Origin of the sequence: Paenibacillus maysiensis, from assembly GCF_000520815.1 — a bacterium.
GTDB lineage: Bacteria > Bacillota > Bacilli > Paenibacillales > Paenibacillaceae > Paenibacillus > Paenibacillus maysiensis.
Window position 1 is genome coordinate 1 of record NZ_ASRY01000292.1, and the last position, 57,671, is coordinate 57,671.

Annotated in this window: 49 protein-coding genes and 2 pseudogenes (1 of these 51 running past the window's edge); 7 read left to right on the forward strand and 44 right to left on the reverse strand. The window is 46.6% G+C overall.

From position 1 onward, the window contains the following. The 7 genes and pseudogenes from L696_RS28905 to L696_RS29860 all read right to left on the reverse strand — a co-directional run. A pseudogene (locus L696_RS28905) lies at positions 1-423 on the reverse strand (hypothetical protein); the annotation flags it as partial. 211 nt (positions 424-634) lie between these two features. Then, positions 635-2,101, reverse strand: coding sequence for a hypothetical protein (locus L696_RS0122305; protein ID WP_025685622.1), 1,467 nt, complete (start codon positions 2,099-2,101; stop codon positions 635-637). Positions 2,102-2,542: 441 nt separating this feature from the next. After that, complete coding sequence (locus L696_RS0122310; protein ID WP_025685623.1) at positions 2,543-6,988, reverse strand: coiled-coil domain-containing protein; 4,446 nt, start codon at positions 6,986-6,988, stop codon at positions 2,543-2,545. Positions 6,989-6,991: 3 nt separating this feature from the next. Further along, positions 6,992-7,744: a DUF6063 family protein gene (locus tag L696_RS0122315; protein ID WP_025685624.1), complete on the reverse strand. Its 753-nt coding sequence runs from the start codon at positions 7,742-7,744 to the stop codon at positions 6,992-6,994. After that, entirely contained in the window at positions 7,744-9,267 is a 1,524-nt protein-coding gene (locus L696_RS0122320; RefSeq protein ID WP_025685625.1) for a hypothetical protein, read from the reverse strand. Before L696_RS0122320 ends, L696_RS0122315 begins: the two co-directional genes overlap by 1 nt. Beyond that, complete coding sequence (locus tag L696_RS0122325; RefSeq protein ID WP_081750780.1) at positions 9,258-10,304, reverse strand: Wadjet anti-phage system protein JetD domain-containing protein; 1,047 nt, start codon at positions 10,302-10,304, stop codon at positions 9,258-9,260. Before L696_RS0122325 ends, L696_RS0122320 begins: the two co-directional genes overlap by 10 nt. Positions 10,305-10,550: 246 nt before the next feature. Further along, complete coding sequence (locus L696_RS29860; RefSeq protein WP_025685627.1) at positions 10,551-11,201, reverse strand: hypothetical protein; 651 nt, start codon at positions 11,199-11,201, stop codon at positions 10,551-10,553. Positions 11,202-11,371: 170 nt separating this feature from the next. Between L696_RS29860 and L696_RS0122335 the strand changes: the two genes are divergently transcribed. Beyond that, positions 11,372-11,587 carry a helix-turn-helix domain-containing protein gene (locus L696_RS0122335; RefSeq protein ID WP_025685628.1) on the forward strand — a complete coding sequence of 72 codons (216 nt, stop codon included), beginning with the start codon at positions 11,372-11,374 and terminating at the stop codon, positions 11,585-11,587. 445 nt (positions 11,588-12,032) lie between these two features. Here L696_RS0122335 and L696_RS0122340 read toward each other — a convergent pair whose 3' ends face one another. Continuing rightward, entirely contained in the window at positions 12,033-12,713 is a 681-nt protein-coding gene (locus L696_RS0122340) for a hypothetical protein (protein ID WP_155985455.1), read from the reverse strand. A gap of 160 nt (positions 12,714-12,873) precedes the next feature. Here L696_RS0122340 and L696_RS0122345 point away from each other — a divergent pair. Continuing rightward, positions 12,874-13,255: pseudogene (locus tag L696_RS0122345) on the forward strand (DUF4395 domain-containing protein). 18 nt (positions 13,256-13,273) lie between these two features. Here L696_RS0122345 and L696_RS0122350 read toward each other — a convergent pair. The 8 genes from L696_RS0122350 to moaA all read right to left on the reverse strand — a co-directional run bounded on the left by L696_RS0122350 (position 13,274) and on the right by moaA (position 19,602). Continuing rightward, entirely contained in the window at positions 13,274-13,621 is a 348-nt protein-coding gene (locus L696_RS0122350; protein WP_025685630.1) for a Na-translocating system protein MpsC family protein, read from the reverse strand. Positions 13,622-13,807: 186 nt separating this feature from the next. Further along, positions 13,808-14,473 carry a molybdate ABC transporter permease subunit gene (gene modB, locus L696_RS0122355; RefSeq protein WP_025685631.1) on the reverse strand — a complete coding sequence of 222 codons (666 nt, stop codon included), beginning with the start codon at positions 14,471-14,473 and terminating at the stop codon, positions 13,808-13,810. Positions 14,474-14,500: 27 nt separating this feature from the next. Continuing rightward, positions 14,501-15,322: a molybdate ABC transporter substrate-binding protein gene (modA, locus tag L696_RS0122360; RefSeq protein WP_025685632.1), complete on the reverse strand. Its 822-nt coding sequence runs from the start codon at positions 15,320-15,322 to the stop codon at positions 14,501-14,503. A gap of 102 nt (positions 15,323-15,424) precedes the next feature. After that, complete coding sequence (locus L696_RS0122365) at positions 15,425-16,504, reverse strand: thiazole biosynthesis adenylyltransferase ThiF (protein WP_025685633.1); 1,080 nt, start codon at positions 16,502-16,504, stop codon at positions 15,425-15,427. Positions 16,505-16,582: 78 nt separating this feature from the next. Further along, positions 16,583-17,299 carry a molybdenum cofactor biosynthesis protein gene (locus L696_RS0122370; RefSeq protein WP_025685634.1) on the reverse strand — a complete coding sequence of 239 codons (717 nt, stop codon included), beginning with the start codon at positions 17,297-17,299 and terminating at the stop codon, positions 16,583-16,585. Between the two features lie 54 nt (positions 17,300-17,353). Then, a complete protein-coding gene (locus L696_RS0122375) occupies positions 17,354-17,602 on the reverse strand; it encodes a MoaD/ThiS family protein (protein ID WP_025685635.1) in 249 nt (82 codons plus the stop codon). A gap of 133 nt (positions 17,603-17,735) precedes the next feature. Continuing rightward, positions 17,736-18,548 (reverse strand): formate dehydrogenase accessory sulfurtransferase FdhD, encoded by an 813-nt coding sequence (gene fdhD, locus L696_RS0122380; protein WP_025685636.1) that lies wholly within the window; start codon positions 18,546-18,548, stop codon positions 17,736-17,738. Positions 18,549-18,588: 40 nt separating this feature from the next. Beyond that, entirely contained in the window at positions 18,589-19,602 is a 1,014-nt protein-coding gene (gene moaA, locus L696_RS0122385) for a GTP 3',8-cyclase MoaA (RefSeq protein WP_025685637.1), read from the reverse strand. 629 nt (positions 19,603-20,231) lie between these two features. Between moaA and fdhF the strand changes: the two genes are divergently transcribed. Next, the gene (fdhF, locus tag L696_RS0122390; protein WP_025685638.1) at positions 20,232-23,174 is read left to right on the forward strand and encodes a formate dehydrogenase subunit alpha; all 2,943 of its coding nucleotides are present in this window, start codon (positions 20,232-20,234) and stop codon (positions 23,172-23,174) included. A 13-nt stretch (positions 23,175-23,187) separates the two neighbouring features. Further along, positions 23,188-23,670, forward strand: coding sequence for a helical membrane plugin domain-containing protein (locus L696_RS0122395; protein ID WP_025685639.1), 483 nt, complete (start codon positions 23,188-23,190; stop codon positions 23,668-23,670). Between the two features lie 264 nt (positions 23,671-23,934). Here L696_RS0122395 and L696_RS0122405 read toward each other — a convergent pair whose 3' ends face one another. The 12 genes from L696_RS0122405 to L696_RS0122460 all read right to left on the reverse strand — a co-directional run bounded on the left by L696_RS0122405 (position 23,935) and on the right by L696_RS0122460 (position 39,828). Continuing rightward, positions 23,935-24,399 carry a hypothetical protein gene (locus L696_RS0122405; protein WP_025685640.1) on the reverse strand — a complete coding sequence of 155 codons (465 nt, stop codon included), beginning with the start codon at positions 24,397-24,399 and terminating at the stop codon, positions 23,935-23,937. A 330-nt stretch (positions 24,400-24,729) separates the two neighbouring features. Beyond that, positions 24,730-25,083 carry a hypothetical protein gene (locus L696_RS0122410; RefSeq protein WP_025685641.1) on the reverse strand — a complete coding sequence of 118 codons (354 nt, stop codon included), beginning with the start codon at positions 25,081-25,083 and terminating at the stop codon, positions 24,730-24,732. 153 nt (positions 25,084-25,236) lie between these two features. Further along, positions 25,237-26,238 (reverse strand): 2-keto-3-deoxygluconate transporter, encoded by a 1,002-nt coding sequence (gene kdgT, locus L696_RS0122415; protein WP_025685642.1) that lies wholly within the window; start codon positions 26,236-26,238, stop codon positions 25,237-25,239. A 48-nt stretch (positions 26,239-26,286) separates the two neighbouring features. After that, the gene (locus L696_RS0122420) at positions 26,287-27,294 is read right to left on the reverse strand and encodes a tripartite tricarboxylate transporter substrate binding protein (protein ID WP_025685643.1); all 1,008 of its coding nucleotides are present in this window, start codon (positions 27,292-27,294) and stop codon (positions 26,287-26,289) included. A 130-nt stretch (positions 27,295-27,424) separates the two neighbouring features. Next, positions 27,425-29,881: an AraC family transcriptional regulator gene (locus L696_RS0122425; protein WP_025685644.1), complete on the reverse strand. Its 2,457-nt coding sequence runs from the start codon at positions 29,879-29,881 to the stop codon at positions 27,425-27,427. Between the two features lie 231 nt (positions 29,882-30,112). Next, entirely contained in the window at positions 30,113-31,777 is a 1,665-nt protein-coding gene (locus L696_RS0122430; protein WP_025685645.1) for a methyl-accepting chemotaxis protein, read from the reverse strand. Positions 31,778-31,805: 28 nt separating this feature from the next. Then, positions 31,806-32,810, reverse strand: a complete 1,005-nt coding sequence (locus L696_RS0122435; RefSeq protein ID WP_025685646.1) for a BMP family lipoprotein — start codon at positions 32,808-32,810, stop codon at positions 31,806-31,808. 131 nt (positions 32,811-32,941) lie between these two features. After that, entirely contained in the window at positions 32,942-33,532 is a 591-nt protein-coding gene (locus L696_RS0122440) for a restriction endonuclease (protein WP_025685647.1), read from the reverse strand. Between the two features lie 161 nt (positions 33,533-33,693). Then, entirely contained in the window at positions 33,694-35,103 is a 1,410-nt protein-coding gene (gene aspA / locus L696_RS0122445) for an aspartate ammonia-lyase (RefSeq protein WP_025685648.1), read from the reverse strand. Positions 35,104-35,304: 201 nt separating this feature from the next. Then, complete coding sequence (locus L696_RS0122450) at positions 35,305-35,835, reverse strand: GNAT family N-acetyltransferase (protein WP_025685649.1); 531 nt, start codon at positions 35,833-35,835, stop codon at positions 35,305-35,307. 111 nt (positions 35,836-35,946) lie between these two features. Further along, entirely contained in the window at positions 35,947-36,348 is a 402-nt protein-coding gene (locus L696_RS0122455; RefSeq protein WP_025685650.1) for a VOC family protein, read from the reverse strand. A gap of 111 nt (positions 36,349-36,459) precedes the next feature. Beyond that, positions 36,460-39,828 (reverse strand): S-layer homology domain-containing protein, encoded by a 3,369-nt coding sequence (locus L696_RS0122460; RefSeq protein ID WP_025685651.1) that lies wholly within the window; start codon positions 39,826-39,828, stop codon positions 36,460-36,462. A 184-nt stretch (positions 39,829-40,012) separates the two neighbouring features. Between L696_RS0122460 and L696_RS0122465 the strand changes: the two genes are divergently transcribed. Continuing rightward, positions 40,013-41,176 (forward strand): aminotransferase A, encoded by a 1,164-nt coding sequence (locus L696_RS0122465; RefSeq protein ID WP_025685652.1) that lies wholly within the window; start codon positions 40,013-40,015, stop codon positions 41,174-41,176. Between the two features lie 520 nt (positions 41,177-41,696). Here L696_RS0122465 and L696_RS0122475 read toward each other — a convergent pair. The 7 genes from L696_RS0122475 to L696_RS0122505 form a co-directional block, all read right to left on the reverse strand. Beyond that, a complete protein-coding gene (locus tag L696_RS0122475) occupies positions 41,697-42,770 on the reverse strand; it encodes an ABC transporter substrate-binding protein (RefSeq protein WP_025685654.1) in 1,074 nt (357 codons plus the stop codon). Beyond that, entirely contained in the window at positions 42,767-43,588 is an 822-nt protein-coding gene (locus L696_RS0122480; RefSeq protein WP_025685655.1) for an ABC transporter permease, read from the reverse strand. Before L696_RS0122480 ends, L696_RS0122475 begins: the two co-directional genes overlap by 4 nt. Next, complete coding sequence (locus L696_RS0122485) at positions 43,578-44,390, reverse strand: ABC transporter permease (RefSeq protein ID WP_025685656.1); 813 nt, start codon at positions 44,388-44,390, stop codon at positions 43,578-43,580. Before L696_RS0122485 ends, L696_RS0122480 begins: the two co-directional genes overlap by 11 nt. Then, positions 44,380-45,489, reverse strand: coding sequence for an ABC transporter ATP-binding protein (locus L696_RS0122490; RefSeq protein ID WP_025685657.1), 1,110 nt, complete (start codon positions 45,487-45,489; stop codon positions 44,380-44,382). Before L696_RS0122490 ends, L696_RS0122485 begins: the two co-directional genes overlap by 11 nt. 75 nt (positions 45,490-45,564) lie before the next feature. Then, positions 45,565-46,701 (reverse strand): N-acetyldiaminopimelate deacetylase, encoded by a 1,137-nt coding sequence (locus L696_RS0122495; protein WP_025685658.1) that lies wholly within the window; start codon positions 46,699-46,701, stop codon positions 45,565-45,567. Between the two features lie 185 nt (positions 46,702-46,886). Then, the gene (gene dapD, locus L696_RS0122500; RefSeq protein ID WP_025685659.1) at positions 46,887-47,600 is read right to left on the reverse strand and encodes a 2,3,4,5-tetrahydropyridine-2,6-dicarboxylate N-acetyltransferase; all 714 of its coding nucleotides are present in this window, start codon (positions 47,598-47,600) and stop codon (positions 46,887-46,889) included. A gap of 111 nt (positions 47,601-47,711) precedes the next feature. Further along, positions 47,712-48,617 (reverse strand): hypothetical protein, encoded by a 906-nt coding sequence (locus tag L696_RS0122505; protein WP_025685660.1) that lies wholly within the window; start codon positions 48,615-48,617, stop codon positions 47,712-47,714. 210 nt (positions 48,618-48,827) lie between these two features. Here L696_RS0122505 and L696_RS0122510 point away from each other — a divergent pair, with 210 nt between their 5' ends. After that, entirely contained in the window at positions 48,828-49,772 is a 945-nt protein-coding gene (locus L696_RS0122510) for a DMT family transporter (RefSeq protein WP_025685661.1), read from the forward strand. A gap of 74 nt (positions 49,773-49,846) precedes the next feature. After that, entirely contained in the window at positions 49,847-50,710 is an 864-nt protein-coding gene (locus L696_RS0122515) for a sulfurtransferase (protein ID WP_025685662.1), read from the forward strand. A gap of 98 nt (positions 50,711-50,808) precedes the next feature. Here L696_RS0122515 and L696_RS0122520 read toward each other — a convergent pair whose 3' ends face one another. The 9 genes from L696_RS0122520 to L696_RS0122555 form a co-directional block, all read right to left on the reverse strand. Then, on the reverse strand, positions 50,809-52,008 hold the full coding sequence (locus tag L696_RS0122520) for a multidrug effflux MFS transporter (RefSeq protein WP_025685663.1): 1,200 nt from the start codon (positions 52,006-52,008) through the stop codon (positions 50,809-50,811). A gap of 601 nt (positions 52,009-52,609) precedes the next feature. Further along, positions 52,610-52,894 (reverse strand): retropepsin-like aspartic protease, encoded by a 285-nt coding sequence (locus L696_RS32125; protein WP_342447952.1) that lies wholly within the window; start codon positions 52,892-52,894, stop codon positions 52,610-52,612. 61 nt (positions 52,895-52,955) lie between these two features. Further along, positions 52,956-53,189, reverse strand: a complete 234-nt coding sequence (locus L696_RS32130) for a hypothetical protein (RefSeq protein WP_245233424.1) — start codon at positions 53,187-53,189, stop codon at positions 52,956-52,958. Between the two features lie 435 nt (positions 53,190-53,624). Then, positions 53,625-54,071, reverse strand: coding sequence for a DinB family protein (locus L696_RS0122530; RefSeq protein ID WP_025685664.1), 447 nt, complete (start codon positions 54,069-54,071; stop codon positions 53,625-53,627). Between the two features lie 350 nt (positions 54,072-54,421). Then, on the reverse strand, positions 54,422-54,967 hold the full coding sequence (locus L696_RS0122535; protein WP_025685665.1) for a GrpB family protein: 546 nt from the start codon (positions 54,965-54,967) through the stop codon (positions 54,422-54,424). Positions 54,968-55,098: 131 nt separating this feature from the next. Next, positions 55,099-55,563 carry a DUF5662 family protein gene (locus L696_RS0122540; protein ID WP_342447953.1) on the reverse strand — a complete coding sequence of 155 codons (465 nt, stop codon included), beginning with the start codon at positions 55,561-55,563 and terminating at the stop codon, positions 55,099-55,101. A 182-nt stretch (positions 55,564-55,745) separates the two neighbouring features. Further along, positions 55,746-56,369 (reverse strand): class I SAM-dependent methyltransferase, encoded by a 624-nt coding sequence (locus L696_RS0122545; protein WP_025685667.1) that lies wholly within the window; start codon positions 56,367-56,369, stop codon positions 55,746-55,748. 274 nt (positions 56,370-56,643) lie between these two features. Then, positions 56,644-56,895, reverse strand: a complete 252-nt coding sequence (locus L696_RS0122550; RefSeq protein WP_025685668.1) for a hypothetical protein — start codon at positions 56,893-56,895, stop codon at positions 56,644-56,646. A 381-nt stretch (positions 56,896-57,276) separates the two neighbouring features. Then, positions 57,277-57,671 carry the final stretch of a carbohydrate ABC transporter permease gene (locus tag L696_RS0122555; RefSeq protein WP_025685669.1) on the reverse strand. Its footprint extends 478 nt past the window's final position, so only the last 395 of its 873 coding nucleotides appear in the window; its start codon lies beyond the right edge, outside the window — the gene reads right to left on this strand; it ends in the stop codon at positions 57,277-57,279.

The window sequence follows — 57,671 nt, forward strand, 5'->3', positions numbered from 1 at the left end:
GTATAAGTATAAATCATAGTCAAGCTGTGCTGAAAATGGACCATCCAGCTGAGCTTGCAACAATTCGCCGGGCTGCAAGTAGATTGGGTATAAAAATTGTGTACCTCCCTCTTCCGTAATCGTACCGGAATACGTAGCAGAGGAAGCTGTGGTTGATAATGCCGTTGGGCTTGCTTTCAGCGAAGGAACAGTTTCTTTTTTCAATGAGGGTGTCTCTGGTGTCTTGAAGTTGAGATCTTCCTTCATTGCATACACCGAAGAAGGAATACTGTCCGGCTTGTCTACCCGCGTTAGATGCTTAATGAAATCCTCATTCACAGTTGTTAGCTGAACATTGGACTCTGCCTTAATCGCTTGGTCCGATACCCCCTCTGTGCTTTGACTCGCGTTCGCAGTCATCCCGAAAGCAAATGACTCTATCATAAAACACTTCTGGTTCTAATGGAAGATACTGTGCTAAATATTTTTATTTGTAATCTATGATATCAGGACCATTGGCGTATATAGTGATGTGATGTGGTGTGGCTGAATCAAAAAAACATAAAGAGCCGCTTTTTTCGAACATGGAAAGCTCAGCAAGCCATTGCGAAAAAAAGCGACTCTTATGTATTACTCTACTACGTTAACAGATGATTTAATTTCTAATACTGTAAGCAAAAAGATAAATAATATCCGTTGTACTAATCGAAGTGCCATCGACCTGAGCCGCTACTCCTGTAAGATCATAATAGTGCGTAGAACCAATGTCAGCCAAATAATCTACATTTCTTCCTGTAGACTGTGGAAGGGAAAGTGTCACACTGAATGCTCCGTTATTGTTCGTATACGTAGAAGCCGTTCTGGTACGGTTACCGCTGCCCTCGCTCCAGTTCTGATCCAGCCAAGCGACAGTGACAGGAGCATTGGGAACCAGTTGACCATCCGTCGTTTTAACGACACCATTCACGATCAGGCTGCTGCCTCCATTAATACGATAATGACGACCGTATGAGTAAGTTGGATAGTCATAATAGCCATTGGAATTATAGCCAGTAATTTCAATTTTACCAGCCTTGAGTACTGGTTTAATGGTTAGTGTATACAAATGGTCGGCTGAATACTGACTTGTGGTGTACACTCGCACATAGTAAGTTCCCGTGTTCAGGGAGACATTGTGATTGGTTTGCGGGAGAAGCACCATTTGGTTACCCGTGAGCACTCCATAAACTTCCGCTTTGTAGCCGTAGCTTTCCGAAGCGCTATCCAGCCTTACATTTAATGCATCATAATTACGGCTTGCCGGTACTGTGATTTGATACCAATCGTTATCTATACCGGAATGGATGGAGCGTGAGTTAATCGAAGAACCTCCGTTGTTAAATGTAAAATTATAAGCATGAAAGGCACTCTCATCCGGCTCATATGCATCATATTTGGAGCTTGTATCCACAGTCAGATAGAAAAGATCATTAATACTTGACCCCTTCTTGGCATGGACTGCAATCGCATAAGCCTTTTCAGATCCAGTCGTGTTGCGGGTTCCTACATTTTCGGGAAGTGATGCGGCTCCCTGCTCATAATTGTTAAAATAAGTACCGTAGATGGAATTGTCAATAGCATTGGGATTAATGTCACCTGTCGTCATATCAAACTCATATAAGTGTAAGTCATAGTCAAGCTGTGCTGAAAATGGACCATCCAACTGGGCCTGCAACAATTCGCCAGGCTGCAAATAGATCGGATATAAAAACTGTGTGCCTCCCTCTTCCGTAATCGTACCGGAATATGTAGCAGAAGACGCTGTAGCTACGGCTTTAGCTGACCTTGGACTTGCTTTCAGCGAAGGGGTAACTTTCTTTTTCAAAGCAGATTTCTCTGGTGTTTGTAAGTTAATATTTTCCGTAATGGCGTACACTGAATCTGTAATGCTTGCGGGCTTGTCTGCCCGTGTTAAGTGTTTAATGACGCTTTCATTTTCAGTTGTTAGCTGAACATTGGACTCCGCTTTAATCGCTTGATCCGTTTTAGTCTCTGTACTTTGACTCGCGTTCGCAGTCACCCCGAAAGAAAGCAGGAGCACCGTGCTTAGCAACACCGAAGTTGCCTTTCTGAACCTTTTCATACTAAAATCCCCTCTCGAATGTTTTACTAAATTTCCGTTATTCCCAGATACATCTGGAAAACTTCTAAGCTGTCTATCTCTATCATAAAACAATTCTGGTTCTAATGGAAGATACTTCTTCAAATTCCTGTTCAGCTCTCTCAATAGCCTGGATTAGCGTCATGAAAGGGACTTCCCTTTAATATTGAATAGCCTTTTCACTTGTACCGCCAGCATCACGCCATTCCCAATGGGTATGGATATCCATCGACTCGTACATTTTCCTTATATGTTGTTCTCAAAACTATAATAAAGAAGGCTCACCTCACTTTACAGGGAGACGAGCCTTCTTTCCACACTCCCGTATAAGGAGTGACAGTACGTATTGAAAAGCCCCGCTATCTAAGGTTTCTCAGCCTGTTTTGTGTGAATCTTCCCATGTGCGCTTGGAGTTCACAGCGTCTAAAATAGCTCAATCTGGCTCACCCTGGCACCCATTCGCTCCAGCGTATCTGGGTCGTTATCACGGAAATAGGCGGCCTGGATTTGTTGGGATGCCTGTACGATCTGCTTGGAGGAATCGGCTGCATGACGCAAGCGGCAGCTATAGACGATTGGAAAATAGTCCTGCAAAAACTTCCCTTCCATATGCGCCGTCAGTGCAATCATTTGGAAGCCTAGCTGCTCTGCAATAAAGAAAACAGGGCTAAGCACGTGATCGCTGGAAGCTTTACCGAATGGATTATCCAGAATAACGGTACGATACCGTTTCATTTTGGATTGAATATACTGTTTTCGCTCTGCTACATAATTGAGCAATCCCAGAAACAATGTCATATTTTTGCTCCATTTTTCCCCTCCAGACCAACGGTTCGATTGTTCCCACGAATACGCAGCCCGTGTAACCTGCTGATCGTTGGTCACTTTATGGCAGCTAACCTTCATCCCTTCACCTGCCAAAATAATTTGCAGCAATTGCCGAGAGTCCAGCCATTTGTCCAGCTCCTTGCGAATGGTGGCCTGTTGTTCCTGCCAGCTTCCAAGCTCTGGGCGGGTCGCATATTGATCCAGCTTGGTGATAATCCACTCCATATGCTTACGAAGACGCTCCTTGCCCACTTGTTCTTCCCAGCCCGGAATGATGAAACTATATATCTCTTTCCAGCCATCCTCCGTTTTCACACGGGTTTTCTTTGGAATCTCCTTGAGCTCCTGCATAATAAGCTTCAAATGAGTATGGATTCGCTGGATGTACTCCTGTAAGTCCTGATCCAGCGTTTGAAGCGTTTGCTCCCCCAGATGGATAACCATTTGAATCCGCTGCTCCATAGAGCTTTGAAAGTCTCGAATTTCCTGATACCGTTCCTTCGTCTCGATACCCTGAATCGTCATTTGGCGCAGCTTGACATCCTTGACCTCTTTAGCGCAAAAATCCTTGAATTGGTTCCGCGCCTCCAGAACCCGCTTCTGCTCGGCTGTTAATCGTTCGTGCTGCTCGCTTAATCGGTGAATACATTGTTCCGTATAATGTCGGCGTTTGTAGCCAAACTCCGTTTGCTGATCCGTTCCCAGAACAGCAGCCGACAGCCTCACATCCTCCAACGCGTGAATGAGCAAATGCTTATTCCATAAGCCTAGCGCATGATCCAGCTCTTGCTGCTGCACATGTAATTGTTGCTGCCGTTGCTGTAATTGCTCGCTCTCAAGCTGCAGCGCCGTTTTCTCTTCCTCCAAACGCGCCTCCACATTACGCAGTGATTCCTGAAACCTCTCCGGTTCCTCGCCGGGAAATTGTTCCACAAACTGCCGTGACAAGGTAGCAATCTCACTCGTGCGGGATTGCAGTTCCTTTTCTACAGCCATCTGCTCATGCTTCACCCTGTTTACTTGTTCACGGCCATCCACAATGTCTGCCCAGGCATTTTGTTTACGTACCTCTACCTCCAAAGGAAGGAGCAAATCAACGTCCAGTTCCGGATGCTGGATTAGCAAACTTTTCATCGTTCCAGCACAGTCTCTTTCACTCTCCTGCTCACGTGAAAGACTCATCTCCAACTGCGCACGTGTCTGAAAAATACGTCGTCTCTCCCAATCAAGACCCTTGCGTGTTTCCTTTAATTCCTCAATCGTTCCTTCAGAAGACACACTCGCAAAAGGTTGCACCTCAGCATATCTCTCGTCCTGGCGCAATAACTGCGTCTGCATCTGAACATCCCGCACATCCTCGGTCAAACTAACATGCTCCGTCTGCTTTTGCTTGATCCGATTGATCTCGCGCTCCAACTGACGGTGCAACAATTCAAGCTGCTGTCGCACCGGAATATGCTCCTGCTCCAGCTTGTCTACTTCTCCATGCAGACGCATATACAGATGACCTTGCTGGAGCCACATCCCCAATTGCACCATGCGACCACTCTTCTCAGACCCCATTTTCCGCTGAGAATCCTCCAACTTACGGTTCACTTGCAGGTCATGCTCAAGTCGTTCCAACTCTCGGGTTCGCTCGGATAACCTTGCCTGTGCGCTCAGCCGTTTTTGTTCCAGCTCCTGCTGCACTGCTAACGGATACTTAGCCAAGAAAGCAGTGAACCTCTGCTGTACAGACTGCCAGTTGGCAATGTCCGTTTCTATCTTTTCCCGTTCGCTTCTTACGAGGTTTGCCTGTTCCAGCAGTTCCGCCTTCCACTGCGTAAACTGCTCAGGCTGCTCATTGCTTAACCAGTGTCCCGGCACAACCCACAAGCCGTCGGAGCCCTCTGCTTGCCTTTGTCCTTGCAGGGTATACGCTGCCTCTTGAGCACTTAACACACGAATCGGAAAAGCAAAGCTCTCACTCGCCTGTTGAAGCTTTTGCCATAATGCTGGTTTTTCATGCTCTGTCGTAATCAGCGTAACCGCCCACAGCCGATCAGCAGTGTGTTCCTGGCTCACAGTTCCGGCGTCCACGCTTTGCACATATTCCATACCCGACTGCAACAGCGAGAACTGGTGACTCCATTGTTCACAAAACTTGCCTACCACAACATCTGCAAAAAACTGCACTTGATCACCGTGATCATCCACAAAACGATAAGCCAGTCGCTCCTTGAGTAGCAGCTTTTGCTTCTGCTGACGCAATCGCTCCAGCACTTCCTCGATCTGCTTCATCATCGAAGCCTGCTTCTCATGGAGGGAGCCTAACCGTTCCCAAGATGGACGCAGCTTGATCAGTTCGAGCTTTATCTCCTCGTGCTCGTTATGCCAGCGCTTCTCTTGCTCCTGTAATCGGGCCAAATCACGCTCCGTTTCTGCCCGTTCCTCGCCAGCTTGCCTGCGCCTGTGCTCCATAGCGTTACGTTCCTCATCCAGCCGTTTCAACTCTTGTAACAATTCAATCCGTTCTCGCTCCAAGCGCTGCTCTTCCTCGGTCCAGATGGGGATTTGCAGCTCAACCTTTTCCAATTGCGAATTCGCCAAAATAGAACGAGAAATATTCTCCATTTGCTCCCGTTTGCCACGCTGATTTTCTTCATTCCGTAAAAGCAGCTTCTCCCTGTTAGCAAATTCGCGCTCCAGCTCCCGTCGCTTCGCATCCATGGCTTCTACAAGCTTGGACAGTTCTTGCAAAAGCTGCTCCTTCTCCGTCTGACGCTGCGCCAACGTCTGCTCCTTTACAGCAAATACATATTTCAGCTGTGCCCCGTTCCGCTCCCAACGCTCCTGAAGTCCCTGCTCATCCTCAGAATAGGAAAGTCTGCCCAACTGATCCTCCAACTGTTTGATTCTGGCCAAAAGCTGCTGCTGCTTGTCCCGACTCTCTGCGTATTGCAGTGAATGAAATTGTTTTTCCGCTGCACGGAACTGATCCTCCGCTCGTTCCAAATCCTCACCAATCAGCTGTGAACGGGTTTCCCAAGCACCCATTTCCTGCTGTCGGCGGAAGATTTCAAGCGATTTTCCTTTCTTCATTTGCATATTCCTGCGATTGCGCCATGTCTCTTCTTGTGAAAGCAGGTTGTTTTTCTCCAATGCAAGCTCTGCACCCTGCTCCAGCGACAGCATCCAATAAGCCTTGGCCTCCGCGCGACTTTCCTCATAGTTCTGCTGGACATCATCCCATCGTTCACACCGTTTTACGTACTGACCCAGCTCCTGCAAAATCCGTTTGTTTTCCTCAATCTGTTCCTTCAGCTCTTTATATCTTTTAAAGCCTTCCCGATGTGTCTCGAACATTTTAACGAATACACCCTGCTCATAGCCTTCGATAGATCGTTCGACTCTCGGAATAAGTAGTCGATCGAATAGCTGAGTCGTCGTTTTACATTCATCAAAAAATTTTTCGATCCCCCCCTCAGTATCATTAATCTGAACGATGGCTTCCCACTCACCAATAATAATTTGAAACTGTTTTTCCAGATATTCTTTATATTTTGTAATCGTGGAGAACGTTTTCGCCTGTAATGAAAAGCGCTGCTCCATCGAGGCATAATAATCCTGCATCTCCCCTTTATCTGCCGGACGCAGCTTATCCAGATGCGTCCGTACAAAAGGAATCTGATCCAGACCATGCTCATCGTGCTCCCCATACTCATACACATAGCGAAACGAATCAATCCCGTTTCCAGACTGAAACAGGCTAATGCAGGTTACGGCATATCTCCGTCGCGGCTTATCGTTCAGAATCCATTCCACCGCAATATGTGCTGGACCGTTATCCAGCTGTAGCGTATCCTTCAGCTTGCGTCCTGCCAAATCCGTATGAGGAAGCACTGCCTGAAGCGCCATCTGGATAAAGACTGTTTTTCCACCCCCATTTTCCAGTACAATCGCTCCATTATGACCATGAAATTCAAACGTCTCATTGTTGTAGCGTTTATTTCCATTTTCATAGATAACATGTGTGAACCGGATTTTGGAAATCGTCGGCATTCGTTACTCCTCCTTGGGTTTTTCGGCGTTTTTTCGATCTTCCTCAAACTGATACAAAAATTGGAGAATACCGCGATTATGCTGCAACTCCATAAAATACCGCTGCACGACGATTTTCGCTCTTTCCGTCAATACCAGCTCACCCTCCCCGATCTCATCCGCAAGCTGCTGATCCAGCAGAAACCGCCGGACCGTATGCATAAAGCTCAATCTGCTGATCGTATTGCCGCTTTGCTTTTTCGCTGTTTCCTTAATGTCGTCCATCGCATCCCATTTCTCCATAATGGCCGACCAATTATAAGAAAACTCCTTTTCATACGTCCTCAGTTGCTCTGGATCATGCTCCTTGAGGCCCTCTATGCGCTCCTGTACCAGCCCCAGCCATTCATCCATAGGCAAAAAATCCCGCGTAGGCTCCACACTCTGATAACTGTCATAAAAAGCGCCGACAAAAACAATGACTGCTACATACAACAAATACAAATCCGCATTAACCGCCTTCGTATGTAAATACGTCTTTTTCAAATACTCATTGGATACATGAAATGGAGACAATCGCACCAGCGGAATCAGCAGCAATTGATCGCCCGCCGTCATCGCAAGGCAATCCACTTCCCTTGCAAACTGATCGACAAGCCCGCGCACCTCATCATCAGCCAAATATAGCTGTCCCTCTTCCCGCTCCACCACACCGCGCTGAGCCAGCTCAGCATACAGTCGGAACGCCTTTAGCACCGTCTCATTGTCGTAACGCATCATATCGAATCTCCCCACAGTAGCTTCATATCCTGAATTGTATAACGATCATTAATCTGTAAAATAGGTGCTTCCTCCATCACGATAAGCGTACGGTTGCCCAGTAGCATAAGCGTCTCCTCCATTCCGGTCAGCGGTGACTCTCCATCCACCCGTGGGGCATGAGAGCGAAGTGGGCTACGCTGGTGTAAAATGAGCCAAAAATCGTAGAACACACGCTGCTCCAGCAGCTGCGATTTCACAGGATGCCGCTTATAATCCTCAACTACATCCGATAGACGCACAAAAGGCTGACTCTCCCATATGTCCAGTACATCCTGCATCAGCTCGGCGAACCGTTTTCCCCTTTGTTGTACAAATTCGTCCATCTCATGTGAGTCATCTGTTTCTAAAAAAGCTTCTTCGCGGTGACCTTCTTCTCCATCTCCCGTAATGTTTTGCTCAGCGAACACGGTTAAGGGGGACCAACTCATGGTCTGCTCCAGACCCATAAACGGCGAAAGCACACCCCTAAGAGCATCTAAAGGCAACGGGGAGCCAAAAATAAGACTGGCCACATCCTGATCGAAATTAAAGGAATCCATCCCCGTGTAATATAGAGATTCCTTCGCCGCCTGCAACGCGCCTGTCTTTAGCTCCATGCTCCGTTGAAGCAGCATTGTATGCTCACCGTGTACCTTTTCCAATTCGCCGGAAATACGCAAAATATATTCATATGCCTGTTGTTGCCGCTGTTGCAATGTATCCGAATAAACCCGATCCTTCGTCTCCTTGACAAAATCGCGCAGTTCCTCAAACTCCTCATGCTCACGTTGTAGCCGGGAGTAAATGTCGTCCAATAGCCCGCTGTATTTTTTAAGTGTTTCTTCTGAAACAATACTCCGCTTAATCTCATGAGCCAGCTTGGTCATGCGCTCCTGCAAGGATTCGACATCGACTCGCATCTCATTTATTTGCCGTAAAGCACCTTGGAATTCTCCCTTCTCCAGTTGCTTGCGTAAGACAAGCTGATGGATGGAAAGCTGAAATTCCAAATAGAATTCCTTGGTGGCAAAAACCAGCTCCAGCCCATCCTCATCCAGCGCATAATACTGCGTATTTGTTTTCGCATCAAAGGCGCTCGCTTTCAAAATAGACGTAAACACGCGATCCTCTTTCCGAGTTTCCCAATTATAAAAGGGAAAAGAACGTTTTTTTCCTGTCGCCGGGCGAAAAACCTGAATAATGGTACGTGCAAGCGCTATAAAACCTTCCATAGGAAGATGAAACTGATCTGCTGTCGCTGCCTGTAAAAAAGCGGCCAGCTCCTTCACACCAGCACGCGGATTGCGCAGCAGCTTTTGTTCAAAAAAATATAATAGAGACAGCAGACCCAACTCCATCATATTGATGCTCACACCATCCACATCCGGTTCCCTTTTACGCTGGAGTTCAAAAAGTGCGTCGAACAAAGCCACCTTGCTCATACGCTCGTGAAAACCCGCTACAATCTGACTGGTATCAAACGATTCATTCATTTCCATACCGCACTCCTCCAAATCTCCCCCAACTGCTGCGCTGACAAAGCCTCCTGCGGATAATAACAACCACCAGCCAAGCTCTGTTTCAGTCGTTGTCCATCACTTTCTGATAAAAAGGCTACAAATGCACGCAGCGCCTGATCATCTGCACGTTGATTGGTTTTACCCGGCGTGGCTTCTCTGTCAAGACAAGCACTATAAAACGGTTCTGCGGGGATGATTTGTTCACAATATCGTTCTTCTAAATCATTCCAAATTTGTATTCCCTTAAGATCCAGATCACCGAAATAGTAAAACCGATGAGTTCTGTCACGTACCGGATATTGCTCAGGAAACATGCCGAAATTGCCCACAATTTTATTGCCGCATCCATAGATCAGCGTGCAAAATCGGCTTTCAGATAAATACGGCAGTAAAGCCTGAAAAGTGGTTCTGTTTTCGACAATCAAGTGCAGACACGGATCGTTATACGTATTCTCGGATAAGCGCTTTGGATGAACTGCGAACATGACCGGATCATAGCCTGAGTCAATCCGTAGCTTGTCCCATAGAGAAATTCGCTCAAGCAGCGTCCGACCCTTTTTCTCGGTTATCCACTTCTCGTCACCCACCAGTGCAAAGCTTCTTTCCGAGGCCGTGGCAGCTTCCAAGGGAAGACCCTGCTCCTGCAAATAACGGTGAATCCGCTGTAAATACGGCAAATCCAGCTCCAACATAGCTTCATCCTGTGCAAAATACCGATCCAGTGAAATCAAAGGATGAAGCTCCAGGCGATATTGATGTAACCGTTGTTGAAGTGCCGATTTTATCAACGGTTTGTTGACTCGGTAGCGCAATGCGAGAGAAGGTAGCTTCGCCCGTCGACCTGCTGACTTAACCGCATGGAGTATCCCCGACTCTTCCAGCGCTAATACCGCCCCAGCAAACTGTTCATACGTGATCTGCTTGCCTTGAAAGCATTGCTCCAGCTCCTCCGTCCAAACCATTGCACGCCGTACAGCCCGAATATATTCAGTCAGTTGCTGCTGAATCTCTATCATGACAATCTCCTGTTCCTAAATAGAAGTATTAAGGATGTCCTCTTTTATGATGTAGGGTCTATACCCATTTAATTGAATTGTAACAAACGGGTTTGAAATTCGCTATAAGTTGGCCGTCTACTTTCTGTTGTGTTGGTTCAATGCCGCATCTTTAACCTCCACAGCCCTCACATCCTTTGCAGGAGACTAGCCAACTGCCCACACAAGCCATTTTGTCGTCAGCGTAGCATCTATACCTATGGATTGTTATGTACGGGCATACATTTCCTCTTCTACTCTTTCAATCGCTTGAATCAGCGTCATACAAGGATCTTCCTGCTTATACTGAATGGCCTGTTCGCCTGTACCGCCAGCATCACACCATTCCCAGTACATATGCACATCTACGGATTCCAGAAAATATACAGATAAGGCTTCGACCGGATTCATAGCATACATCGCCATAAAGGTTTCATTCGAGAGTTGCTCATAACGCAGGTATTCGTCTTTCAGCAGATAGAGCAGATGCTGGATTGCCTGATCATTCACATTCATGATACGACGGATGAACGCATTGCGTCTTTCAACCGTATTCAGTATGATTTGCATAGCATGACGAATCTGCACAGCTTCGGGACTGATTTTGAGCAGGTGAATTAAATCATTAGTGGTTAAATTAGGGTTCCAGGGAGCTGGCTCAATAATCCGTGTCCATGCGTCGTTATGCCCTTTTTCAAAAACTTCAATCGCGTCCGAAACATCGACACCGATCGTTTGCCATTTTCGTTGAAGTGCATCTACAATATGATAATAGTGTAGCTCTGCCGCTCCTTGCTCTCCCTTTTCCTGCTCCCACACGGGATTCATGCGTACAATATCCTTGATCGCTTGCACATTCGCTTTCCGTTTTTCAGTCATAGGTATCATCCTCCATTGAAATTCTGGTAAAATAGCAATAGCAAAGCTAAGGGTATGTTCGTTACATCCCTTTGGGTTGTAGTATGTCAATCTTTAATATGCCCTTAAGGTCATAAAACAAATATAACCCTATGGTCATATTTTATCAACGATATATGGAGGAAATCCAAATGTTAAAAATCAGAATCAAGCTAAAGGAAATTCTCAAAGAAAAAGGTATCACTCAAAAACAATTAGAAGAACTATCCGGTGTTTCACAGGCAAGGATATCCAAACTAAGCAGTGATGACCGACAAGAAGTAAACTTGCTAATGCTTGAAAAGATCGCCCATGCTCTGGAGATCAAGGACATTTCCGTGTTAATGCAGTTTGAAGAAACAGAATAGCGTGGTTTGTAGATGTTAAACGTAGGAATACATCAGGGAGTCTGTGTTAAAACGGGCTTCTTTTTTTGTTCCGAATTTTAGAGTGGTGGTCCAAGCAGTTCCACGTTTATAAAAAAGTTAGTTCATCATGAGTTTATTAGCATTTTATAACCAACATTAAAAAGGCTTGCCAAGTTCTTAGGCAAACCTTTTTTATATTTCAAAGAAAATGAGGAACGTCATAGCTGTGCTACATGTGTGGTATGAGAAATACGTGCTTTCAACTCACGCTCCTACATAAGGAGCGACAGCACGCCTTACAAAGCCTTACCAGCAAGGCTTTGTAAACGCTTTTTCGCGAATCTCTTTTTAACTCACCAATAAATGTTAAAAACCACACCCCAAAATCGCTGAATCCCTTGTCTGGCGCGAGGTGCGAATGTTCCGGGTCCCATGTCTTGTTCTGTTATAAATTCTTTTTCAATTCCTGATCCTTTTGCTGCTCACTCAAATGCTTTAGTTCCTTGCTGTCATACAATAGACTCAGGCGGGGCTCGAAATTATCACCTTGTAAATCAAGCAAAATTTCTGTATCTTCTGTCTCCCATGCTGCCTGATAATGCAATTCACCTGTCGCTACAGCCATTCCCCATTGGCTTGGTGTATCTTTGTATAACTCTCCCTTCCAAAGGGTATCATCACTGCTAGGCTTGCCGTATTTCTCCGTTAGGCTCTTTTTTAAGTCATTATAATTTTCAATATAATCATTCTTATTCGTATGTTTCTCTGTAACTAAATAACCTGCACGAACCAATTGATCATCCACAAAAAAGTACATGAGTCCGCTTTCCAGTCCCAATATCTTGGAATAATAGGCAATCGACTCATGATCTTCTTCCTCAACCTTCATATCTTCAGATGCCTTTACTTGTTCTTTACTCATCCCCCAGCCTACGTTGCGAAATGAAATTTTACCTTGATATCCCTTGTTTTCAGTCGCTACCGTCTCATGCACAGATGAACTGGCAGAGCCTCCTGATGCATTTGAACTTGTAGCACTCTCTGTACTCGTGGTACCGCTCTTGGAAGAAGTACAACCCGATAGAACGACCCCTGCTAGACACAACCATAAAAATATCTTTTTCATAAACTGACCCCTTTACCGAATATATACCAAAACTCTACCATGTCTTTGGTAATGGGTCTATAGTAATGATCATACAAACCATTTTTCAGCTATCTATTCCCCAACCATTACGTTATAATAATCTCAATTATTTTATTCCGATGTGAAAAGAGTGATATATATGAATCAGGTTCCTGCCTCGATTCCCCGTCCGTTGGTTAGGGCTAATCAATGGGTTGTTAGCTATTCCACTTGTTGCAGGGTTGCTCGGTGTGCTTTTCAACTTCAATCCGGTGATGCGGGTGGCCAAGCTGTTTTTAAAGAAAAGCCCTTCCTCATATGTGCAGGAGGACCGGGGACAGCAAAGATTTAATCAGCTCCTTGCCGTCTTTTTTCTGCTGGTGGCTCTGGTAGGGTTTACGCTCCAATGGAGTATTGTCGCTTATGTGTTCTCGGCGATGGTGCTGGTGGCGGCATTGGTGGCTATTCTGGGCTTCTGTGTCGGATGCTTTATTCTCTACCAATGGTCCCAATATCAATATCGGAGAAGAAATCACGTATAGATTGTCTCCCCTTCATCACTATTTTGCAACAATCGTATCCTCAAATACAAAAACAGAGATGGCTATATCTTCCTCCACCTTAATATCCGAAAAGAGGTGCAGCAGTCGGGAATCCATGTAATCCTCCAGTTCTTTGTTGAACTGTACGGGATAGATTTTTTGAACCATTTTGGTTCGAGCTGCATGCACCATCTCTTTCCCGGCAACCTCTTGTGCCAGAAATTTTTCGGATGGGGTTAAATTTCCATACAGCATCGTGATGGCCATGTTATCTACAAAGGTTGTATGTATCCGTTCCGGGCCTTTTCCAAATAGCTCTTTACGTACTTTTCGAATAATTTCGTTAAAACCCGTTTCCCTTCTCATATCGCACCGCTCTCCTAAAATCTACTAAAATCCCTATTGCTATTTCCATCATAACCGATTCCTATCATATAAAACAGAGACTAGCGAAAGTGATTTTTGGAACATGCTTTGTGATATATGCTGAATTAAGAAAACAAAACACAGCCTACCCTATCGGCAGACTGCGCATGTTCTTATTCCAATGGACTAATCCTTAACCAGTCGATTTGAAAGCATCAACATGATAAAAGAGAATAAAACGATGACCGCTACCCAGCTCCAAGAGAGTGTCATATTTCCGACCTCGGACGCGGTGTAAATCGCTGTAGGCAGGGTTTGAGTCTGTTCAGGAATATTACCTGCAAGCATCAGCGTAGCGCCAAATTCCCCTAACCCTCGTGCAAATCCGAGAATGTATCCTGAAATGAGAGATCGGTAGGCAAGGGGCATCGTAATGTGGCGAAACACTTGCCATTCGTTGGCACCTTGCACACGTGCAATCTGCTCCACCTCGGGATCTACGGCTTCAAAGCCTGCTTTGATAGTCCGGTAAGCCAATGGAAAAGCAACAACTACAGCCGCTACCACTGCAGCTCCCCACGTAAATACAATCGTCTGCTGGAATAGGCTTTCAAAGACAGTGCCAATCCAGCTTTTCCTTCCCAGCAATATGAGCAAAATAAAGCCGACAACAGTGGGAGGCAAAACGAGCGGAAGAAGTAGGACGGTCTCGATCACACTGGTTCCCCTCCGCGGCGTGCAGTTCGCCATCATCCGCGCTACCACAGTAGCTAATAAAAAGACGATGATGCTGGCGACGACAGCGACTTTAACAGATACGATAACCGGAGGAAGAAAAGCTGACCAATCCAACGGGACCCCCTCCTTTATCTGTGAATTCTATTTTCCCGTCATTTCTGTAGGGGCTGAAAATCCATCTTTGCTGAACACACTCATAGCTTCATCTGTCCGCAGAAAATCAAGAAACTCGCCTGCTTCCTGGCTGTGTTTGGTTGCTTTTACAATGCCTTCAGGATACAGGATGGGTGCATGCAATTCCTCGGGCACTTCCAGTGCTATGACCGTTTTATCGGATGATTTGGCATCCGTCAGATAGACGAGCCCTGCATCGGCGTTGCCTGTTTCAACATAATTCAATACCTGTCTTACGTCCTTGGCGAATACCATCTTAGGTTCCAGCTTGTCCCATAGTCCGGCCTTTGTCAGCGATTCTTTGGAATACTGTCCGGCGGGAACGGTAGTAGGCTCCCCAACAGCCACTTTCAGGAAAGAAGGACCCATCAGATCATTGAGCGTAATGCTTTTGTTATCTGTGCTTTTCGCCTTATCTTGCGGAACAACCACAACCAGTTTATTTTGAAGCAGTACGTTATCCTTTTCCACCAATGAAGCATCGGTTAATGCCTTCATTTGCTTCATGCCTGCCGAAATAAATACGTCAGCGGGTGCGCCTTGCTCAATTTGTTTTTGTAATGTACCGGATGAAGCGTAGTTAAAGGTAAGTTTGATATCTGGGTGCTGTTTCTCATACTGGCCCTTGAGCGTATTTAGACTATCTTGAAGACTCGCAGCGGCTGATACGACTAGTTCTGTCTTGGGTGCGGACTGTGCCGACTGTACAGCAGCCGGAGACGAGCACCCCGCCAGAACCCATGCCAACAATCCAACGAACGTGAATATGTACCCAAATTTCTTTTTCAATTGTTCTTCCCCTATCCTATAAATTCCAAAATGAGATGACGAAAATGTGATAGCGAAAATAAGAAAACATTGTACATCTCATAACGGGTCGAATCTATTGGGTCAACCCAAATATTTGTGATAAATCGATCTCGCCTCAGCGATGTCCTTCGTCCCATGAATTAAGACGCGTCCATCCTGAAAAAGAACGATTCGATGCGTTCCGATAACAACGGATACCAGGTATGGATTATGCTCCACCTTGTCCCCCTGACGGGACAACAAACGTGCCGCTTCATTCAGATCACGAACAGTACCCGGGGCCGGGCGGATTTGAACCGTATCTCGTCCGCACAAGACAGCCGTTTTAGCCTGATGCTCCGATTGTAAAAAAGGATACACAGGGTACTCACCACATGTTGGACAATCGGCTTTCTTCATGGCGCTGATTTGGATCGCCTGATGCTGATTGTTCCACAGATCAAAAGAAATCAGCTTATTTTGCAAAGCCGAATCGTCCCCAGTGAGCAGCTTCAATGCCTCAGCGCTTTGATAAGCGGCCACCATCTGTACAGCCGGGCTAATCACACCGACCGTATCACAGGTCGCACCACCGAGCGGTACGGTTCCGAGCAGGCAATGCAGGCACGGTGTCTGCCCTGGCACGATGGTAAAGGTTGTCCCATAGCTGCCCACACACGCCCCGTAAATCCAAGGGATTTGGTGCTTGACCGCGTAATCGTTCATAAGCAGACGTGTATCGAAATTGTCAGTGGCATCTACGATGAGATCCACCCCTGCTGCGATATCGTCGATTTCCTCCAGCGAGACGTCCCGGACTAGCGCACGAATGTCCACGTCCGAATTGATTTGCTGCAATCGCTTCTGCGCGGCCACTGCCTTGGGGATCTGATCACGGGCATCCGCTTCGTCATAGAGCTGTTGGCGTTGCAAATTGCTCCAATCTACATAATCACGGTCTACCAACGTCAGCCGTCCGATGCCCGCTCGCACCAGCATGTCAGCATTGGCAGTGCCCAGTGCGCCGGCCCCCACCATCAACACGTGCTTACTACGGATATTTTGCTGGCCTGTCGGTCCAATTTTCGAGAATAATTCCTGTCTAGAATAACGGGCATGAGACGCATGCGCATGTGCTTGTGCAGCAACTTCTATTTTCTGGATTTTGTCCATTTCTGACATCGTTGATTTACGCCTCCATACTTATCCATTGATAGCTACAAGTTAATCAGACAAGCTAAAAGTTCAGATGTCCTCGCCCTAATTCGAAAGCTTTGGGGTATTTTGAGGATTCCAGCCACCCAGCTGATGCCCCTTCCATTCTGAGCCGTCCTCCCACACTTCCTTTTTCCAAATCGGTACGATTTGCTTTAACCGTTCAATGGCATGGCGGCTGGCTTCGTAGCAAGTATCGCGGTGTGCAGCAGAGACAGCAATCACCACACTCGTCTCTCCAATTCTTACCGTGCCAAGCCGATGTGTAATCGCAGTACGTGTAGAAGGCCAGTGCTCTGCAATTTCGTCACCAATCTGCTTCATCGTGTTCATGGCCATCGGGACATACGCCTCATATTCAAGCAGCACCGTTCGCTGACCTTGCGTAAATTCCCGAGTCGTACCATTAAAGGTCAGCGAAGCGCCATGAGAAGGGTCGAGCACCTTTGAGGTTACTTCATCGGCATCAATCGGGTCGTACGTAATGGCAAATAAACCACATTTTGAAACGACCGTCTCCATCCCGGGTGCTGACTGATGAAGCGCAATTACATCTGATGGAAGCACAAGTTCATCTGGAGAAGCCAGCTTTTTATGATGGGTAAAAAAAGAACCTGGCAGTTGTGAAGTCACTTCCGGGTACAGCTCATTCAGCTTTTTTCGAATGTCTGCAATGGTCACCGCTCCCTGTGAAAGTTCTACCGTGATCACATCACCAAGTTGCTCCGCCATACCTGCGAATAGTTGAATACGGTATTGCATATGATCTGCCCCCTTGCACCTATTCTATCGATACACCTATCCTATTAATAGAATTTACCCTCCTGAAACCGGAGGAATCATCGCAATCTCATCATGTATACTCACGAGGTCCTCAGGAGCGGCGTAGGCTTGATTTCTGGCAACAAAAGAACCTTGCAACTGAGCTGCTGATTCAGGGAAACGCTCGGATAGCAAGCCTTTTAATGCGGCAACGGTCATTGTTTCTTGCACAGTGGGCACCATAATTATAGGCCCTCCCATCTGTTCCGCAAGTCCAGCAAATACTTGAATATGATAGTTCATTTAACATGCCCTCCTTTTCAGTATAGTGAATGTCCACCACATATGTACCAAGAAAAACCAACATGAATGAATACCCCGAAAGGTTTTATTCCATGCTGGTTAACTATGACGGTGTACAATGAGGATTTGTATATTATATTTTAGATTCAGCCAGTTCATCAATCCGCTCGGTATGCGTATATACATTCAGAGAATGACTGCGTATAAAGCCAACGGTAGTAATCCCCAGATCCTCAGCCAATTCAAGTGCAAGCTCTGTGGGAGCTGACTTTGACAACACAACTTCACAGCCAATCTTCGCAACCTTCAACAAAATTTCAGACGAAATGCGTCCGCTGAATACTATGATTTTGTCTTGTAATACAATATCATGTTTTAGGCAATGCCCATAGATTTTATCCAGCGCATTGTGTCGGCCGATATCTATTCTGGACAGGATCATCCCGTCTTTGTCGCACAACGCTGCATTATGAACACCACCGGTCTCTTGGAACGTAAGTGCCGAGCTTTGCATTAAATTCATCAAGCGGAAACAATCGTCAAAAGACAGCGTAACATGGGTGTCATTCATTCTTTTTGCCACTTTGGCATCATTCATAAAATAAAAGCCCTGTCTACTTTTTCCGCAGCAGGAGGTAATGTACCGTTTGGAATGAAAGTTTTGATAAAACTCATTCATGCGATGGGTTTTAATATGAACAAATCCTTCTTTTTCCTGAACCCAAATATCTTCGATATCATCGTACCGTTGAATGACACCTTCAGAAGCCAAAAAACCTACTGCCATATCCTCCACATACTCCGGTGTACAAACCATGGTAGCAAATTCCTGCTGATTGATTTTGATGGTCACAGGATGCTCCGTCACCACAGTGTCTTCAAAACGCTTGATCTGACCGTCACGATAACGTAGAATCTCACGTTTTACCTCAGCTGGCTTTTCCACGTGCTCCACTCCCTTGTTTCTGACAGGCTGGCTCTTCGGCTCACCCGCCGATGTGTGACATTTCAATTTTAGACGTTGCTTGCTGTGTATGATTCAGCCGTTCCTCTGAATAGCGATCGGTACGTTCTCTCCAAACACGCTCAATGTAAGCTCTAATCTCGTCATCGGACTGTTCGGAACGCAGCATCGCGCGAAGCTTGTACCCTTGAGAGGCAAACAGGCACGTGTACAAGGAGCCTTCAGCAGAAATTCTCGCTCGTGTACATGTGGAGCAGAAGGCGTCCGTAACAGACGAAATAATGCCAATTTCCCCGTCTCTGCCCTGATACCTGTAGCGCGTCGCCACCTCACCTTTGTACTGGGGTGGGACAGGCTCTAACGGCATATGCTCGTGAATGGCTTCGATGATCTGCTGCTTGGAAACGACCTGATCCAATTTCCAGCCATTGGTGTTGCCTACATCCATAAACTCAACAAAACGTAAAATATGCTTTTTCTTTTGAAAATAGTCGGCCATGGGAACTATATCTTGATCGTTAAAGCCCTTTTGCACGACCATATTTATTTTCACCTGCATCCCTGCTTGAGCCGCAGCCTCAATACCATCCAGCACCGCCTTTACGCTGCTTCTGCCCCCGTTCATTTGGCGGAATCGATCATCATCGAGCGAATCCAGACTAACCGTCACTCTCTTTAGTCCCGCCTCTCGCAGTGCTGCAGCATATTTAGGCAAAAATACGCCGTTTGTCGTCATTGCAATATCTTCAACCCCATCGAGTTGAGTTAACGAATGAATAAGCGAGGACAAATTTTTCCTCAGCAACGGCTCGCCACCAGTAATACGCAGCTTCGTAACGCCCAGCGAGACAAAAATACGGGAAAGGCGCGTAATTTCCTCAAAAGACAATATTTTTTCTTTTGGCAAAAACGGATAGTCATGGCCAAATATTTCTTCCGGCATACAATATCGGCACCGAAAATTACATCGGTCTATGACGGATATTCTTAAGTCCCGTAACGGACGATTCCATTGATCGTCGCTCCGGTTCGCCATCCTGTTCACCTCAATCCGTCTTCATTAATAAAACTCTTTACACTCTAAATTGGAACGGCATTTCCATTCATTTTATACTGAACCAAAAAACCGGCATCACAACAACTTCTTCGCTTATGAATATCGAAGAATCTGCTAAATGCCGGTTAATTTATCTACATCAGGATTTTATGAATCCCACATCATGTGATATAGAAAAATCAAACTAACAAGCGCTGCGACAAATAAAATATACGCGATTCCCACGTACACTCCATTTACGATTGCTCTGAAATAGATCACATTCCTATTGTTAGCAATCCTGGAACGTTTGTCAATGATTTTTCGTTTTCTCAAACGATAATCATTATCAATTAAAAAAATAATAATGTACCGTTGAACTATCTTAAATTTTACGCTATAGTTACACGAGATGACATGCAGAAAATGACATATCTAAGTTATTGATATACAGACGGTGCGTACTGTTTGTTATTAATACATATTCAAATGGCGGATTGGCCTCCAGGACCTAGAGCTTGGTCACTACTCCACCATAAACACAAGTGCTGGAACACGAGCACTTGTGTTTATGGTGGAGTTTTTTTATTCCTAATTTTTAAATTTAAAATCTGAAAGGAGCCTGAACCGTGACTGATAGTACGATCAAAATTACATTAAACGGACAGGAACTGAAAACGAAGAACAGCGCAACGATTCTTGAAGTGATTAACGAAAACAATATCGCCCATCCCCAGCTGTGTTACGTTCCTGAAGTCGATCCGATCCGTACCTGTGACACCTGTATCGTCGAAGTAGATGGAAAGCTGGTGCGTTCCTGCTCGACACATGCTGCGGATGGCATGAATATTCATTTACACTCGGACCGCGCGAAAGCAGCTCAAACAGAGGCCATGGACCGACTACTGGAAAATCATCTCCTCTACTGCACGGTGTGCGATAACAACAACGGTAATTGTAAATTGCATAATACAGCAGAGCTTATGGAAATTGAACATCAAAAATATCCATATCAGCCCAAGGTTGATCCGACGGAAGTTGATATGTCTCATCCCTTCTACCGATATGACCCCAATCAATGTATTGCCTGTGGCCAATGCGTAGAAGTATGCCAAAACCTACAGGTCAATGAAACACTGTCTCTTGACTGGGAAGCTGAACGCCCTCGCGTCAAATGGGATGACGGAGTCGCAATTAACGATTCCTCCTGCGTTAGCTGTGGTCAGTGTGTAACCGTCTGCCCATGCAATGCCTTGATGGAGAAATCTATGCTGGGTGAAGCAGGCTTTATGAGCGGCATGGATAAAGACTTATTAAATCCGATGGTGGATTTAATCAAGGAAGTGGAACCGGGCTATAGTGGGATTTTTGCTATTTCCGAAGCCGAAGCAGCGATGCGTGAAACCCGTACGAAAAAAACGAAAACCGTCTGTACGTTTTGCGGTGTAGGTTGCAGCTTTGAGGTTTGGACCAAAGGCCGCAAAATTTTGAAGGTACAGCCTACTTCTGAAGGACCTGTGAACGGCATCTCGACATGCGTAAAAGGGAAATTCGGCTGGGATTTTGTGAACAGTGATCAGCGTTTGACCACCCCTTTAATTCGTCAAGGCGACGAATTTGTGGAAGCGACCTGGGAGGAAGCACTGAGTCTGATGGCCAGCAAAATGGATGCTATTAAAGAAACGTATGGCGGTGAAGCGCTCGGCTTTATTTCCTCGTCCAAATTTACGAATGAAGAAAACTATTTGATGCAAAAGTTGGCGCGTCAGGTATTCCAAACGAATAACGTCGATAACTGTTCGCGGTATTGCCAATCCCCCGCCTCATGGGGGCTGCAGCACACCGGAGGCATTGGCGGCGACAGCGGTACGATTAAAGACATTGCCAGAGCAGGTCTGGTCATGCTGGTCGGCTGTGCGCCGGGAGAAGGACATCCGGTGCTGGCTACCCGTATTAAACGTGCGCATAAGCTGCACGGTCAAAAGTTGATCTCGGTCGACCTGCGCAAGCATGAAATGGCAGAACGCGCAGATCTGTTCATTCGTCCGAAGCAAGGTACAGATTATGTATGGTTATCCGCTGTAGCCAAATACATCATTGAGCAAAACTGGCATGATGCAAAATTCATTGAAGAGCATGTAAACTTCTATCCTGAATATTTGAAATTGCTGGAGCGTTTCACCCTGGAATTTGCAGAGCAGGAAACGGGCATTTCCAAAGAGACGCTGATTGAGGTCGCGACTATGATTCACGAAGCCGACGGTACTGCCATTTGCTGGGGCATGGGTGTGACGCAAAACATCGCAGGCTCCTACACCTCTATTGCGATTGCCAACCTGCTACTGGTGACCGGAAACTTTATGCGTCCATGTGCAGGCGCGTATCCGCTTCGCGGACATAACAATGTTCAGGGTGCTGCTGACATGGGCACGATGCCGGATATTTTCCCAGGCTATCAGCCTGTCACCAACGATGACATTCGTGCCAAGTTCGAAGCGGCCTACGGGGTACAAATTCCAGGCCAGCGCGGACTGGACAATATTCAAATGCTGGAGGCCATTGAAATTGGTGAGCTAAAAGCGATGTATATCGCCGGAGAAGAAATGGCGTGGGTGGATGCGGACTCCAACCATACACAGGAAATGCTGGCGAATTTGGATTTCCTCGTCGTTCAGGATGTATTCCTGAGCAAAACAGCAGAATTCGCGGATGTCATTTTGCCAGCCGTACCTTCGCTCGAAAAAGACGGAACCTTTACGAACACCGAGCGTCGTGTTCAGCGTTTATATGAGGCGCTCAAACCTGTAGGAGACAGCAAACCGGACTGGTGGATTTTTAGCCAATTTGCCAAGCAAATGGGATTTGATTGGAACTACAGTCATCCAAGTGAAATTTTTGAGGAAATGGCGTCACTCACTCCATTTTTCTCCCAATGTAATTATGACGTATTGGAAGGCTGGAACAGCTTTCACTGGGGATCGCCGGATGGCAGCAGCACACCACTTCTGCACACCAACGGCTTTAACTTCCCGGATAAAAAGGCACGTCTCGGTCTTTTCGAATATGTACCGCCTAAACAATACCCGGCTGAGTTCGATCTGACCTTAAACAACGGTCGACTGCTCGAACAATTCCATGAAGGAAATCTGACGACCAAATCACCGGGCATCCAGCTCAAGCTTCCAAGTGTATTTGTGGAGGTATCGCCGGAATTGGCTGAAGAGCGCGGAATCAATAATGGATCGCTGGTTCGATTGGAATCCCCTTATGGTGCGGTCAAGCTACGCGTTCTGGTTACAGACCGGGTGCAGGGAACTGAAATTTATGTGCCGATGCACTCTACTAGCCATGATGGTGCGGTCAATCTGTTAACTGGTGGAGCGTTCGATCTGGTCACCCGTACACCAGCCTATAAACAAGCCAAAGTAAGGATGCAAATTTTGGAGGTAGACGGTCAAAATCCACTACCACGTATCAACCCGCGCTATAAACAGCGTCATCCGCAAAACGGGGTTGAAGTGGAGCGGAAATGGAATCGTCCCGGTTACGTCGATCTGGTGGATCAAAAATAAGGAGGTCGGACTCATGGCTAAGCCTATTTCAATTGTGAGAAAACGCATTTTGACAGAAGAAGAACGGCAAAAACAATCGCTAGATCAGCTTACTGCTGATCTGGCGGACAATGGGGCGGCATTGCAGAAGACGCTCGAAATTGTACGTGAGCTGCACGATAGCGGTCTTCTCGAAGCAGCTCAGTCTATGCTGAAAGCCAAAGAAAGCATCGCCAAAATCGCTGTAGGACAAGCGACGCGCAAGCCTGTGACAAACATTATCAACAATCTGATGGGAGCAGCCGGCATGCTATCCGAGGTCGATCCTGAGCTGATGAAAAAGCTGGTGGGCAGCGTTACTACGGGCCTGAACGAAGCCGAAGAGCATTTAAAACAGAACAAAAAGACCCGCCTGCGCGATCTCATGAAGGCTATGAATGATCCGGATGTAAATCGGGCGATGGGTTTTGGCATTCATTTTCTCAAAGGGCTGGGGAAAGGCTTGTCCGATAAGTAACTGAGTATAGCGTGGAGGTGGATACAGAGTTGCAAGATTATACTCGACGCTATCAGTAGGAGGACGATCAGGAATGCCTTCAGCTATTGCTGGAGCATTGCTGGTCTTATGTGAAGACTTTGATCGGGGAGCTTACCACAACAACGGAAATGAATGAGGATATCGTGAGGGAGATTTGGCAAAAAGAAAAGACACGCTTCACGTTTATAGCTGGCCCCACTACAAACGGGAGTCAGCTCTTTTCTTCTTCCTTTGATAAGTCCCCTACAACCGAACCTCCCTGCCTCGTCTCTCCGTCAAAAATTGCAACAGCCAAATACTATAGTTGATAAAAACCAGCGGAAAACTAATGACCGAAAACAGCGGAATTGTATGTACAATGGTAGCATAAACGATCCAAATCAACAGGATTATCAGCAGACAGATCCGGAGGATTGCGCTATTGTTTGATTTCTTGCGGAACAGCAACCTCTTCATATCCATAGTATGGTCATTACGATGAAGTAGATGGACAAAGATCAGAATATGCAGAATCAGGTGAACAGCAAAAGCAATGAAGGCAAAAACGATCCCCGTGGCAAATAGAGCAGAGCCATTTTCCAAATCAGAAGATTCATGTTCAAGCTCCGGCAATTGCCACATCCAGTACAATATGAACCCGTGACAGGAAGCTAGCGCAATGAGAATTGAAAATATATATAAAAATACTTTACTGACGGCAGTCTCCAAGTTTAATTCCTCCGTACGGATAAGTATGGCTCTCTTAACTCTCACTCATATTCTCTGAGTAGTATAGCGAATTATTCTTATAGATCCAAATTTTAATAGAGTAAAACAGATCATAAAGCAAGGATTAGAGGAAAGGTTACCCTGAGAAGGATACACGGGATAAGGCTCAAAAACGTTCTATACTCTGTTGTGGTATTCATTATTTTATTTGGGGCTGAAAGATGGGGCTGGTTTATAAAAAATCACACCGATGCGGCACTAAAAGGCTATCCGGGAGTATACCGAACAGCCTTTTTTCAGCTACAACATGTATAGGGTCACATTACTACTCTACTTTTTATCCACCTGCAATAGCGTCACCGTTTTGAGAGAAACAGCATCTTTGATTTGCTCCTCTGCAATGACGTTAAGCTTGAGTAAACTGGTAATCTTCGAAGTATCCGGTTTGGAAAACAAGCGCCATAGCTGCGGATCAGGCAGTGAATCATACAGCTTGGTATGATCGTATTCCTTGCGGTGCTGCTGCACAATTTTGACCCGGTAGCTGCCAATTTCCCAATCTGCCACTCCCTGCTGCGCACAATGAGCTGTAATGTCATTACGCAAATCAGTCAATTCGCCTTCAATTTCTTTTTGCTTCTGCTTTAACTGATAGTAGCGACGCACCTTGTTTTCCAATTCCATCACGCTCCTCTGCTTACATATGTATGTTTGCGGAAGCGTTTTAGGACAAGTTTGTGGTGTGAAAATATAAGATATATCTACAAAAGCATTTCCCGGGTAATGGAGAGACTCAGGAAATGATCTTGAATCATCCGATCCGGGATCATCCAAATTTTATTTAGGGACATTGGCACCTGGATTTACAGGGCCTGCTCCCTTCGATTCTCCTTTGCGTTTAACATAATTGGACCAGTAAGCCGTTAGAATAGGCACCAATATAGAGGTAACGATGACCGAAGCGGCTACCAACGCAGTTGCGGATTGCGCTACGGGCAGGAACTCTGGCTTCATATTCGCAACAATGACCGGATTCGCTACCGCTGCACCTGCCGTACTGGAGGCTGCAAGTCCTGCTGTACCGTTGCCGCCGCCGATATATTTGTCCGCCAGGATCAGCGGAATGCCTGTAATAATAATGACGCCGATGCCCAATATAATACCGAGTAAGCCGGTTTGTACAATCACACTCAGATCGATGGAACAGCCCAGTGCAAAACCGAAAAACGGAATAAGTGCATGCGTAGCGCTACCAAAATATTTACGAAAATCGTGATCCAGATTCCCCAGCATGAACCCGACCAGAAACGGCAATACCGCCCCCACAAAAGCCTGCGGCTCAAAAACGGCCAATCCCGTACTGCCCAAAATGAGCATGGTCACTAACGGACCAGATTCCAAGGACATCAGCACGAATGCCCCCGCCTCTTCCCTGGAACCGTATTGCTGCATAATGGAGGCGTATAGCCCACCGTTCGTCATATCCATCGAAGAAATCAGCGCCAATACCGACAGGCCCGCAAACAACCCACTTTCCACGCCGCCGACGGGTAGCAATTTGGATGCTATGATAGCCACTACCCAGGCAACTGCGATTTTGGTTAATACGAGCGTACCTGATTTACGTAATACCGTACCCGTAGCTCGTATATCAATGGAAGCGCCCATACAAAAAAACCACACCGCCAAAATCGGTACCGTCCCCGTCATTAGTCCCTTCGTAAACGATCCAAAGTAGTCCCCGGCCCACGGTATAAATGTATGAACCATTGCTCCTATAAACAGCGGCACCAACATAATGCCGCCCGGAATTTTATCAATGCTTTGCTTGATTTTCATAACTTCATTCAACCCTTTCGTTTTTGCCAGCGCAAAAACAAGGCCGTATTACTTGCGGCTCAAGCCTAGTTCGGGAATCAACCTTGCGAAAGTTTCATGGCTCTCCTTCAACTGCCGTGCGAATGCTTCTGCATCCTTAACACGTATCCCCAATCCATGCTTACGCATTTCTTCCCTGAATTCCTCATCTTTCGTCCCCTTGATCAGTGCGTCCGCCAGAGTTTGAGCAATCTCATCCGGCGTATCCCTGGGCACAGCCAGTCCTCTCCAAGTCCCGATAAAATGTACACTCAGCCCAGTAGCCTGCTGTAACGTCGGCACACTTGGAAACGCTTCCGAAACGGTGTCTGCCTGTATCGCCAGTATGCGCAGCTTCCCTTGGTCTACATACTTTTTCACTTCGGCAGGACTGACCGGCACAGCATCCACGAAGCCACTCATCAACGCTGAAACGGCTGGCCCAGCTCCCTCATAGGGAATATGGGTAAAGCGGACTCCGCTTTTTTGCTCCAGCATGGCAGCAGCGAGGTGCCAGATGCTCCCCGTGCCTGCATTGCCCATTTTCAGCTTGCCAGGATGAGCATGAGCGTCCTCCAGAAATGCTTCGGCCGTCGTCCAGGGAGCATCCGCTCTAACCGTGATGGCAGAAGGGTCCATATTGGTTTGGACCAGCGGTTTAAAGCGCTCATAGGTAAGGGGCAGCAGTCCCAGATGTGGCAGTGTGGTCAGCTCCGCAACCAGATACGTTACAGTGTAACCGTCCGCCTGCGCCTCAGCCCCTTCCATCAGCCCGACCGAACCGCCTCCACCCGTCCGGTTAACGACGATGATCGGCTGGCCGAGATGCTTTTCGGATGCTTTCGCCAATGCTCTTGCCGTGATATCCGTACCGCCGCCCGCCGCATAAGGAACGACGAGCGTGATGGGCTTCACAGGAAATGCACCACTGTGGTCACGCAAAGCGTGTTGATCCACATATTCACTGATACTCAAGGCAGAAAGAAAAGCCACTCCCGCCGCAACCAGCACATATTTTTGCCATGGCTTGTTCTTCATTACGCTTCCTCTTTTCCAAAAAATGTACTGGGCCAGTCACGCACCCGTTTTCACCCCCAGACGTTTTCGGTCATGATATTTGCGTTTACATGAAGTCAATGTACCGCAACGCGGGGGCTACAGCTATCGCTTAATCTTCGAATTTATCTTCCAAATCCCCAAAATACCGACCTTTTGGCGGATCTGCATATCTATTGGAACATTTGCTGATTTCCCGAAATTTCCCGGGGGTCACCTGTTTATGCTTCCGGAATACACGGATAAAGCTGTTCTCATTCCGGTAGCCGACCTGATCAGCAATCTCTGCAATTTTTAGATGTGTTTCGCACAGTAATGCACACGCTTTTTTCACTCGCAAACCAGTCAAGTAGTCGTATACGGTGCTACCTGTCTCTTCCTTGAACATACTGCTCACCGACGACACGCTCATATGGACCTGATTTGCAATTTCCTGAAGCCCAATATTTAAATGCAAATGATGCTCCATGTAATCAATCATCTCCTGTACACGTACAAACTCCTTGGACTGTCTGTGTCCAGAGAGTTTTTCGCTGATATCAGCTACAATCGAATACATTTGCTTCTCGATATCTGCAAGATCAAGCGTCTGAATCTGATTCCAGTGGTAATCAACAAGCTTGTCCGGCGGCGTCACACCATGAGTCATGCACCATTTCAGCAGCTCCTCCATCAGTTCATGAACAGACAGATGCACCTGCGCCGGGGAGGTCCTGTGAAGACGAAGTTCTTCTCCCCATTGGCTGATCAGCTCGATACTTTTCCCGGCTTCCTGTGACTCCACGGCACGAATGATTTCCACATTCCGGTTTTCCACCGCTGCTGAGACATGAGTATGCTCTTCTGCCCTAAAATCCTCTGTATCATCCATGTCCATCCCCATGCTGCCCGTGCTCATATGCGAACATCCATATCCCTCATACAAACGCAAACCAAGGGCTTCTTTCCCCTTTACAAATGACTGACGTAACTCATGGATATCGGAGAATGCAGGACCCATTCCTATGGAAATAGTCAGGGGAAGATGCTCATCCACAACCTGAATCAGCCTGTCTGCGCTTTTGCGGAGCAGAATGCTGTCTGTGACATCGGCATCAGCCCCAGCCTCAGTCCCAGTTATTGCTTCATCTTCGCTCTCACTTAACTGTAGTAGTACAACGAACCCGCTTTCCTCATCTGGCGCGCTTACTGCCTTCCAGTGAGGTTCAAGCCCTTCCAGCAAAATATTGTTCAGCGCATATTTGAGCAGCATTTTATCCTCCTCTGGAAAGCTTGCTGCCCAAATAGAATACCGATCGATTGACACGATCATCACAGCCAAAGAGCTGCCGTCCCAATCAGAAAAATACTGCTCCCATTTCATACGCATTTCCTGTATGCCCATTCTACGCTGGATGACATCTTCCATGTATTTGGAGCGCAACTCCGGTAGACTTCGCTCCACCACCAGTGATTTGCGATGGAACTCTCCAACCAGCTTGCCAATTACCGGCTCCAGATCATACAATCCGCCTTGGCGCGTTCCTTTGTAGCCTGAATTCAACAGGCTATTAATTCTTTTCATAGGACGAAACGCCGCATAATTGTAATAGTAGACCGCTGAGCAACCCGCCAATATGGAAATAAGGGCCAACCACAACATCATGTTGCGCGCCAGCTTGACATGCTTCAGCAGCTTGTCCATAGGAACAAGCGATACCAGACGCCAGCCCGTCACATCTGAAAAGGTCTGGTTCGCCATGTACTCCATCCCCCCTACCTCTACATAAGCATAGGGACTCACATCCAGCTCTTTTAAAACCTTGTCCATTTCGTGTAGGGGTACAGACGATTTTAACTTGGGATAGATCAACTCACCCTCCAGATCGTACACATATTGCGAGTTGGACAAATGAATATACAGCTTGGAGAAAAAGCGATCATAATCCAGATTGATCAGCACCGCGCCGATGACCTGCCCATCCTTTACCACGGGCCTTGCCAGCGAAAGGAGTTCTACCGTTCCGTTTTCATGATTCGTGCCGTACCATCTTCGCTTAATCAGTAATGGCTTCTTTTGAATGTCCCGAATCCAGGGAACCCAAGTCGTATCCGGCGCTTGGTCCCAATCGGGTACATAGCCGTATTCGCTGGATACGAGAGCATGCTTTTCCAAAGAAATAACTTCAGCCGAATGAATCTCTTCATGCGAAGAAAGGGCTTTCAGGTATTTCTGTAGCCGTTTGATGACGGAAACGTTGTTTGACAGTGATTTCCCACCTGTTTGTAAACGTGCAAATGCCTCAACATCCGGGGAATAGGCTGCATCCAGCGCCTTATTATCGGACTCCCGAAATACCCTGTTGGTCACATCCAGATTAATTTGCAGCAGCTCTATGTTCGGTGTGTTCAATTCGGTATCCAAACCCTTGCGATATCCCGAATACGATAGCAAACCGATCACACTAATAATGAGTGATACACTTAGAGTGAGTAGCAGAATGAGCCTTGTCTGTTTATTTTTCAGAATCAATCGAAGCTTTAATCGCAGCATTCCCGTAAATTCATCCTTCCGGACTTCGTTTTCCAGCATCCCTTGCCAACAACGTACAGGCTAACATATACTCCCTAAATCTATTTGACGCAGTATGGGGAATTCCCTGCCTATTAACTCTACGAAGAGCAATAAAAGATAGCTATTATTGTCAATCATTAGACACTTTTTATAAAAAGAAAAAGCCTCCCTTCATGGGTAAGGCTTCTTCTATAGGTTTATCCTGTATCTATCATATAGCCAAAAAATGTGTTGAATTCGTGTTGCTTAGCCCGTTTTTTCCACCTGAAAACGATCCAGCTCCCGTTGCATCTCCTCACGAATCTGACGAAGCTCTTTCACCTTCTCAGCCGATTCCTCAAAGGAACGCTTCTGCTCCACGGTAGAGGCGGTAATCTCTTCACTGCCTGCGGCGGATTGCTGGGTAATCGCGCTGATGTTCTCAATCGCTTGCTGTACCTGTACGCTCAGTTCCCGAGATACATTCATGTCCGTCGACAGCTTGCTGACTTGGCTGGCAATTTGCTGTACTTTGCCGCTTATCTCAGCGAACGATTCCCCGGTGGTCGACGTTGCCTTCTCCTGCTCACGGAATAGCTCCTGACTTTGCGCCACAGAGGTCTTCACCTTGTTCATAGCCTGCGTAATGCCCTCGACTGCGGTATAAATTTGCTTCACAGCCGACTCCGACTGATTTGCCAGCTTTTTCACTTCGTTAGCTACGACTGCAAAACCTTTTCCAGCCTCACCCGCACGCGCAGCCTCAATTGAAGCATTCAAGGACAGCAGCGACGTCTGGCTGGCAATCTCGGATACATAACCGGTCATCGTCGTAATCTCGGCTGCATTGGCCTCCAGTTCCTTGACTGTTTGCTCCACCTCGGACATCGCTGAACAATTTTCTGCTACAATGCGCAGCTGATCACTCATCACACGTGTACCTTGCTCAATGACACGTAATGCGTCTTCGCTATAGGTGGAAGACTGCGTGGTCTCCAGCAGATTCGCTTCAAACTTCTGCTGCATCTCATCCACAACGCCAACGGTGGTCGACAGATCCTCGGCAATTTTTTGACTCCCAATCGCCAGTTCCTCTGTTGAGGTGCTAACTTGTGTTACGATTTCCTTCATGGCCTCATTATGCTGGTCAATATCCCGAGCCATCAGATCGACACGATTCCCCGCCTGGTCAATAGAGAGCACAATGTTACGCAAGTTCCCGATCATGACCCGGAACGATTCGTTGAGCTCGTCCAGCTCATCTCGTCCCTTCGTTTGTGCGAGTTGCACCGTCAAGTTTCCATCGGCAATTTGCTTCGCTGCATTCGTCAACTTGCGGGTTCTGAGGGCAAGCTGCCTGGATGTATATGTATTATATAGCCCGACCGCCACCAGAAGCAGAACAGCACCTGCCAAGGCCAATTGCCAAGTAAAACGAATACTCTTGGTCAATTCCTCTGTATATTCGTCATAACGTGCTTTCGTCAGAATATCCAGCATAAACACATCGTTCTGGATCCCCTGTACACGCATCGCATTACGTTTGGATTCAGGACTGCTTCCCGTACTCATCGCTTTAACCGTCGCAGCCTTCAATTCGCTGAATTTCGTTTTAACGGTATTCAGACGCTTTTGCTGCGCTTCGGTCTGCATCATGCCTTGCGAAAGCAAAGTAATCGTTTTTTCCGCCTGCCCCAGTTGATTTTGCACATCCGTTTTGTTGCTCTCTGTCATAGAAGAAGAGTAATTTTGCAGCGCCTGTCCTGACTGAATCAAATAAGCATTGAGCTGCTGTACATTCAGCATGGCTGGAACGAGACTACTACTTTGCGAGTTGATACGGATTAATTGAAAAATAATATAGGCCACTAAAGCCAGGCATGCGATCAGGGAAACCATCGCGTTAAGCACCAGTTTACCTTGCAGTTTCATCAGGAATCATCCTCCGTTTTACGAAAATTTATTGGGTGGGCACAGTAAGACTGCCGGACTTAACCTGTTCCTTCAAGTCATCCAGCAGCTTTTGCTGCTCCGGGTTCAATGTCAAAACACGAATAGGCGCCAAACCAATGCCTTCTTCCGCAAGACCGAACACCATATTCTGGTCCGTAAATTTTCTTTGATGATCTGCAAAGCTTTTGACTGCCGTGTAAATAGCGGCATCCACATTTTTAATCATTGAGGTCACTACTGCTTTTTCCGCAATGAAGAACTGGTCGCTGTCGACCCCGATTGCGAACTTTTGCTGCTTTTGCACCTCCTGTAGCGCACCCACACCTGTAAGACCTGCCGCCGCATAAATCACATCAACTCGATCCTGATCTATCATCTCGCGCGCGATCTCCGAGCCCAGCTCCGCCTTGCCGAAATCTCCCGCATACGTAGCGGTAACCTTGGCATCAGGCTTAACGGAGCGAACTCCTGCCCGATATCCAACCTCAAACTTTTTCAACAGCGGAGACTCCACTCCCCCGATAAAACCCACCTGATCGGTTCGGCTCGCCATTCCTGCAACGACCCCTGCCAAAAAGCTGCCCTCTTCTTCTTTAAAAGTAATGGAAGCCACATTAGGTAAATCCGATTTTTCATCCACAATTACAAATTTGCGATCCGGATATTTTTTTGCAACAGTCTCCAGACTTTCTTTCACCATGTACCCCAATCCGATAATCAAATCGGATTTTTCCTGAACAAGCTGTTCAAAAGCAGCATCATATGTCTTGGTTTCGGAAATTTCCCGATATTCAAAAACGATTTTCCCCTCGTCCCGTGCCTTGACCAAACCCCGAAAAGCCGCGTCGCTGTAAGACTGATCACCCAGACCAATATCTGACAGTACAATTCCTACCTTAATCGGTTGCTCCTTGGTTTGTGCTACTGGCTGTCCACATGCTCCCAGCAGTAATGCAAAAATAGTGACAATGGGAACCCACCTCAATGTTAATAACTGAACCTGTTTCTTCATGACATATCACCTCAGCATAATTTGCAAATCCCCAACATTTTTATATCGGTTATAAAGGCATTTTTTTTCATAAGGTTTTCTGTAAATTCATTGTAATGGAAGGAATATAATGAGGTAATATTTACCATTTATCATTTGCTCTTGCTCCATTTGGAGGCAATCACGTCGACTTTACTTTCTATGAGATCCATGACCTCCTCACGACGTTTAGCCTTGAACAGATCAATCATGTCCACCAGGTCGTTGCGGTCCAATAGCTTAACTCCGTTAACAGCAGCGAGTGTTTTACAGGATTCCGTGTAGCGTCCGGAAGTGATAACGACAGACTTGTCTGCCGCATAATAACGCATGGAGGTGTAAATTTCCTGTACCGCGCCCAAGCCGACCGGATTTTGTACAGCATAACGCTTGGCCTGAATCACAACTCTGACACCTTCACGGTCTGTAAAAACCAGATCCGCTCCAAAATCCCGGCTACTGGTCGTTTTGTAGATGTCCTTATAGCCGAGTGCAGATAACAACCGTTGCAGATAAAGCTCAAATTCTGAGCCATCCTCCATCCTGTCTATATCCTGAATTCCGATTTTTCGCGGGTCCAGATCACGTAAAATCCGATTTCTGCGCCGACGTACCAGTCCCCTGATGATGAGTATGAGTAACAGTAGTAGTACAATGAATCCTATTCCTAATTCCTTATATGCCGATAATTGCTCCAGCAGCATTCCTCTTCCCCTTTTCTACAATGGCGTGCAGCGGTATATTCCTTAGCAGGGCATTCCACATATCACGCTGACGCCCTCGTTACACAAGGACAGCCCCGCCGGATTCGACGGGGCTGTCTTCATTTTGCCTCAAAGCTGCCTACATTCTAAACTCCGCAATATTATTCCCGATTCAGCAGCGACTCTCCGGCAATACCCGGCTGAGTCATTTGATACGGGTCCAAAATAATGTCCAGCTCTTCCTCAGTAAGTACATTATACAACAGACACAACTCGCGTACCGATTTGCCAGTTGTAATCGCCTCACGGGCGATGCGTGATACGACCTCATATCCAAGGTGGGGATTGAGCGCAGTAATAATGCCTACGCTGTTTTCGACATATTCACGACACCGCTCCACGTTCGCTTCAATTCCGTCCACGCAATGAATGCGGAAGACATGAAAGCCCTGCTTCATAATTTCCAGCGATTGCAGCAGGTTGTAGACAAGCACAGGCTCCATCACATTCAATTCTAGCTGACCAGACTCGGAAGCGAGACAGATCGTATGATCATTCCCAATGACCTGAAAAGCAATCTGGTTGATGACCTCACACATTACCGGATTTACTTTACCAGGCATAATAGATGAACCCGGCTGACGGGCGGGCAGACTCAGCTCTCCGAGACCCGCACGCGGCCCCGAGGCCATCAGGCGAATATCATTTGCCACCTTGGACATGTTCATCATGCAAATTTTTAACGCGGCAGACACTTCCGTATAAGCATCCGTGTTTTGAGTGGCATCGACGAGATTTTCGTCAGCCTCTACAGGGAAACCACTTACTTCCGCCAGCACCTCGGCGACACGCTGAATATAACGGCGATCTGCGTTCAAGCCGGTGCCTACCGCAGTTGCGCCCATATTGACCGTCAGCAAATGCAGCTTCGTGGCACGGACACGTCCGATATCACGGCCCAGCACACGCGCATAAGCCTGAAACTCCTGTCCCAGCCGGATCGGTACTGCATCCTGCAAGTGGGTTCGGCCCATTTTAATCACACTGTCAAACTCTTTCGCCTTACGGGAAAACGCCTCCTGAAGCTCACTCATGGTGACCAGCAGCTTGTCAATCATACTTAGAACAGCCAAATGGACAGCCGTCGGAAAAGCGTCGTTCGTCGATTGCGCCATGTTGACATGGTTGTTGGGACTAATCTCCTGATAATCTCCACGCTGCTTGCCGATCAGTTCCAGCGCCCGGTTCGCAATCACTTCATTTGTATTCATATTAATGGACGTGCCTGCGCCGCCCTGAATCGGATCGACGATGAAATGGTCGTGCAATTGTCCTTGAATCACCTCGTCAGCTGCCTGAATAATGGCCTCTGCCTTGGGACGATGCAAGCGGGTCAGCTCCATGTTTACCGTTGCTGCTGCCTTTTTGACGATGGCCATGGCTTTAATCAGCTCAGGATGCAGCCGTTGGCCGGTAATTGGAAAATTCTCTTTTGCCCTCAGTGTTTGTACACCGTAATAGGCGTCTGACGGCACTTCCTTGGTACCTAGAAAATCATGCTCCAGCCTCATATTCTTCGATTCCTCCGCTGTATATACTACGATCTTCAATCCGAACCAGCCGAATTGACATAAAGAGACCCTTTAGACGGTCCTCATTTCATTATACGTTCCCGTTCCCTCGCTTTTCCAGTCGAATAAAAGCGGAAAAGCATGTGAAATCGTATAACAATCTATTATTACCTGTATATAATACCGTTATTCGCTAAATCATCAGCAACGGCTCAGATACGGATTTAGTGGTTTGTAATAAAATCGGGTAGCGTCCAGTTGACCGTTAGCCGATTGGGCATACCCTGGAATCACGCCTGCTTCCACAAATCCGATAGATTCGTATAGCTTATTGGAAGGATCGCCCACCCTCGTATCCAGCACCAGCAGCGTTCTGCCCTGACGCAGCGCCTCCTCTTCCGCAGCCTGCATCAGTTGACGCGCAATCCCAAGCCTGCGCCCGGACGGATGCACCATGAGCTTCGCAATTTCCGCACGGTGAGTTGCGTTGGCCTTTGTAGCCAAATGGAGCTGCACAGTTCCAACAGGCACACCTTCCTTCTCCGCAATCCACAGGACTACACTATTCTGAAGGACACTCTTCCAATAAGCTGCTGCTTCCTGATAAGCGAGTGGCGGTAAAAATCCAATAGAAGCACCGTCCGCCACCACGTCGATCAACAACCGGGTCAGTGTATCTGTCAATGCATCGTTCAGAGCTTGAATGGGATAGACTGCTATTTCATTAGACAAGGTGATTCCTCCCCGGTGATATTTGATAACAATAAAGAAAGCAAACCATCCTTTTAGGATCGCTTACTTTCCATGGCGTTACTTTAGTTTCTATATATGCTTTATGTCCCCTTACTGCTCTGCCATATAAAAGAACTCCCACAAATGACCATCTATATCCTGAAAGCTCCATCCATACATAAAGCCGTGATCCTGAGGTTCGTTCGAAGGCTTTCCGCCGGCTTCCAGAGCCTTGTGGACAATTTCGTCTACCTTTTCTCGACTCTCCACCGATAAGGCAACAATCGCTTCTGTTGTTTTCGTTGCATCCGAAATTTCTTTGGTAGTGAATGCTTTAAAACGCTCTTCAACCAGCAACATAACAAATATTTGCTCACTGACAATCATACAGGTTGCATGCTCATCGGTGAACTGCGCGTTAAATTCAAATCCGATTGTAGTGAAAAAATCAATAGACTGCTGCAGGTTTTTAACCGGTAAATTCACAAAAATTTGTTTGGCTGTTACTCTCACGACATTTCACCTCTTCATCAGTTATAAAATCAAATTTTTATGCTGCTTCTCCAACAAAAGATAACTTAACTACCGCAGAAGGTCAATCAATTTGACATTTCAATCATTATACTACTGCTCCCAATTCAACTTATCCAGAGTTCGAGATAATACAGCCGCTGCTTCTGCCCTCGTCACCGATGCATTTGGAGCAAAACGGCCTTTCCCGTCTCCCTTCATAATGCCCACGCTCGACAGAGTACTGACAGCCGGAGCTGCCCATGTAGAAATGGCTTGTGCATCCGATAATGACGCTGAGGCACTTCCTGCCGCTGTATCTTCCGTAGTCCCGGCGAAGCGCAGGACTCGCTCTACAATTACAGCCAGCTCCTCCCTCGATACCGGAGCATCAGGTCTGAAGCTGCCGTCTGCATAGCCATTGATCAGTCCAGCAGCGGATGCGGTACGCACCGAATCTGCATACCACAATTCCGATTGTACATCGTCAAAGCCCGTCACCATGCGATCTGAATGCTCCAGTCCAAGCGTACGAACCAGCATCGTAGCCAGTTCCGAGCGTTGTACCTGACCATTCGGCTCAAAGCGTAGGTTCGATAAACCCATCTCACCAGTCTCATTCGCGGTGGACGCTGACTGATTTGCCCCTGCTACAATCAGACGCGTAGCCAAGCGTGTAATGTCCTGCTGCGCCCAATGACCGGAAATATCGCTGAACGACCTGCTTACATTAGCTCCCCCGCCATCCAGCACGACATAAGTTCCACCCGAACGTCCATACACAGTCAGTTCCTCACCAGAAGCGGTAAACGGAACCGGCTGATAGGACAACTGTCCGGCTTGATTGATGGATACCTTCACTACAGCAAGTTGACCCACGTCTACCGTTGCGGGAACACGTAGAAGATAACGTTCATACCCTTTACCGGAATTATTGCTACCTGCCAACGACTGCTTGCGTCCATCTTCGCTTCGTAACTCCGCCACAACATCAACAGCTCGCACCAGCTTGCGCCCTGCCGGAATATCTGTGCGTTTAGCCAATCCTTCGTTCGGCGTAACCGTAAGGCTCAAGGAAATCTGTTGTACAGGCACCTGCCAGGTGTCAGCCAGCTTTTGAACAGACAAACGACCTGTTGCTACTTCATAGCCGCCCTGTGGCGTTTCTACTCGCAGGGTATGAATACGATCATTCAAGACGGCACCCAAAGCATCTCCGTTTAGGTTCACTTCGAATAGCTTAGCATCTGCCTGCTCCCCTGCACGGACTACGAGCGTACCATTCGCCCCGTTCCGAATCGCATTTAGTATGTCAGCGGCTGGTACTTGTGCGACTGCTCTTTTCAGTCCGTTTTGCTCTGTTACAATGGACTTGGCTTGCACCACATTAACGCCTGACGAACCTTTACCATTCTGCCCGCTATTCGCAGTCTCACCCTGTCCGTTATTCGTCGCTCCACTCGCGTTACCGCTACTATTGTTTCCAGTGTTGCTGCTGCCATTGCTCTCCTGCTGATCATCGTCATCATCTTTATTCCGACCACTCTCGCCATCTGTTGGCGGTTCCACTGTTTGGCGTGGCAAGCCAATTTGAGCAACCAATGGATCATGATCACTTACCCGCCCGTCCGCCGCGCTAAAATCCGCATTGATATGAACAATATCCAGCACGGATGATTCACTTATGGACGGACTGACCAGCAAATGATCCAGTGTTTGCGAATTTCCCTCATAAATATACGAATATCGTTCCTTCTCATCCAGCTTATCTACCAAATTTGTTAATTCCTGTCCTCGGACCCAAGCGAGCGTTTCGGAAAATTGAAAATCATTTAAATCTCCCAATACGATGATATTCGCCTGATGATTTTGAGCCAGCACCGACTTCACAAAACCATTCACAATCGTTGCAATCTTCGCCCGCTGTATTTCGCTGCTTCGTACGGGTGGCTGAATCCCTCCAAATGGCGCCTGATCGCCCCCTTTGGAATTAAAATGGTTCGCGATCACGATCACCTGCTGACCTTCAAACTCAAATTCAGCAGCCAACGGCTTGCGTGAGTATTCAAATGCCGCATTCAGCGGATCAATACGACCGGGATTGAGAGAAAGCCCCTGCTCTCCATAGGTCACCGATGTAACCGAATCTCCCTTCGACTTTTCCGTCAGCGTGACACGTTGCGGATTGTAGAGAAATCCGACCCGAATATTGCCGCCGGGAGCACCGCCATCCTTATTATTTTCAGGTGCTATATCTGTAAAAGCATACTCCGGCCCTCCATGAGCACGAATCGCCTCAATCAGCACCCGAAAGCTTTCCGAAGCATCTGTGGTGCCGTCATCCTTCTCGCCATTATTGTCCTGAACCTCCAACAGCCCTACGATATCCGGGTGGTTCAAATTCACGGCGATGGCCTGTCCGAGCTGATCAATCCGTTTTCCGTCACCGGGATCGAAATTTTCCACGTTAAAGGAAGCGACCGTCAGCTTATGATCATCCTGCACCAGACGTGTGTTGGCTGGCTGGAGACCCCCTGACACAATATCCGGCAGACGCTCAGGCAACAGCTTGAAATTACTAAAGCTGTAGCTCACAATTCCCGTGATGGGACTCGCAAAACGATCTCCTGTTTTCAACGGAACCGCAGGCTTGGCATCGATCAAAATCCGCTGCGGATTCAGACTTTCTTCGGTCAGCATCAAGCCGCCTGCTTCAGTCAATACATCGCCTGTGTCCGTCCCGTTATCAATCCTGACCGGAATTTCATAACCATAAGGACCGATTACACGCGCATCTCTCAACTCTACACGCATAGCCTCCAGACTTTCAAAAAAGTCCAAGCCATCCTCCTGCGGATCGAACACCGTCATTCCGTCATTATCCACAACAGATGTCGGCATGACACGCCCCTCTTTTCCAAGCAAAATCGGAGACGGCAGTGGACGGTCCTTGGCGACCACCGAAACCGAAGAAGCTACAATTTCCGTGGTCGTCAGATCTACCGGCTTGCTGGCGTAGGTTCTTTCCGTATATTCCTTCACCGAGCCGCTGACTCGTACCTCATCCCCAACCTGCACACCGCTGCCAGGCTTGTACACTAGAATAGCTTCGGATGTTCTTTCATCCTGATCCACCTTATCGTCTGCCTCCTGCATAAAGAAGCTGCTTCCCTTCACCATTGTCACAATTCCTTCGACATCCGTTACCTTTTGCCCCTCATTGGGTGAACGATGGACTGCTCCCTGTATATCATGGATGCGGAGCTTCTCCGGCACATAGACATCTGCATATACACTGGCTGCTACAGTCGTGGGTGATGATGGTATCCCCGTTTCTACTAAAGACGCAGACTCTGCTGAAGCTTTTCCAGCGGACAGTAACCCCGGCCCTCCACCCGACAGCACCAATGCCACACTGAGCCATGCGACCCCAAACCTTTTTAATTTCCTGGGTAACGTTACTGCTATGTATTCTTGTTTCATCAAAAGACGCGCTCCTCCCAATTTTAGCTATGATCACGCTTACAAAATATATTCCATGTTTAAACATACCATAAAATAGTCAAACCAGTACCTGAATTATGTAAAATGAATGGCTCCGCCGTAGCATAATGAGATCAAATTATTGTAAACTTGTTCTAATACAGAAAAAGGTGGCACATACGCTATGGAGCACTTGCTTAACGATCAGGTTAAAAACATTCAAATCAGCGGCATCCGCAAGATTGCCAATAAAGTTGCCGCATTACCCGGAACCCTGTCTTTAACGATTGGACAGCCGGATTTCCCTACCCCTCCGCATATTATGGAAGCCGCCCACCGGGCGATTAACGAAGGACGCACCTCTTATACGCCAAATCCGGGACTGCCCGAGCTACGGGAAGCGGCAACGGCGTTTGTAGCGCATAAATACGAACTGAATTACCGTGGACAGGATGAGGTTATCGTAACGAATGGGGCCAGCGAAGCGCTGGATATTGCCCTGCGCACGATTTTATCCCCCGGTGACGAAGTCATTTTGCCTGTGCCCATCTACCCAGGATACGAGCCATTGATTCGCTTGTCAGGTGGCGTGCCCGTGCTGGCTGACACCCGTAAAAGCGGCTTTAAGCTGACCGCCGAGGTGCTGGAGCCGTATTTGACCGAACGGACGAAAGCCGTCATCCTCGGATATCCTTCGAACCCAACCGGACGAGTGATGAGCCGCGAAGAGCTGGAGGCTGTCGCAGATTTGCTGAGAGACCGCGAGCTGTTTATCATTTCAGATGAAATATACAGTGAACTGATTTACGATGCGCCACACGTGTCTATTGCTGCCCTTCCAGACATGCGGGAACGAACCATCGTCATCAACGGCCTGTCCAAATCGCACTCCATGACGGGCTGGCGGATTGGTTTTACGCTTGCACCTGCTGCAATTACACAGCATATGGTCAAGGTACATCAATACAATGTGACCTGTGCCAGCTCAATCAGCCAATATGCTGCGCTGGAAGCCTTGACCGTCGGTGTCGAAGATGCACTTCCGATGCGCGAGGAATACCGCAAGCGCCGTGACTATGTACATGGAAGGCTAACCGACATGGGCATTCCACTCGAAAAACCCGAGGGGGCCTTTTATCTATTCCCTTCCATCGCCCATTTTGGCTTAAGCTCGATGGATTTCACCCTGAAGCTACTGGAAGAGCATGGGGTGGCTGTCGTGCCGGGAGATGCCTTTTCCTCCTATGGCGAAGGATACATTCGGTTGTCCTATGCTTACGGACAAGATGTGCTGGAGCAGGGGTTGGATAAAATAGAGAGGTTTGTTAAAGGAATTGTGAGGAGTTAAGGTGGGAAGAGGCGCTACGCGGTCCATTTGATCTTCCGATCGCTGTTGCAGGGGGGATTCTTGGATTGTATAAGACATTTAGTGGTAAGAATCCCCCTGCAAAGGCGAACGCTATCGCTTCTTCAGATTCAAATGGCCCGCTTCGCTCACTGCCCACCTTAAAGTCACCAAATTCCTTTGAGCATGTGGGGCGCAGAGGAAAAGAACAATACTCACCGCTTTGCACGGTGAGTAAACAAAATAGGCCCTTGAACCACCCGCACAGGTGGTTCAAGGGCCTATTCGCTCTTCCACTACTCCCTCACCATCGGCGTAGGGATTCATGGGTGCAAGCTTTAAGCACGACGCAGCGGAGGGGGCGGAATGGTGCTGGACAAGCGAAGCGTTCGCCTTTAAATTCCGATTTTCACCTTTAGACTTCAAATCAAAAAATCGGAATTTAACAGCGATGGTAAGCACCATCCGCCCCCGCAGCGTCCTTTAAAGCTCAAACCTGAATCCACGCGCCTCCGCCACTCTCTTACTTTAAATGCATTTTGAATTGCAGGAACAATTCATTGTAATGAGCCAGCATTCGCTTGCCCAGGTTGTCGTAGACCTCCAGCTTATCCGTAATTTCAGATGGTGGATAAAAGCGCTCATCACCGGATATATCTTCGGGCAACAGCTTCTTTCCATCCGCGTTAGGTGTGGAGTAGCCTACAAACTCGGCATTTTGGGCGGCTACGTCGGGCTGCATCATGAAATTGATAAATTTATGAGCCGCGTCCACATGGGTGGCGGTTTTCGGAATAACCATGTTATCAAACCACAGGTTGGAGCCTTCATCCGGCACGATGTAATCCAGCTTGTCGTTCTCGTCCATGATTTCGGACGCATCACCGGACCATACAACACCAGCAGCAGCTTCCTCGTTTGCCAGCAGCATTTTAATCTCGTCACCGACAACCGCTTTGACATTGGGCGCTAATTTCTCCAGCTTCGTTAAAGCCTGCTGCAAATGCGCCTCATTCGTATCGTTCAAGGAATAGTGGAGGCTGTTCAGCGACATACCCACAACCTCCCTCGCACCATCGACCAGCAGGAGGTTGTTACGCAGCTTCGGATTCCACAGACCATCCCAGCTATGAAAATCAATTCCTTTTGTTAGCTCCGGGTTAAACACAATGCCGACCGTACCCCAAAAATACGGTACAGAATATTGGTTTTTCGGGTCAAACGAAAGGTTCAGAAAATGAGCATCCACATGCTTCAAATTCGGCAGCTTGCTGTGATCCAGCGGGAGCAACAGGTGCTCCTGCTTCATTTTAGCCAGAGCATACTCCGAAGGAACCGCTACATCAAACGATGTTCCTCCCTGCTCAATTTTCGTCAGCATCGCCTCATTGGAGTCAAACGTCTGATAAATGACGGTAATCCCCGTCTCCTTCTGGAACCTTGCCGTTAACTCAGGGTCGATATAGTCTCCCCAGTTGTATACCGTCAGCGTATTGCCACCGGAATAGCCTTGACTGGAGTTCAGCCATGCCGCCACCCCCATCAGACCGAACGAGATGATAAAAATCGACAGAAACACGCGCACAAGCGACTTCATCTAGGTACCCCCATTTCCGCCGCAGGCTCCTTTTTCCCATTCCGATTCGCCTTGCGCATAATAAAGTAGTAACCCACCACCAACAGCACAGTAAACAGGAAAATGAGCGTGGACAGCGCATTAATAGACAGGGAAACCCCTTGGCGGGCACGCGAGTAAATTTCCACTGATAAGGTAGAATAGCCGCTGCCTGTCACAAAAAAGGTCACCGCAAAATCGTCCAGCGAGTACGTTAGCGCCATAAAGAAGCCCGCGTAAATCCCCGGCTTGATAAAAGGTAAAATGACCTTGGTCAGCACATCCATCCGGCTGGCACCCAAATCCCGGGCCGCATCCACCAGCGATGGACTCATTTCCTGAAGCCGTGGCAAAATCATAATGACCGCAATCGGCACACTAAATGCAATATGGGACAACAACACCGAGTAAAAGCCCAGCTTGATCCCCACCATCGTGAACAAAATGAGGAAGGATGCGCCAATAATGACGTCCGGGTTCACGATCAGCACATTGTTGAGCGACAGCAGCGTATTTTTGACCCGACGGTTCTGCATCTGGTGAATAGCCAGCGCTCCCATGATGCCAATAATCGTAGCCAGCGCAGAGGACAACAACGCAATGACCAAGGTGTTTATAACAATGATAATCAAGCGGGTGTCGGCAAACACCTCTTTGTAGTATTGGAGCGTAAAGCCTTCAAATTGGTGCATCGTCCCGCCGCTATTGAACGAATAATACATCAAGTACAGAATAGGCGCATACAACACAAGAAAGACGAGCACCAAATAAATATTCCCGAACCGGTTTTTATTTGCCATGCCGCACCCTCCGTTTCGTTCCCGAGGTTATCAGCATAATGATCGCCATCGCCAAAATCAGGAACACCGCAACCGTAGAGCCCATACCCCAATCCTGTGTGACCAGAAAATGCTGCTCAATCGCCGTCCCCAGTGTAATAACACGGTTGCCTGCAATCAGACGGGTAATCATAAATAGCGACAGCGCCGGGATGAATACCGCCATACACCCGGATCGCACACCAGATAGCGTTAATGGAAAAATAACCCGGCGAAACGCCGTCCACTTGGAAGCGCCCAGATCACGTGCGGCGTCCAGCAGTGAAGGGTTCAGCCCTTCCAGCGCGTTGTAGATGGGCAAGATCATAAACGGCACAAAAATATAAACCGATACAAACACAAAGCTGGAGCTGGTAAACAATAATTGCTGACCACCCAGTCCAACCAAGCCCAACACAGCATTCACCGGACCATACGTACCAAAAATTCCGATAAAAGCATATGTTTTAAGCAGTAAGTTAATCCACGTCGGTAAAATAATGAGCAACAGCCACAGCTGCTTATGCTTGGTTCGGGTGAGCAAATACGCCGCCGGATAAGCCACCAACAGCGAAAATACCGTAATCAACAACGCATACCAAAACGAGCTAAGCGTCATGCTCAAATAGACAGGGGTCAGAAATTGTACATAGTTACTGAACGTGAAATGACCATCTACATCAAATAGCGAATAGTAAAATACAAGCACGACCGGGGCTGCCACGAACAGCACAATCCATAAATAGTAAGGCAGCAGATACGCTGCTCTCGTATTACCGGACATGCTGCTCCACCTCTTCATAGGCCTCCAGACGCCGATCAAATTCCTCCTCCGTTTCCCCGAACCGCATCACGTGGATCGCTTCCGGGTCAAAATGAAGACCGATTTCACTGCCCAGCTCCGCCTTTTTGGTAGAATGCACCAGCCACTCCTGACCGGAATCATCATAGCAGCTAATTTCATAGTGGACACCGCGGAACAGCTGGGTATCCACCTTTACTCGCAGTTTGCCCTCTGTAACGGTTGTAATCTCCAAATCCTCGGGTCGAATCACAATTTCAATCGGTTCATTCGGGCGTAATCCTCCATCGACACATTCAAACTGCCGACCATTAAACTCCACCTGATAATCCGCGATCATGCGTCCTGGTACAATGTTGGATTCCCCGATAAAATCCGCAACAAACCGATTGATCGGCTCATCATAAATATCATTCGGTGTACCGCTCTGCTCGATCTTTCCTTTATTCATAACAAAAATTTCGTCCGACATGGCCAGCGCTTCCTCCTGATCATGCGTTACAAAAATAAAGGTGATTCCAAGACGCTGCTGCATTTCACGCAAAATGTACTGCATTTCTGTCCGCAGCTTCAAATCCAGTGCAGACAGCGGCTCATCCAGCAGCAGAACGTCCGGCTCATTGACGATGGCCCGTGCAATAGCAACACGCTGGCGTTGCCCTCCGGACATTTCAGAAATTTCCCGTTCATCGTAGCCCTCCAGATTGACAAAGGACAATGCCTGCGCAACCTTCTCCTGAATGGTCTTATTGTTCATCTTTTTGATTCGCAGACCGAAAGCCACATTTTCAAACACATTCAGATGTGGAAATAATGCATAGTCCTGAAAAACCGTATTGACCTGCCGTTCATTGGCTGGAACACGATTAATCAGCTTGTCATTCAAATAAATCGAGCCTTCCGTCGGCTCTGCAAAACCTGCAATCATACGCAAAATCGTCGTTTTACCACAGCCGGAAGGACCCAGCAGTGTATAAAATTTACCACGCTCAATCTCAAAGCTGACATCAGCCAGCACCGGGGGATCGTTGTCATATTGCTTGGTCACCCGTTCAAATCGGATGATGGTTTGCTCTCCCATAACACCCTCCTTCAAAGATTCGACTTCATTCCATTTCATTCTTTTCATTAAACCTATTTATTCAGGGCGTATCATTTACCCTTGAGACTTCCATGTAAAATAGTCTGTCAATACACGAATCGCCACACCAATGGCTTCCTCTGCAGGCTCCAGCTTGGCATGATGCAGACCATATGGCGTATCAACGCCAAGCCAGAACATCAGCCCCGGAATTCGCTCCAGAAAATATCCAAAATCCTCTCCGGTCATCGCTTCCGCGCATTCAATGAGCTGTACATCCTGCCGTTCACGGACCCAGTTCATAAATTCCTCTGTCACCTTGGCTTCATTGAACACTTGCAAGTAATTTGAGCCATAATCAATCTCTGCCTGGCATTCGAATCCAGCTTCCATCCCGCGCACCAGCGCTTCAATCCGCGATTTGACCAGTGTCATCGTGTCGGCGGATAACGTGCGAATGGTGCCCTCCAAACGGGCTGTTTCAGCAATAATATTCTGCTTCGTACCGCCGCTGACCTTGCCAATCGTAATGACCGCTGAATCCAGCGGGTTCACATTACGGGCTACAACCGTTTGCAATTGTCCGACCAACTGACAGGCCGCCACCACCATGTCATTCGCTTTGTGCGGATATGCCGCATGTCCCCCTGTACCCTTCAGATCGATAAACAGCTCTGATGTGTTCGCAAACAAAATGCCGGGGCGAGTTGCAATCGTGCCCACCGGATACTCCGGTGCAACATGCAGCGCGACGATTTCATCCGGCAGCCAGTCTGCCAGCTCGGCGCTGTCCCGCATCGGCAATGCTCCGCCCGGTCCTTCCTCGGCAGGCTGAAACAGTACGACCAGGTCATCCTTGATCGGGTGGTTTGCAAAGTGAGAAACAATACCCAATCCAATCGTCATATGTAAATCATGACCGCAAGCATGCATGTAGCCGGGATGGGTCGAACGGAAATCATAGCCCGTCTCTTCCACAATTGGCAAACCATCCATATCGCAGCGATATCCATATCGACGTGCAGGAGCCGTTCCATGAATCAACACCAGTACGCCAGTACGCCATGTACGTATGTCCAGATGCTCCTGAGGGAGCGTTGCCAAATAATTCAGCAGATATTGCTGCGTTTTAAATTCCTCAAAACCAGGCTCGGGAATTTGATGCAAATCCCTTCGTATTTGAACAAAAGAATGATAATCGACCGTGCTCATTCCGCTGATCCGCCTCCTTTTCCTAACTTATCAGGTTTATCAGACAAAAGAACAAAAGGACAAAAGCCCGGCGCAGCCGCCGAGCCTTGTCCGTTGTGCTTCGTCCCTAAATTGTGCTGTCAATGCGTCCATACCACTGACAAGGAATCGTTCACCTTTTGTACATTTAAAAACTTTTTTCAGTCTTACAGAACGCGCAGGTCCTTCAAGATTTCAGTTTTTGATTTGGTCTTATCGTCGACCTGTTTGATGACGCGTGCAGGTGTACCTGCAACTACGGAGTATTCAGGTACATCTTCGGTTACGACAGCTCCGGCTGCAACGACTGCACCTTTACCGATTCGCACACCTTCCAATACGACTGCATTTGCACCGATCAATACATCGTCTTCTACCACAACAGGCTGTGCAGATGGAGGCTCAATAACACCCGCAAGGACTACGCCTGCACCGATGTGACACATGTTACCTACTTTAACACGGCCGCCAAGTACAGCATTCATATCAATCATTGTGCCTTCACCAATGGTGACACCGATGTTAATGACTGCACCCATCATAATGACTGCGTTATTACCGATACCAACCAAATCGCGAATATACGCGCCTGGCTCGATGCGGGCATTGATGCCTTTCAGATCGAGCATAGGCACTGCGGAATTGCGGCGGTCGTTTTCCACCACATAGTCTTCTTCTTTAGCGTTAACGCTGTCCAATACAGGCTTGATGTCGACCCAATCGCCAAATACAACGCCGCTGTCTCCGGAAATAAAAGCTTGAACATTCTCGCCGAATGATGCGGAAGCCAAAGCCCCTTTTACATATACTTTAACAGGCGTTTTTTTCTTGCTGTTTTTAATCACGTTGATGACTTCTTGTGTATTCATTTCGATGGACATAGTAAATCGAACAACTCCTTCATCGCTTCATACGACTTCGCAAGCCGGAATGATCTTATTCTCTCATCCTTTATAGCACAAAAGTACAGGTCCCGCAATTACGGATTCGAGTTACTTGTTGGCTTGCAGGCTCTCCAGCGATGTATAAATGAAGGATTCGAATCCTTCGGCAGGCTCGCCCTTAGGAATGTTTACCTTCACGATGAAGCCGCCTGTTTTATTTTCCACTACAATATATTGGCGTGTGACCTTCGAACCGTTCGCTTGCAGGAACAGACGGCTGCTGGTCAGCGCTTGAGGCACTTTGGCTTTGTCTACTTTCACCGCTTTGCCCATAGAAGACAGATCCTTTTCGCCTTCCTTTTGAAGCTCGTCCAGATTAAAATCGGAAGGCAGCTTCGTAATTTCAGCGTAATAGTTATCATCTACAGCCAAGGCTACGCGGTTCTGATCAGGAAACAGGGACATGGGGTCAAACACATACAGTGAATATCCCTCTCCTTCAGCCAACGTAGCGGTTTGCTTTTCCTTTTTCCCTTCAAGGCCAAGCTCAAAAGCTTGAGTTTTCGGGCGTTCACCGCCTACTGCTTGACCGGAGCTGCCGTTTTGCGTGCTGCCTGTTGCAGTTTCTGTTTTTTCAATTTTCGTCAAAATCAGTTGCTTGGCAACCGCGTCGCCTTCCACTGCTTTTTCGTTGTATTCAAATGCGACCGAATCGCCTTCCTCAAGTCCGGCTACCACCGTGTCCAGTCCGTCACCCAGTTGGAAAGACTGGGCTTCTCCATTGGTTTCAATTTCAACCGTGTGCGGGTCAGCGGCTCCGTTGTATACACCTGTTCCCTTTTTAACCTCTGGCTCGGCGATTGGCTCCGGTTTAACTTGTGGCTGTTGCGTCTGCGGTTGGTCTGCCTCTTGAGGTGCGGTATTATTGGTTTGCGGTTTCGTTCCACAGGCTGACAGAGCCAGCACTGACACTACAGTTAACAGTATGATTGAAAATGTGTTGCGTTTTTTCATAAAATCCACCTCCACTATGATAGACGAGTTTGTGCGGCAAAAGTTCCTACGCAGCTTCATACTTAATATCCTTCCTCCTACTCCCGCTTTTTATATTCCACGCAGATGTCAGGTACGATATAATGGGCTGTATTAAACCTAATTTTCGAGATACCGATGGAAGGAAACGAATACGTATTATTCTTCCTCCGTACTGGATGGAGCTGTCAGATGAATCAAGCGCACAAACCGTCATTTTCCTTTGAACTACTGTACATCGTAGGTATTATCGCTATTTCGTTCTCCTCGATCTTCGTAAGATGGTCTGAAGCCGAGGTGTCCGTCATCGCTATGTACCGTTTGTACCTGACCAATCTCGTCATGCTGCCTCTGGTCTGGAAATACCGTACCGAGCTATTCAGCCTGAGCCGCAAGCAATGGATGCTGATCATCTGGTCCGGTATTGCACTAGGGCTGCACTTCTTGCTCTGGATGGGCTCGCTGCGACTGACCACTGTTGCAAGTTCTACCGTTATTATGACATTGGAGCCGATCCTTGTCATGCTCGGTTCTTTTTTGTTTTTCCGCACGGGCACAAACCGGGCTATGCTCATCGGAATGGGCCTGGCTTTTGTTGGCTCGCTGGCGATCGGAGCCGGGGATTTCCACGCCTCGGGACAAGCCCTGCTTGGAGATGCCTTATCCTTTCTGGGGATGGTGGCCGTCTCTATCCATATGCTGATGGGCAAGCATTTGCGCGAGCATTTGAGCGCCTTTGTGTATAACTTTTGGGTATTCGCCATCGCGGCCACATCGCTTGCGCTGTATAATGTAGTCAACGCGATTCCTTTTACCGGATATGCCCCACGGGAATGGGGACTGTTCCTGTTGCTCGCCATTGTGCCCACTTTGTTCGGCCATTACCTGTTTAACTGGCTGCTCAAATACATTAACGCCACAGCGGTGTCGATGGCAGTACTCGGTGAGCCCGTTATTTCTTCCTTGCTAGCCTGGGTGTTGCTGGGAGAAAAACTTTCTGCCTTACAATTTGGCGCAGGCTTCTTCATCCTGTTCGGGGTATGGATTTTTATCCGATACGGAACCGATTTTAAAAAGAAGGTCGTCCACCAAAGTGAATTGCCCGACAGCGAGCTTCCCCTTAAGACAGGTTCTTAACTTATTTACCCCATTTTCATGAACTATACTCAATTCGCGGAACTCAATGATAAAAAGGAAAGGCGGAATCCCTTATGAAATCTATCGTATCCAAACGCTGGCTGTTAGCTCGACTATATGAGCCAGATATCATCATCGCAGACTGCCGTTCTCTGCTCGGACAAGCCGGAGCGGGACGGGCTCAATTTAATGAGGATCATATTCCGGGGGCTGTTCACTTCGACCTGGAGGAAGACCTCACGGCTCCTCTGGGTGAACATGGCGGACGCCATCCTTTACCGGATACCGACACACTTGCCGCGCGTCTGAGTCGCGTCGGAATCAACGCAGCTTCACGCATCATTGCCTACGACGATCAAGGGGGCATGATGGCTTCCCGCTTCTGGTGGCTGCTGCGCTATTTGGGACATGAGCAGGTATATGTGCTGGATGAAAGCTACAGTGCATGGAAGGAAGCGAAGTTCCCAATCACGGCAGACCAGCCGATCCGCATTCCCTCAACCTTTGTAGCGAACGTTCAGCCACAAATGCTCACAAGTATGGAAGAGGTGCGACGTGTATCCGAAGGTTCGGTTCCCGTCGGCTCCCCTATCGGTTTTTCACCTATATTGATCGACTCACGAGAGCGTCCGCGCTACCTGGGACTGGAAGAGCCCATAGATCAAGCAGCGGGGCATATCCCCGGTGCAGTGAATTTCTTCTGGAAAGAGGTCTTGGACGAAAAGGGTACATTTAAAAACGCAGAGCAGTTGAAACAGCATTTCTCAGACCTCGATCAGAACGCTGAGATCATCGTATATTGCGGTTCTGGCGTATCCGCCTGCCCGAATGTGCTGGCCTTGGGCGAGGCAGGATTTAGTAAGGTGCGGTTATATCCGGGGAGCTGGAGCGATTGGATTAGCTATGAGGAAAATCCGGTGGCTACTGGTGAAGAATAAATACGAAAAGCCCGCGCTGAACGCGGGCTTTTGTTTTTCCTTCACATTGCAAAAGGAAGACTGGTCGGATGGTTCCTTGCTGCATAAGAAGCGCTTAGCTATGTTGCTGCCTGTTGTTCCTTGGACCTTCGCATCAAACTGACCAAAAGCATGGACAGAACAAGTACGAGAAAGTATAAAGGCATCGTAAGTAACGAGCCGTTATGAATCAAACTCATTCCGCTCGTAATTATACTCACCAGCAAATAATAGCCGAGTCCAAACATAGCTCCTGAGGTCCCCAGGACGTCATGGTAATCCACGAGGGCCATACTGAGACAGTTTGGAAGGGCCATGCCGATACCCAGCAGGATGACGAATACGCAGGATACTGTGAGCACAAGGTCGATCAGCGTGGCTTCGATTCCGTAAAGCGCCAGACAGGCAAGACTAAGCGCCCCAGTAGTTGATACACCACAGCCGAGAGTAATAATTCGTTCCGCTTGAATTGCGGGCAGCAGTCTTCTGGACAGCATTGCCCCCACAATGGACGATAGCGCAACAAAGATACCTAGACATCCGAAAGTGCCAGCACTCATCCCGAAAAAATCAATGTAAATAAACGGAGCCTCAGCATAATAGCTGAACAAAATTCCGTTGGCAGCTCCGATGAGCAAGCCGAAGCGCCATACTCTGCGATCCTTCATCAACCGCGCTGCCACGGACAACATGCTGACGTTTTGAGTCGCCTCCAGTCGGGTTTCAGGCAACCGTACCCAAGCATATAGCCAGATGACCACGCCCATTAATACAAGCGTGAAGAACACCGCTCGAAAGCCGAGTGCCTGATCGACCCATCCGCCCAAAAGCGGCCCAACTGCAGGTGTAAACGCCAGTGCGGCCGAGATTTGGGCAAAGGCTGCATGACGCTTCGCCCCATCCAGACTTTCGCGCAATATCGTTTGGGTTACGGCAGAGCCAGCGCTGGCGCCAAAAGCCTGAATAAAACGGCATACCATGAGCCATTCGACCGATGAAGACCAATAACAACCCAGGCTGCCTATGGCATAGACGAAAATGCCCCACAGCATCGACGGGCGGCGTCCCATCAAATCTGACAGCCTGCCCCAGCAAAATACCCCTAAGGCAAAGCCCAAAAAATATATGCTGAGCGTAAGTTGAATGGCATTGCTGCTCGCTGCCATATGGCGGGCGATGTCCGGTAACGAAGGTGTATAGATCGTTTCGCTAATTTGCGGAAAACCGACAAGTATGATTAATAATAATAACGATATATGTTTTGAGATTTTTCTTTGCACAGCCAATATCCCCCATATCATTTAAAAATCTCAACCGACTGGCTAAGAAATTACGGGATTGGGGGTTTGCATTTGATTAGTCTGGAAAATGAAAGCATATTATTCACCATTTCTTCATAATAAGGGGGGATTAAACTAAGAGCTATTATATCAGATTATTGAAGCCTTTCATAAATTGTTTGATATAATGTTCCGTGTACCTCTCTTCACTGTCACCGGGTTCTCTGAACGGATGAGTGGCAATTCCACGAATCATAGAATTTTTCACGACTTTTAGGTACGGATCATGTTTCGTTCGTTCATGCGTGCAACACCAAAAGCCCGCTTTGCACGCAGACTTTTGGTGTGTTTTATATAGTGCCCTTGTATGGTTGAGACACTGGATTATGGTCGCTGAAGTCAACAAGGACTCAACCTGAGAAGGTTGAAAACAATTACACATATGAATGACTGAAAACTTCTCATCCTTAGGTCCTAGTCTCCTCAGCTATAACATCTCCAGGTCGCAGACTAAAGATCTCCTAATGGGACTCAGTCTTCAAGGAAAAATCAACTTGAGCTGAGTGAGGCGACCTTCTACAGAACTCCAAAGCTGACTTTTTTACGTTCTGACAATTTGGCGTATGTACTTAATCGAATCAATATCCAATCCGAGGAGTCCTTTATGATCTTTAGGCAATATGCCTACATCTACATCTATATTTTGAATGCTGTTTGTACCTATTTCAATCCTGTCCATAATTTTTGTGTAGAAAGGAATACTTCCTCCGATCCCGTATGCTTCATATATTGAATCCCCTGTTTCGTAAGTCACACCGATTTCCTCTAAAATATCAGGACTAATTATAGTATGTGAAGATCCTGTATCTATAATTACATCATCTATTCACAATACTCTTCCTCTAAATGTAATGGTAAGTGACGTTGTAATTAACTGACCATCATAGTTAATTTTCATTAGTATTACGTCTCACTCTCATTAATAGATCTCTGCGGAGGTGAATCACAAAGTCTTGATTTGATGTATGGTACACTATGTTCTCAGGCTTTACTTTAAAAAACTCTTTATTCGCATCTTCTTCTGATATTGTGCAAATCGGTGCAACTTCATCTACTATTTTTTTATTGTCTTCCTCATGATAATTAATTATAGAAACCAGAACAAATTGGTCAGGGAACAGTTCTCTAACTTCTTACCATTTCATGTGTTCTACCTCCTACCTTTTCGTCCTAATTCTTCTTTTTATCATTTTAACATATGCCGCCGATTTCCATATAACGTTGCACATTTCTTACGTTCAAGCTGCTTAAGGTGCGTAGCATCGGGTCGTCAGACTTAGCCGTTTGAATGTGTCGTCTGAATAAGCTTCTCCGAAAACCCACTTGGCGACCAAGGAACGGTAGCGACAAAGCAGAAATGTATTGTTATATGATGTCAGCGTCTTCTTTGTATTCCCCAACTTTAGTTATTTTTAAATATCGTGTCTCGTTAGCGTAACAACAATGCGTAATATCTGAATTGTATTTTACAAGTTTACGTAGCAACGTTATCCATGAGTTCAGCAAGCAAACAATTAGAACAGTGCTTCAGCAAGGGGTTACTTAATCTGATACATCTATCTTACAAAAGTAATATAATCAATGTTAACTGGATCAATATCATCTGCTCGAAGTCGCGAGTTAATCTGTCCTCGATGATACTGACCATGAAGTGCTACGTGAGTTAAAATATCTCGTATAGAAGTCATAAACTCTTTACCACTACTATTTGTGTATGTTATTAAGTTATCCAGGTCAGTTTTTGCTATTTCAGCGAGAAATGTTTTGAAGTTTTCTTCATTTTGTTTAATAAGTTTTGCACAGACTGTTATATCCCCATCCGACCAGATAGGCATTTGTGAACTGTCCATTCCTTTTAATCTAGTTAACCATATTTGTTCAGCATATAGAATATGAGTAAATAAACTTAACTGCTGCTCCCCAATCTCTACATTCTGAAATATTTCTAGAATGCTTTGATTAGCCCAATTTAAATGCTCAAACATCTTTTGGATTGTTTTCAATGGTACCGCCTCCCACATTATCAATCACTTGTTTTATATGAATTCTATAAAAAGAGAAAACAAAGTTCTACCCGTTCTTTAACTCAACGTCCGATAGCTGAAAGGCATCTTTGTAATAAATGATCAATAACTTATAATGTGTTTTTATGATGTTCGCTGATTTCACATAACGTTTGGATATCTACGAATCCTCACCACCTTAAAGGAGCAAAGCGACTGGCCGCGACGCGGTTAGGTGGTGCAGGGTTGTCTGCTGAATTCGCATCCTAGAAATCCCTCTTGCAGACCAAGGCCGATAGGCCGCAGCGTAGATACGATGTTATAGGATGCTATCGCCTTCCTTGAATCTACTACATATCTGTTTTTTCTGGATTCCATCCCTTTATTTGAGACCATTTAGTAGCCATTTTAAGGATGTCCCAAATAATAGGGTCTTTTCCATCCACATATTTCACTCTATCATGACGAAAAAGATTCATTAATCGGTGTTTTTCAGCTACATAACGTACACAATCTTCAGGATGAGTTCTTAAATAATCTCTAAAAAGTAAAGAAATCTGTTCACCTAAACTTCCAACTTGTCTAACATGAATATGAGTCCTTCTTGTTCCTGGAATCTCTCGGAAATATCCTTTTGTTTTATCGATGTTTTCAGATCTGTAAACAAATCCTAGTCGTTCAATCTTGGATTGATATTGTGACAAATCATCAAAATCTATAACAGAAATCTGAATATCTATTATGGGTTTCGCCTCTAATCCTACTACTGAAGTTGATCCAATATGATCAATTCTTATTGCGGTATCTTGCAATGATTCTCTTAACTTCTTACCTAATTCTTCAAATAGATAATTCCATTCAGGATCATACTTAGCTATTCTCCATTGTTCATCCATGATAAGACCTCACTTTCAGTTTTACATGTTGCGAGTATTTCTCATAACGTTCCCGTATTCACGATGCCTGGCGCATGCAAGGTGTGTCCAGCTGCTTCCGTGATCGACTTCCCTGAGTTCACCTTCATTACTTACTTTGAACTATCTGAATTTACAAAATCCTCGAGTGCTTCTTTCGTTTCAGGATGTAAAATTATATTATTTGAGCTCACCATTCTTTCTACTAGACTTGATGCTTTTACTTTACGCCCCCACTTTCTAGAAAACGACCTCCAATCACATACCATTTCAATTAGATATTTATTGGGCATTGGCAAGGCTTCTTTTGATTCCTTATTTACAATCCAATATTCCCAGTGGTGCTTATTATGATTTTGATGGTGTAGCCATGCATACTTCCATTCAATTTCTGTATTTTCATTCTTTTGATTCGAATAGAACTTCCGTGCATAAGGGAAAAACTCTTTGGGGTTAAATTTAGACAAATCATGAACTATACCTTGAAAATATAATCCTTCTTTCCAGCATTCAACTAATACATTAATTTTGTGATCTATTACATAAAGGAAATACTTCCAATAGGATTTGAGGATAATATCATCTCCTTATTAATAAGTCATCTTCCGATCATTTCACCTAACGTTTCTGTATTCATGAACCCCTTCGGGGGTTGTCTGCTGAAATGCCTCTCCGAAACTCTTCCTGCAGACCAAGACTCCAAAGGAGCCGCAGCTTGAATATTATATTACCTGAAGTTGCTTCCTCTTCGATATGCTTACTAATTCTTCACTATGATATATCTTAATGTATACTCACTATTCTGATTATCTCTATAATGTAAGGTCTCAATTGTTGACCCTGTTTCAATAACCTCTAGCCCTCTAAAGTGTTCTCGCAAATCCTCTTCACTGAAAAAATGGGCAAACTTATTTCTTTTGTATTCATACGTTCCTTCTTCTATTTCTCGACCAATCCCATTATTTTTATCTTCGTCAGAAAAACATGTGAAATACATCAAGCTGGGATGGTTCAATTTCTGAATACAATTGCTGATTAATATGTTGCGTTCTGGGGATAAGAATAAATGCAATAAATCAAAACAATAAATTGCATCGTATTTCTTATCTCTTCCAATACTACTTAAAATAGAACCTTGCATAAAATGAGTGTCCTGGTCCCAATTCATAGCTATCTCGATTGCATCTTTCGATAATTCTATCCCATCAACTTGAAAAATTGATGAAAAAGCTTTTGTGTTTCTTCCATATCCTGATCCAGGTACTAATATTGTTTTGATATTATGCTTCCTAAAAATATCAATTGCGTGATATGTGGTTCGACTAGGGGCACTCCCCCAAATCATACCTTCATTCCGATATCTCTTCTCCCAATAATCTTCCATATCATCATTCCTTCAAGTATTTTTTCATAGTCTTTTAATCCTTATCATACTTTGAGCAATTTCAGCTAACGTTTCTGTATTCACGATATTGATCTTCCTTAGATAGTTCCTATCTTAGGAAGATCAACGTGTACGGCTGCTTCCACATCTCCGAAATCCTCCTGCCGGACCGAGAGCCGAATGGCCCGAAGCGTGAATATTATGTTATATGAGTTACACGCCTCCCTGCAATACAATCACTAAGGTTCTTTAATCCATTTTTCTTTCCGAGCAATTAATAATTCATATTTCCTTTATTTATTATTGCAGCATCAAACATCCATATATTATCCAAGTCGTTCTGTATTAACGCTTCCCAAGGACGGCCATCCTCATCTATCTCCCATTCTAGTTCACTAAAAACAGAAATTATTTCAGCGTCTTTAATCCCACAGTCATTTAATGCGATTATAAAGTCAAGCATGATCTCTTTTATATTACTTTGATCGCACTTTATATAGGTTTGGATTTGAGAATATTCTGGCATCTCATTCCCTCATTTCATCATTGCGTGTACTTCAACTAACATCTAATCTATGTACTTCGTAAATACTGCACCTTCAAGTTAGTATCTGAACTACATATATGATAACTCACTCAGTTCCACTTGCGAAGAAAAAATTGGTGAAAAAGGAATATTAAACAGAGTGCTCAAGCTTCCATATCCATGTGATCCAGCAGGCTCTGAATACACTGGATATTTTTCGTGCTGACATGCTTATAGCGCTGCGTTATAACTACTACTAAATTAAGCGTTGAGTTTTTACTCTCCCCCACCTCTACGTTACAAAAAAAAGAAGTTACATGGCCTAGTCTCGGACTAGTTCAGTAACTCCCTTTTCAAACCCTATTTCAATAGGTAGATTTATTATTCTTTTACTGCCCCGACCACGATCCCGGTCACAAAATAACGTTGCAGAAACGGATACACGAGCAGGATCGGCAGTGCACTGATAAAGATTTGCGAGGCCCGAATGGTTCGCTGGGACAGATTGGCGACGGCTTCCGGGTCGAGCTTGGACATGTCGGCCTGAACGATAATCGTCTGCATAAATGTCGCCAGCGGAAGCTTTTCTGAATCTCGAATATAGATCATCCCGTCAAAATAAGAGTTCCAATGTCCGACCATCATGAATAGGGAAACCGTGGCAATGACGGGTATGGAGACGGGTAAATATATTTTGATAAAAGTCTGCAAATGCCCTGCCCCATCAATAAAAGCGGCTTCCTCCAGATCCTTGGGTACGGTACGGAAGAAATTAA

Excerpts from the sequence above, each read along its gene's own strand:
- L696_RS0122305 (WP_025685622.1), bottom strand. The coding sequence starts at position 2,101 with ATGAAAAGGTTCAGAAAGGCAACTTCGGTGTTGCTAAGCACGGTGCTC.
- L696_RS0122310 (WP_025685623.1), bottom strand. The coding sequence starts at position 6,988 with ATGCCGACGATTTCCAAAATCCGGTTCACACATGTTATCTATGAAAAT.
- L696_RS0122315 (WP_025685624.1), bottom strand. The coding sequence starts at position 7,744 with ATGCGTTACGACAATGAGACGGTGCTAAAGGCGTTCCGACTGTATGCT.
- L696_RS0122320 (WP_025685625.1), bottom strand. The coding sequence starts at position 9,267 with ATGGAAATGAATGAATCGTTTGATACCAGTCAGATTGTAGCGGGTTTT.
- L696_RS0122325 (WP_081750780.1), bottom strand. The coding sequence starts at position 10,304 with ATGATAGAGATTCAGCAGCAACTGACTGAATATATTCGGGCTGTACGG.
- L696_RS29860 (WP_025685627.1), bottom strand. The coding sequence starts at position 11,201 with ATGACTGAAAAACGGAAAGCGAATGTGCAAGCGATCAAGGATATTGTA.
- L696_RS0122335 (WP_025685628.1), top strand. The coding sequence starts at position 11,372 with ATGTTAAAAATCAGAATCAAGCTAAAGGAAATTCTCAAAGAAAAAGGT.
- L696_RS0122340 (WP_155985455.1), bottom strand. The coding sequence starts at position 12,713 with ATGAAAAAGATATTTTTATGGTTGTGTCTAGCAGGGGTCGTTCTATCG.
- L696_RS0122350 (WP_025685630.1), bottom strand. The coding sequence starts at position 13,621 with ATGAGAAGGGAAACGGGTTTTAACGAAATTATTCGAAAAGTACGTAAA.
- L696_RS0122365 (WP_025685633.1), bottom strand. The coding sequence starts at position 16,504 with ATGTCAGAAATGGACAAAATCCAGAAAATAGAAGTTGCTGCACAAGCA.
- L696_RS0122370 (WP_025685634.1), bottom strand. The coding sequence starts at position 17,299 with ATGCAATACCGTATTCAACTATTCGCAGGTATGGCGGAGCAACTTGGT.
- L696_RS0122375 (WP_025685635.1), bottom strand. The coding sequence starts at position 17,602 with ATGAACTATCATATTCAAGTATTTGCTGGACTTGCGGAACAGATGGGA.
- moaA (WP_025685637.1), bottom strand. The coding sequence starts at position 19,602 with ATGGCGAACCGGAGCGACGATCAATGGAATCGTCCGTTACGGGACTTA.
- L696_RS0122395 (WP_025685639.1), top strand. The coding sequence starts at position 23,188 with ATGGCTAAGCCTATTTCAATTGTGAGAAAACGCATTTTGACAGAAGAA.
- L696_RS0122410 (WP_025685641.1), bottom strand. The coding sequence starts at position 25,083 with ATGGAATTGGAAAACAAGGTGCGTCGCTACTATCAGTTAAAGCAGAAG.
- kdgT (WP_025685642.1), bottom strand. The coding sequence starts at position 26,238 with ATGAAAATCAAGCAAAGCATTGATAAAATTCCGGGCGGCATTATGTTG.
- L696_RS0122420 (WP_025685643.1), bottom strand. The coding sequence starts at position 27,294 with ATGAAGAACAAGCCATGGCAAAAATATGTGCTGGTTGCGGCGGGAGTG.
- L696_RS0122430 (WP_025685645.1), bottom strand. The coding sequence starts at position 31,777 with ATGAAACTGCAAGGTAAACTGGTGCTTAACGCGATGGTTTCCCTGATC.
- L696_RS0122435 (WP_025685646.1), bottom strand. The coding sequence starts at position 32,810 with ATGAAGAAACAGGTTCAGTTATTAACATTGAGGTGGGTTCCCATTGTC.
- L696_RS0122440 (WP_025685647.1), bottom strand. The coding sequence starts at position 33,532 with ATGCTGCTGGAGCAATTATCGGCATATAAGGAATTAGGAATAGGATTC.
- aspA (WP_025685648.1), bottom strand. The coding sequence starts at position 35,103 with ATGAGGCTGGAGCATGATTTTCTAGGTACCAAGGAAGTGCCGTCAGAC.
- L696_RS0122460 (WP_025685651.1), bottom strand. The coding sequence starts at position 39,828 with ATGAAACAAGAATACATAGCAGTAACGTTACCCAGGAAATTAAAAAGG.
- L696_RS0122465 (WP_025685652.1), top strand. The coding sequence starts at position 40,013 with ATGGAGCACTTGCTTAACGATCAGGTTAAAAACATTCAAATCAGCGGC.
- L696_RS0122475 (WP_025685654.1), bottom strand. The coding sequence starts at position 42,770 with ATGAAGTCGCTTGTGCGCGTGTTTCTGTCGATTTTTATCATCTCGTTC.
- L696_RS0122480 (WP_025685655.1), bottom strand. The coding sequence starts at position 43,588 with ATGGCAAATAAAAACCGGTTCGGGAATATTTATTTGGTGCTCGTCTTT.
- L696_RS0122485 (WP_025685656.1), bottom strand. The coding sequence starts at position 44,390 with ATGTCCGGTAATACGAGAGCAGCGTATCTGCTGCCTTACTATTTATGG.
- L696_RS0122490 (WP_025685657.1), bottom strand. The coding sequence starts at position 45,489 with ATGGGAGAGCAAACCATCATCCGATTTGAACGGGTGACCAAGCAATAT.
- L696_RS0122495 (WP_025685658.1), bottom strand. The coding sequence starts at position 46,701 with ATGAGCACGGTCGATTATCATTCTTTTGTTCAAATACGAAGGGATTTG.
- dapD (WP_025685659.1), bottom strand. The coding sequence starts at position 47,600 with ATGTCCATCGAAATGAATACACAAGAAGTCATCAACGTGATTAAAAAC.
- L696_RS0122505 (WP_025685660.1), bottom strand. The coding sequence starts at position 48,617 with ATGAAAAAACGCAACACATTTTCAATCATACTGTTAACTGTAGTGTCA.
- L696_RS0122510 (WP_025685661.1), top strand. The coding sequence starts at position 48,828 with ATGAATCAAGCGCACAAACCGTCATTTTCCTTTGAACTACTGTACATC.
- L696_RS0122515 (WP_025685662.1), top strand. The coding sequence starts at position 49,847 with ATGAAATCTATCGTATCCAAACGCTGGCTGTTAGCTCGACTATATGAG.
- L696_RS0122535 (WP_025685665.1), bottom strand. The coding sequence starts at position 54,967 with ATGGATGAACAATGGAGAATAGCTAAGTATGATCCTGAATGGAATTAT.
- L696_RS0122545 (WP_025685667.1), bottom strand. The coding sequence starts at position 56,369 with ATGGAAGATTATTGGGAGAAGAGATATCGGAATGAAGGTATGATTTGG.
- L696_RS0122550 (WP_025685668.1), bottom strand. The coding sequence starts at position 56,895 with ATGCCAGAATATTCTCAAATCCAAACCTATATAAAGTGCGATCAAAGT.